The sequence below is a fragment of the Parafrankia sp. FMc2 genome, assembly GCF_041008525.1.
GTDB lineage: Bacteria > Actinomycetota > Actinomycetes > Frankiales > Frankiaceae > Parafrankia.
Genome location: NZ_JBFLUG010000003.1, coordinates 115,344 through 163,630, shown reverse-complemented (window position 1 = coordinate 163,630; position 48,287 = coordinate 115,344). Strand labels below are relative to the sequence as shown.

The 48,287-nt window shown below is 73.9% G+C and carries 42 protein-coding genes; 24 read left to right on the top strand and 18 right to left on the bottom strand.

Annotated features, from left to right (window positions below; all coding sequences use genetic code 11):
* Window positions 1-422: 422 nt before the first annotated feature.
* A complete protein-coding gene (locus tag AB1460_RS02620; RefSeq protein ID WP_368958914.1) occupies window positions 423-1,793 on the top strand; it encodes a magnesium transporter MgtE N-terminal domain-containing protein in 1,371 nt (456 codons plus the stop codon).
* On the top strand, window positions 1,790-2,416 hold the full coding sequence (locus AB1460_RS02615) for a DUF1003 domain-containing protein (RefSeq protein WP_368958913.1): 627 nt from the start codon (window positions 1,790-1,792) through the stop codon (window positions 2,414-2,416). Before AB1460_RS02620 ends, AB1460_RS02615 begins: the two co-directional genes overlap by 4 nt.
* 37 nt (window positions 2,417-2,453) lie before the next feature.
* Here AB1460_RS02615 and AB1460_RS02610 read toward each other — a convergent pair whose 3' ends face one another.
* A complete protein-coding gene (locus tag AB1460_RS02610; RefSeq protein WP_368958912.1) occupies window positions 2,454-2,795 on the bottom strand; it encodes a chorismate mutase in 342 nt (113 codons plus the stop codon).
* Between the two features lie 332 nt (window positions 2,796-3,127).
* Here AB1460_RS02610 and AB1460_RS02605 point away from each other — a divergent pair, with 332 nt between their 5' ends.
* The gene (locus AB1460_RS02605) at window positions 3,128-3,958 is read left to right on the top strand and encodes a RecB family exonuclease (protein ID WP_368958911.1); all 831 of its coding nucleotides are present in this window, start codon (window positions 3,128-3,130) and stop codon (window positions 3,956-3,958) included.
* Window positions 3,959-4,128: 170 nt separating this feature from the next.
* Entirely contained in the window at window positions 4,129-4,356 is a 228-nt protein-coding gene (locus AB1460_RS02600) for a DUF397 domain-containing protein (protein ID WP_071089227.1), read from the top strand.
* A 192-nt stretch (window positions 4,357-4,548) separates the two neighbouring features.
* Here AB1460_RS02600 and AB1460_RS02595 read toward each other — a convergent pair whose 3' ends face one another.
* Both AB1460_RS02595 and AB1460_RS02590 read right to left on the bottom strand, forming a co-directional pair.
* Window positions 4,549-4,770, bottom strand: coding sequence for a DUF397 domain-containing protein (locus tag AB1460_RS02595; RefSeq protein ID WP_368958909.1), 222 nt, complete (start codon window positions 4,768-4,770; stop codon window positions 4,549-4,551).
* Complete coding sequence (locus tag AB1460_RS02590; protein WP_368958908.1) at window positions 4,742-5,641, bottom strand: helix-turn-helix domain-containing protein; 900 nt, start codon at window positions 5,639-5,641, stop codon at window positions 4,742-4,744. The genes AB1460_RS02595 and AB1460_RS02590 overlap by 29 nt, the downstream gene beginning before the upstream one ends.
* Window positions 5,642-6,000: 359 nt before the next feature.
* On the opposite strand from AB1460_RS02590, the gene AB1460_RS02585 reads away from it, so the two are divergent.
* The gene (locus AB1460_RS02585; protein WP_368958907.1) at window positions 6,001-6,804 is read left to right on the top strand and encodes a hypothetical protein; all 804 of its coding nucleotides are present in this window, start codon (window positions 6,001-6,003) and stop codon (window positions 6,802-6,804) included.
* Here the strand turns inward: AB1460_RS02585 and AB1460_RS02580 are convergent.
* Window positions 6,771-7,544, bottom strand: coding sequence for a hypothetical protein (locus AB1460_RS02580; RefSeq protein ID WP_368958906.1), 774 nt, complete (start codon window positions 7,542-7,544; stop codon window positions 6,771-6,773). The genes AB1460_RS02585 and AB1460_RS02580 overlap by 34 nt on opposite strands.
* 181 nt (window positions 7,545-7,725) lie before the next feature.
* Here AB1460_RS02580 and AB1460_RS02575 point away from each other — a divergent pair, with 181 nt between their 5' ends.
* Entirely contained in the window at window positions 7,726-8,160 is a 435-nt protein-coding gene (locus AB1460_RS02575; RefSeq protein ID WP_368958905.1) for an antibiotic biosynthesis monooxygenase family protein, read from the top strand.
* A gap of 132 nt (window positions 8,161-8,292) precedes the next feature.
* Here the strand turns inward: AB1460_RS02575 and AB1460_RS02570 are convergent, their stop codons facing one another.
* Together AB1460_RS02570 and AB1460_RS02565 are read right to left on the bottom strand one after the other, a co-directional pair.
* The gene (locus AB1460_RS02570; protein ID WP_368958904.1) at window positions 8,293-9,363 is read right to left on the bottom strand and encodes a hemolysin family protein; all 1,071 of its coding nucleotides are present in this window, start codon (window positions 9,361-9,363) and stop codon (window positions 8,293-8,295) included.
* Window positions 9,360-10,862 carry a hemolysin family protein gene (locus AB1460_RS02565; RefSeq protein WP_368958903.1) on the bottom strand — a complete coding sequence of 501 codons (1,503 nt, stop codon included), beginning with the start codon at window positions 10,860-10,862 and terminating at the stop codon, window positions 9,360-9,362. Before AB1460_RS02565 ends, AB1460_RS02570 begins: the two co-directional genes overlap by 4 nt.
* A 246-nt stretch (window positions 10,863-11,108) precedes the next feature.
* Here AB1460_RS02565 and AB1460_RS02560 point away from each other — a divergent pair, with 246 nt between their 5' ends.
* Window positions 11,109-12,029, top strand: a complete 921-nt coding sequence (locus tag AB1460_RS02560) for a ParA family protein (protein WP_368958902.1) — start codon at window positions 11,109-11,111, stop codon at window positions 12,027-12,029.
* 107 nt (window positions 12,030-12,136) lie between these two features.
* Window positions 12,137-12,514, top strand: coding sequence for a hypothetical protein (locus tag AB1460_RS02555; RefSeq protein WP_368958901.1), 378 nt, complete (start codon window positions 12,137-12,139; stop codon window positions 12,512-12,514).
* 91 nt (window positions 12,515-12,605) lie between these two features.
* Here AB1460_RS02555 and AB1460_RS02550 read toward each other — a convergent pair whose 3' ends face one another.
* On the bottom strand, window positions 12,606-14,345 hold the full coding sequence (locus tag AB1460_RS02550; protein WP_368958924.1) for a DEAD/DEAH box helicase: 1,740 nt from the start codon (window positions 14,343-14,345) through the stop codon (window positions 12,606-12,608).
* 580 nt (window positions 14,346-14,925) lie between these two features.
* On the opposite strand from AB1460_RS02550, the gene AB1460_RS02545 reads away from it, so the two are divergent.
* On the top strand, window positions 14,926-15,675 hold the full coding sequence (locus AB1460_RS02545) for a ferritin-like fold-containing protein (RefSeq protein ID WP_368958900.1): 750 nt from the start codon (window positions 14,926-14,928) through the stop codon (window positions 15,673-15,675).
* Between the two features lie 99 nt (window positions 15,676-15,774).
* Here AB1460_RS02545 and AB1460_RS02540 read toward each other — a convergent pair whose 3' ends face one another.
* The 3 genes from AB1460_RS02540 to AB1460_RS02530 form a co-directional block, all read right to left on the bottom strand.
* Window positions 15,775-16,002, bottom strand: coding sequence for a DUF3107 domain-containing protein (locus AB1460_RS02540; RefSeq protein ID WP_071089244.1), 228 nt, complete (start codon window positions 16,000-16,002; stop codon window positions 15,775-15,777).
* A 194-nt stretch (window positions 16,003-16,196) separates the two neighbouring features.
* Window positions 16,197-16,862 carry a TetR/AcrR family transcriptional regulator gene (locus AB1460_RS02535; RefSeq protein ID WP_368958899.1) on the bottom strand — a complete coding sequence of 222 codons (666 nt, stop codon included), beginning with the start codon at window positions 16,860-16,862 and terminating at the stop codon, window positions 16,197-16,199.
* Window positions 16,863-17,047: 185 nt separating this feature from the next.
* The gene (locus AB1460_RS02530; RefSeq protein ID WP_368958898.1) at window positions 17,048-17,260 is read right to left on the bottom strand and encodes a hypothetical protein; all 213 of its coding nucleotides are present in this window, start codon (window positions 17,258-17,260) and stop codon (window positions 17,048-17,050) included.
* Window positions 17,261-17,475: 215 nt separating this feature from the next.
* On the opposite strand from AB1460_RS02530, the gene AB1460_RS02525 reads away from it, so the two are divergent.
* The 3 genes from AB1460_RS02525 (at window position 17,476) to AB1460_RS02515 (ending at window position 20,518) form a co-directional block, all read left to right on the top strand.
* Window positions 17,476-18,588: a Ku protein gene (locus AB1460_RS02525; protein ID WP_368958897.1), complete on the top strand. Its 1,113-nt coding sequence runs from the start codon at window positions 17,476-17,478 to the stop codon at window positions 18,586-18,588.
* A 242-nt stretch (window positions 18,589-18,830) separates the two neighbouring features.
* Window positions 18,831-20,003 carry an adenylyltransferase/sulfurtransferase MoeZ gene (moeZ, locus tag AB1460_RS02520; RefSeq protein ID WP_018634527.1) on the top strand — a complete coding sequence of 391 codons (1,173 nt, stop codon included), beginning with the start codon at window positions 18,831-18,833 and terminating at the stop codon, window positions 20,001-20,003.
* Window positions 20,004-20,119: 116 nt separating this feature from the next.
* Window positions 20,120-20,518, top strand: coding sequence for an MGMT family protein (locus AB1460_RS02515; protein ID WP_420497169.1), 399 nt, complete (start codon window positions 20,120-20,122; stop codon window positions 20,516-20,518).
* Here AB1460_RS02515 and AB1460_RS02510 read toward each other — a convergent pair.
* Complete coding sequence (locus AB1460_RS02510; RefSeq protein ID WP_368958895.1) at window positions 20,465-21,271, bottom strand: SDR family NAD(P)-dependent oxidoreductase; 807 nt, start codon at window positions 21,269-21,271, stop codon at window positions 20,465-20,467. The genes AB1460_RS02515 and AB1460_RS02510 overlap by 54 nt on opposite strands.
* A 185-nt stretch (window positions 21,272-21,456) precedes the next feature.
* On the opposite strand from AB1460_RS02510, the gene AB1460_RS02505 reads away from it, so the two are divergent.
* Together AB1460_RS02505 and AB1460_RS02500 are read left to right on the top strand one after the other, a co-directional pair.
* Window positions 21,457-24,963, top strand: coding sequence for an ATP-dependent helicase (locus AB1460_RS02505; RefSeq protein WP_420497172.1), 3,507 nt, complete (start codon window positions 21,457-21,459; stop codon window positions 24,961-24,963).
* Window positions 24,960-28,316, top strand: a complete 3,357-nt coding sequence (locus AB1460_RS02500; protein WP_368958894.1) for an ATP-dependent DNA helicase — start codon at window positions 24,960-24,962, stop codon at window positions 28,314-28,316. The genes AB1460_RS02505 and AB1460_RS02500 overlap by 4 nt, the downstream gene beginning before the upstream one ends.
* On the opposite strand, the gene AB1460_RS02495 is transcribed toward AB1460_RS02500, so the two are convergent.
* Window positions 28,313-29,092, bottom strand: coding sequence for an endonuclease/exonuclease/phosphatase family protein (locus AB1460_RS02495; protein WP_368958893.1), 780 nt, complete (start codon window positions 29,090-29,092; stop codon window positions 28,313-28,315). The two genes, AB1460_RS02500 and AB1460_RS02495, sit on opposite strands and share 4 nt — an antisense overlap.
* A gap of 28 nt (window positions 29,093-29,120) precedes the next feature.
* A complete protein-coding gene (locus tag AB1460_RS02490) occupies window positions 29,121-30,413 on the bottom strand; it encodes a helix-turn-helix domain-containing protein (protein ID WP_368958892.1) in 1,293 nt (430 codons plus the stop codon).
* Between the two features lie 92 nt (window positions 30,414-30,505).
* On the opposite strand from AB1460_RS02490, the gene AB1460_RS02485 reads away from it, so the two are divergent.
* From AB1460_RS02485 to AB1460_RS02475, 3 genes are all read left to right on the top strand, one after another.
* Window positions 30,506-30,769, top strand: coding sequence for a GlsB/YeaQ/YmgE family stress response membrane protein (locus AB1460_RS02485; RefSeq protein WP_368958891.1), 264 nt, complete (start codon window positions 30,506-30,508; stop codon window positions 30,767-30,769).
* Window positions 30,770-30,972: 203 nt separating this feature from the next.
* A complete protein-coding gene (locus tag AB1460_RS02480; protein ID WP_420497168.1) occupies window positions 30,973-32,313 on the top strand; it encodes a M16 family metallopeptidase in 1,341 nt (446 codons plus the stop codon).
* Window positions 32,314-32,386: 73 nt separating this feature from the next.
* Window positions 32,387-33,790 (top strand): M16 family metallopeptidase, encoded by a 1,404-nt coding sequence (locus AB1460_RS02475; protein WP_420497167.1) that lies wholly within the window; start codon window positions 32,387-32,389, stop codon window positions 33,788-33,790.
* Window positions 33,791-33,841: 51 nt separating this feature from the next.
* Here the strand turns inward: AB1460_RS02475 and AB1460_RS02470 are convergent, their stop codons facing one another.
* Entirely contained in the window at window positions 33,842-35,332 is a 1,491-nt protein-coding gene (locus tag AB1460_RS02470) for an ANTAR domain-containing protein (protein ID WP_420497166.1), read from the bottom strand.
* Between the two features lie 113 nt (window positions 35,333-35,445).
* The gene (locus tag AB1460_RS02465) at window positions 35,446-35,685 is read right to left on the bottom strand and encodes a mycoredoxin (protein ID WP_368958890.1); all 240 of its coding nucleotides are present in this window, start codon (window positions 35,683-35,685) and stop codon (window positions 35,446-35,448) included.
* A 276-nt stretch (window positions 35,686-35,961) separates the two neighbouring features.
* On the opposite strand from AB1460_RS02465, the gene AB1460_RS02460 reads away from it, so the two are divergent.
* From AB1460_RS02460 to AB1460_RS02445, 4 genes are all read left to right on the top strand, one after another.
* Window positions 35,962-38,313 (top strand): ATP-dependent DNA helicase UvrD2, encoded by a 2,352-nt coding sequence (locus AB1460_RS02460; protein ID WP_420497171.1) that lies wholly within the window; start codon window positions 35,962-35,964, stop codon window positions 38,311-38,313.
* Window positions 38,314-38,556: 243 nt separating this feature from the next.
* Window positions 38,557-38,859: a hypothetical protein gene (locus AB1460_RS02455; protein WP_368958889.1), complete on the top strand. Its 303-nt coding sequence runs from the start codon at window positions 38,557-38,559 to the stop codon at window positions 38,857-38,859.
* A 153-nt stretch (window positions 38,860-39,012) separates the two neighbouring features.
* Window positions 39,013-39,306 (top strand): WhiB family transcriptional regulator, encoded by a 294-nt coding sequence (locus AB1460_RS02450; RefSeq protein ID WP_018634512.1) that lies wholly within the window; start codon window positions 39,013-39,015, stop codon window positions 39,304-39,306.
* 123 nt (window positions 39,307-39,429) lie between these two features.
* Complete coding sequence (locus tag AB1460_RS02445) at window positions 39,430-41,190, top strand: alkaline phosphatase family protein (protein WP_368958888.1); 1,761 nt, start codon at window positions 39,430-39,432, stop codon at window positions 41,188-41,190.
* 75 nt (window positions 41,191-41,265) lie between these two features.
* Here AB1460_RS02445 and AB1460_RS02440 read toward each other — a convergent pair whose 3' ends face one another.
* The 3 genes from AB1460_RS02440 to AB1460_RS02430 form a co-directional block, all read right to left on the bottom strand.
* Window positions 41,266-42,822, bottom strand: a complete 1,557-nt coding sequence (locus AB1460_RS02440) for an ABC1 kinase family protein (RefSeq protein ID WP_368958887.1) — start codon at window positions 42,820-42,822, stop codon at window positions 41,266-41,268.
* A 56-nt stretch (window positions 42,823-42,878) separates the two neighbouring features.
* Window positions 42,879-44,069, bottom strand: coding sequence for a ThiF family adenylyltransferase (locus AB1460_RS02435; RefSeq protein ID WP_368958886.1), 1,191 nt, complete (start codon window positions 44,067-44,069; stop codon window positions 42,879-42,881).
* Between the two features lie 685 nt (window positions 44,070-44,754).
* On the bottom strand, window positions 44,755-46,113 hold the full coding sequence (locus AB1460_RS02430; RefSeq protein ID WP_368958885.1) for a zinc-dependent metalloprotease: 1,359 nt from the start codon (window positions 46,111-46,113) through the stop codon (window positions 44,755-44,757).
* 99 nt (window positions 46,114-46,212) lie between these two features.
* Here AB1460_RS02430 and AB1460_RS02425 point away from each other — a divergent pair, with 99 nt between their 5' ends.
* The 3 genes from AB1460_RS02425 (at window position 46,213) to AB1460_RS02415 (ending at window position 48,287) form a co-directional block, all read left to right on the top strand.
* Window positions 46,213-46,683, top strand: a complete 471-nt coding sequence (locus AB1460_RS02425) for a molybdenum cofactor biosynthesis protein MoaE (RefSeq protein ID WP_368958884.1) — start codon at window positions 46,213-46,215, stop codon at window positions 46,681-46,683.
* Window positions 46,684-46,744: 61 nt separating this feature from the next.
* Complete coding sequence (locus AB1460_RS02420; protein ID WP_368958883.1) at window positions 46,745-47,044, top strand: hypothetical protein; 300 nt, start codon at window positions 46,745-46,747, stop codon at window positions 47,042-47,044.
* Between the two features lie 190 nt (window positions 47,045-47,234).
* Window positions 47,235-48,287, top strand: coding sequence for a PDZ domain-containing protein (locus tag AB1460_RS02415; RefSeq protein ID WP_368958882.1), 1,053 nt, complete (start codon window positions 47,235-47,237; stop codon window positions 48,285-48,287).

Here is a 48,287-nt window from a genome sequence, read left to right as displayed (position 1 = left end):
GATCTTCGAGAGTCGTCACAAACCTCGATGATCACCGGTGGCCTCTTGCGTGCCTGGACCGGCTCCACCTCAACGTCGCATCTCAACCATGACCCATCAGATCAAAATGATCACTAAAGTCCGGCTGGAGTACTAGGCCACCTCCGGCGCGGCCGTGGCATGGCGGCTGTGTCATGGCGGCTGTGTCATGGCGGCCGACGGGCATGGCAGCCGCGGCACGGCAGCCGCGGCACGGCGGCTGACGGGTGCGGCCTGATGTGATGCGCGCGGTCTCGCGTCCCGGCGTGTTGCGGACGGGCGGCGCGCGGGTAGCCTCCGGCCGTGACCCCTGCGCCTCCGGCACCGTCGCACGCGGCGCCGGCCCCGGTTTCCCCCGCCCCTGACGGCCGCCTGGCCGGTGCACGCCTCGCGGGAGGGCGGCGGTGACAGCGCGACAGGGCCCCTCCAGGGTCTACTGCCGGCGCCTCGCCGGGCTGCTGGTCCTGGACCCGAACGGCGACCAGGTCGGCCGGGTCCACGATGTGATCGTCACGCTGCGGCTGGGCCACGAGCCCCCGCGGGTCCTCGGCTTGGCCGTGGAGGTCCAGCGGCGCCCCATCTTCGTGCCGATCTCCCGGGTCACCGGCGTCGAGTCCGGCGCCGTGGTGCTCTCCTCGGCGCGGCTGAGCTGGCGCCGTTTCGCGCAGCGCCCGAACGAGACCCGGGTACTCGCCGAGCTGCTCGACCGCCGGGTCACGCTGCTGCCGCCGCGGGTGGAGCCGTCCGTGGACGGCACCGCCCCGCAGGGGCGCGAGGTGACCGTCGTCGATGCCGCCATCGAGCCGACCCGCGGCGGGGACTGGCTCCTCGACCAGGTCGCGGTGCGGGTCGGCAAGGGGCGCCGTGGCGAGGTCCGGACCGTCGGCTGGGACGAGGTCACCGGCTTCACGCTGCCGGAGGAGGGCCAGGGCGCGGCCAACCTGCTGGCCGCCTTCGAGCGGCTGCGCCCCGCCGACCTGGCGTCACTGCTGCACCATCTGTCGAGCAAACGGCGCGCGGAGGTCGCGGCGGCGCTCGACGACGAGCGGCTGGCGGACGTCCTCGAGGAGCTCCCCGAGGAGGAGCAGGTGGAGCTGCTCGGTGGCCTCGCCGCGGAGCGGGCCGCCGACGTGTTGGAGGCCATGGGCCCGGACGACGCCGCTGACCTGCTGGGTGAGCTGCCCACCGACGAGGCCGAGCGGCTGCTGCGCCTGATGGAGCCCGAGGAGGCGGCGCCGGTGCGCCGGCTGCTGGTCTACGCCGACGACACCGCCGGCGGCATGATGACCAGCGAGCCGGTGGTGCTGGCCCCGAACGCCACGGTCGCCGAGGCACTGGCGCGGGTGCGTGAACCCGAGCTCTCCCCGGCACTCGCCGCCCAGGTGTACGTGGTGCGCCCGCCGTACGAGACGCCGACCGGGCGTTACCTGGGGCTCGCGCACTTCCAGCGGCTGCTGCGGGAGCCGCCCAGCACGCTGGTGGGCGGCGTCATCGACGTCGACATCACCCCGCTGCGCCCGGACACCCCGCTACCTGAGGTGACACGTCACCTGGCCTCGTACAACCTGGTCGCGGCGCCCGTCCTCGACGACGCGGGACGCCTGGTGGGGGTGGTGACCGTGGACGACGTGCTGGACCACCTGCTCCCCTCCGACTGGAGGGAACGCCAGCTCGCCTCGGATGCCGTGAACCGGACCGGGCCGGGCGCGCCGCGGGCGGCTGTCGGCGCCCCACCGACCGGCGTGTCACCGGTCGGCGATCCGGCGGGCTCGTGACCAGACTGCTGCGCAGGCGCGGCGAGCGTCTCGACCAGCCGCGCCCGACGCGCCGGGCCCATCTGCGGCCCAGCTACGAGCCGGAGACGTTCGGGCGTGCCGCCGAGCGGATCGCGCGGTTCCTCGGCACCGCCCGCTTCATCGCCGCGCAGACCGTCGTGGTCGTGGTGTGGGTCGTCTACAACATCGTCGCGCCGCCGCCGGCGCGCTTCGACAACTACCCGTTCATCTTCCTGACCCTCGCCCTGTCACTGCAGGCGGCCTACGCGGCGCCGCTCATCCTGCTGGCGCAGAACCGGCAGGATGACCGGGACCGCGCGAACCTCGCGCAGGACAGGGAGACCTCGGTGCGCCTCCAGGACGACACCGGGTACCTGGCGCGGGAACTGGCCGCGATGCGGGTCTCCATCGGCGAGCTGGCCAGCCGGGACTTCCTGCGCTCCGAGCTGAAGGCCCTGCTCGCCGACCTTGACAGCGCGAACTCCGACGGGGGTGCCGGGGCTCGCGGGGAGCGGACGCGCAGGGACCGGCGGGAACGCCGCCAGCGCCCGGAGGAGACGGCGGCCCCGCGCGGCGGTGTCAGTGGCCCAGCCAGGTCCGGCAGGTCCCGCAGACCGGACTGACCAGGTCGGGCGGCGAGCCGGCGGGAGGCCGAGGGGCCTACGGGAGGTTGCCGCGGCAGAGGGTCAGCACGGCGAGCGCGATCTCGGCTCCCCGGGGGCCGAGCTCGTCCGCCCAGGAGGAGATGATCGCGTTCTCCCGCCCGTGCTGTACCCGCGGCCCACCGGCCTCGGCCCGCAGGGCCTGCACCTGGCGGGACAGCTCCTGGCGGGTGCTCACCAGCGCGCGCAGCCTGGCGTCGATGTCATCGATGAGGTGGCGACCCTCGTCGATGGAGGAGATGGTCGGCACGGCGGCGGGCGCGGCGGCCGTCTCGGGCTCGGCGGACGCGGCATTGCCGGCCGCGGCGGCGGAGCTGGAGGCGTCGACGACGTTCGTCACGGTGGGGGCCCTTCGGTAGGGCTCGGCGTTACCCGCGCCACGAAGGGCCCGGGGGTTGCCGGGCTGCGGTCTGGCGCGGAGCCGCGTGGGATCAGCGGCAGTGCGGGGACCGTACCCGGCCCCCATAAAACGCTTGCGGTGGACGAGGGTCGACCCGGCCGGCCACCGGCCGCCCGCGCCCGGCCCGTGGTGCGGTCCCGGTCGGCAGCGCCATCGCGCGCGCCTGAGACCCAACGAACCGCATGGACCGAGCATGCCAGGCGGGGTTCGCGCCGTCCAGAAGGTACGTATGTGAGACCTGGCGCGAGTCACGGCGGTGAGATGATCGGCTGATGGACCAGATGGAGCTGGCCGGGATGCCCCGTCGGCTGTTCTCCTGCACCCCGTCCCGCCTGGCGGCGTTCGAGGACTGCCCGCGGAAGTACCGGATGATCTACCTGGATCGGCCGGCCCCGCCCAAGGGCCCGCCGTGGGCGCACACATCCCTGGGTATCAGCGTGCACAACACGCTGCACCGCTGGTGGGAGGTGCCACTGCCGGCCCGCACCCCGGAGCGCGCCGGCTCCCTGCTGCGGACGGCCTGGGTCGAGGACGGCTTCCGCGACAGTGCACAGTCCGCGGCCTGGCGGGAGCGCGCCGCCGCGATGGTGGAGGGGTACACCGCCGGTCTTGACCCGGCGGCCGAGCCGCGCGCGGTCGAGCGCCAGGTGGCGACCCGGACAGAGCAGCTGGCCTTCCACGGCCGCGTCGACCGCCTCGACGAGCGCGGCGGTGAGCTCGTTGTGGTCGACTACAAGACGGGCCGGCGCCCCCTCGACGACGCCGACGCCCGCGGCTCGTCCGCGCTGGCCCTGTACGCGCTCGCCGCCGGGCGGATGCTGCGGACCCCGTGCCGCCGGGTGGAGCTGCACCATCTGCCGACCGGGTCGGTCGCCGCCGCCGAGCACACCGAGGAGTCGCTGGCCCGTCATGTGCGGCGCGCCGAGTCCGTGGCGCGGGACGTCACCGAGGCGACCGAGCGGCTGCGGGCCGGGGCCGACCGCGACGCGGCCTTCCCGCCCCGGCCCGGCACGCTCTGTTCCTGGTGCGACTTCCGGCGGCACTGCCCGCAGGGGCGGGAGGTCACGCCTGACCGCGAGCCCTGGGCCGGGCTGGGCGAGTGACCGCGGGTGGCAGGTTGATGCCGGGCGAGTGACGCGCCGATGCTCCTACCCGGTTTCAGGCGCCGCGCCTTCTACCCTTACCCGCAGGGGTGACGCGGTCCGGGGCGTGTCGCTCGCCGCCCGGCGGCCGGGTCCAGATGTCCGTTTCAGACAGGTCAGGGGCTGTTCCGGTGCCGCGCAAGTTCGATCTCTCCCATCGCGACCTCGCCACCGCCTCATGGCGTTCGGCCCGTCCGGAGGGCGATGAGCCCAACCGCGTGGAGGTGGCGCGGATCCCTGGCGGCATGGCGATGCGGGACTCCGACCGGCCGGTCGGCCCTGTCCTGCTGTTCACCGACGCGGAGTGGGACGACTTCATCGCCGGACTCGCCGACGGCGAGTTCGACCTGACGATCTGACGGCAGCAGGTTCCGGCGCGTTGGGCGCCTCGGAGGCGTCAGAGATGTCGTCGGCATCGTGACCTGTGCCGACGCCGGCGCAGGTGGCTGCCGCCTGCGCCGCCCAGCAGCGCCCCGCCGCCGGCCGATCGCGGCCCTCGGGAGGCACCGCGACGAGCCGGACGGCGGGCTGATCAGCCCCGGCTGGTTCCGTCAGGCCAGGTCGCCGGCGCGGACGGCGCTGACGAACGACGACCACGACCGCCCGGAGAACTCAAGAGTGCCTCCGGCGCGGTCCTTGGAGTCGCGAACGTAGGCGGAACCCGTTCCGGGTGCCCATTCGACACAGTTCCCGCGCGGCTGGCTGTGGCTGCTCGTCCTCCAGTGGAGAGACTCGAAGCCACCCTTACCGCCGCTGGCCGTGTATGCCTTCACCCTGTTTCACCTTCTCGACTATGCGCATGATCATGGCACCTGCCTCGTCAGGACCGAGAGAGCAGGCCCGCAGTTTCTCGAACGCGACCTTATAGCGGCGCACCTCGTGTGCCTTTTCCAGGTAGACCGCGCCGGAGAGAGCTTCCAGATAGACCACAGGCTGGTCCCGCGTGTCGGGGAACTCGAAAAGAGTGAACGGAAAGCCCTGAGCCGGGTAGCCGCCGGCCTGGAACGGGATCACCTGGATGATGACGCGCCCGCGGGCCGCCTCCGCGAGCAGGTGCTCCAGCTGCCCGCGCAGGACGTCCGGCCCGCCCACCGGCCGGCGCAGGACCGCCTCGTCGAGGAGCGCGTGGACCAGCGGCCGGCCGCTCCGGCCGCTCCGCTTCTGCCGCTCCCGCTTGAGCGCCACCGTGCGCTCGGCGTCGGTCGGTGAGCCGTCCCGGTCGAAGTCCAGTGCGAGGGCGCGGGCGTACTCCTCGGTCTGCAGCAGCCCGGGGACCAGCACGGACTCGTAGGTGAGGATGGTGTCGGCGTCGCCCTCCAGACCGATCAGAGTCTCCAGCCACTCCGGAACGGCATCCCCGAACGACTGCCACCAGCCCTGCTCCTTCGACTGGCGCACCAGGTCCAGCAGGGTCTCCCGTTCGGGAGTGTCGTGGAGCCCGTAGAGCTCGAGCAGGTCGCGAACGTCGCGGATGCGTGCCGGGGTCCGCCCGGTCTCGACCCGGCTGATCTTCGACGGCGAGCATTCCAGGTGGCGTGCGGCGTCGTCCGCGGACAGGCCGGCCTGCTCGCGTAGCCGGCGGAGCTCGGCGCCGAGCCGCCGGCGGCGCACTGTGGGACTTCCCCCGATGGTGAGCTCGGACATGGTGCCTCTCTGTGGCTGTTTTCGTGGGCGCTCTGCGCGTCATCCCTGCCCGGCTGTTGCCCGGCCGGGGCATACACCTGGCCTGTACACCCCGTGTCGCGGTGTTTTCGGCAGCGCCGGGGCATACCCGCGGGACGCGCGGCGTACGGAGCTGAGTACACCAAACAGGGAGCGATCTCCGCCGCCGCGGGGTTACCACGAGTTTGTGTCCATTTAAATAGTTTGCTGAATATAACGGTTTGCGTGCCAATGTAGCCTGAGGGTCATGATCTCAGCATAAGTTGCCGGCGCCTTGAAACAATGGATGCACAATCATGGTGAATGCATGTGCGCCGATCGCATGGCCAGACTGACACTGAGTGTCCGGTATCTTGCTTTTGGTGGCCAGGTCGGCCCGCCCTCACGGGGCGTCGTCGCTGGTGGACGGGGTGATCGTGATGGAGGGCTGGGTAGGCGCCCACGCGGTGGGTGCGACCGGATCGAGGTCCAGCGGGTTCGTCGGATCGGTGTTCGCGGGTCCTGACGGGGCCCTCGGGGCGCGTTCGGTCGGTGTCCCGCGAGCCGCGGGTCCAGTGCACACCGCGGGCGCCGCCGGGCCGGTGGGTTGGGCCGCCGGGTCGGTGGGCCGGGTCGGGCCGGCTGGCGCAGCCGGTGCGGCCCGACTGGCTGAGACGGGGGGAACCACCGGGGCGGTGGGCGGCGGCCGGGGCGGTGCCGAGATCGACCGCTCGGTCGCCGAGGCCTGCCGCTACCAGGTGTTCGACGGGGACGACCAGTTCGTGGGTGTCTTCGAAAGCTGGGACGCGGCCCACGCCTGGGGGCACCGCCGGGCTGCGGAACCCGGGGCGCGGCTTCCCCTCCGCATCGAGGACCACCTCGACGGCCGCACCTGGACCGTCGAGCCTGGCCTGTGTCAGCTTTCGGTCTGGCGCCGCCAGCCCGAGCCCGAGCCGCCGCCGGTGTATGTCACCGCCGCCGCCGAGGCTGCCGCGGCCGCCGGGCCGGCCTCGGCCGCCCGTGCAGCCCCCGGCGCGGGTGACTCCGAATCCGGTGACTCCGAATCCGGTGACTCCGAATCCGGTGACACCGAGTTCGGAGGCTCCGGGTCCCCGGCGGTTGCCGGGCCGAGTCAGGCCTGGCAGGCGGGTACGGGCAGCGGGTAACCGGCGCGGGACGCGCGGGCGTGGCCTCGGCGTATCTCCTTCGCGAGCGCCTTCAGGTAGCGCCGGCTGGCAGCGGCAGCCTGCCCGTCCGGCCTCGAGACCAGCCCACCTCGCCCAGGAAGGCCCGCGACCCGTCCGGCGCCGCACACCATCACCGAACGGGACGGGAGCAGGTACCGCCCCCGCACGTACTCGCCGATCCACCGCCCCTGCGGCCCGGCCAGCTCCGGATCGGATGAGACCCGGAACACGCCTTCCAGCTCAGGGTGGAAGACACCGCCGAAGAAGCCATCGGCTCCGCGGACGAGCTCGGGCGGCGGTGGCGGCCCAGGGGTGTCCCAGCGCACCGGTCCGATGCCGGCCGGCGGGCCGACCAGCACGACCGCGTCCTGATCGGGCAGCTGCTCCGGCCCGTGCTGCGGCGCACCGCCCAGCACGGTGAAGGGGCGGCGTCCGCCAGGCCCGGCGCGCAGCACGAGCGGCTCGGGCAGCACAGTGAGCCGGTCGACGAGGCCGAACTCACCAAGCTCCCGGGCTGCCGCGCGGGCTGCCAGGCCGGCGCCACCCGCGACCACGGCGATCGCGTCCAGCCCGCTGTCGACGAGGGAGACGAGCGCGGTCGCCCCGGCGTAACCGCGTGCCTGCGGGTCCGCACTCGCGCGGGACGGGCTCCGGGGAGAGGGGTCCTGGGAAACAGCGCCGGCCTCGATGAGCACGGCGAGACGGGGGAGACGGGACACGTCCGCCGACTGTAGTGACCACTGCCGGCGGTGGTGGCGGGGCCTCCCGGGCACCGGCCCGGACGCCGGTCTCCCGCACGTGCCGCTGCTGGCGCCGGCTCGGTCGCCAGCCCCGACAGGCATGGGACGGTCGTGGGGCCGGCCCCGCCGCAGCGTCCCGCCGCGCACTACCGTGGCGGACATGAGTGTCGTGAAGATCAATGTCCTGACGGTTCCCCCGGCGATGCGGGAGACGTTGGAGTCGCGGTTCGCCGGCCGCGCCGGGATGGTCGAGAAGGCCGACGGATTCGAGTGGTTCGAGCTCCTGCGGCCCCTGGAAGGAACCGACACCTACCTCGTCTACACCCGTTGGCGCAGCGAGGAGGACTTCCAGAAGTGGCAGTCCTCGATGGCCTTCAGCGAGGGGCACCGGGCCGCGGGCGCCGAGGCCGCGCCTGGGGCCCACGGCCATCCCGGCGGAGCGCCCACAGCTGCCCCGGCCGGCAACGGTGCCCCGGCCGGCAACGGTGCCCCGGGCGGTCACGGCGGCCAGCCGGGCCACGGCGGACCGGCCGCAAGCGGGGCCACCCTGTGGTCGTTCGAGGTCGTCCAGAGCGCCGCGCCGGCCGCGGGCTGACCAGGCACGGCGGTTGTACCCGACCCGCACCGTCCGGCCGGGTCGCGCTCGTCTGATCGGCCGGGCTCGCCTGCACCGCGGGCCCGGCCGGAACGGCGGTCACGGGCCGGAGCCGGCGGTGGGTTCCCACTGTCAGGGGCTGGCGGCATCGGCGGTGTCCGCCGCGTCGGTATCGCGATGGCTCGCGTCCTCGACCTCGCCGACGAACTCCTCCACGACGTCCTCCATCGCCACGACGCCGAGAGTGGCGCCGGTCGCGTCCACGGCGCGGCCGAGATGGCTCCTCGTCCGCTGCATGAGCCGCAGGACCTCGTCGAGGTTCAGGTCCACGGGTATCCGCGCCATCGGCCGCAGGCGCCGAGGCGGCAGCGGTTCGTCCCGGGCCTCCGCCGGAATCCCCAGGACGTCCTTCGCGTGCAGGAAGCCGGCCAGCTCGGCGTCGGCACGGACCGGGAAGCGGGAGAACCCGGTTTCGGCCACCCTCCGCTCCAGCTCGGTGGCCGTGACCGTCCACGGGACGGTCACGGTGTCCGCGAGCGGCACCATCACCGAGCGGGCGGTGCGGCCGGACAGTTGCAGGGCGTGTGTGAGGAGCTCGTGCTCGCCCGGGTGCAGCAGGCCCTCCTGCCGGGACTGCCCGATCAGCGCCCCGAGCTCCTGCGGGGTGTAGGCGGAGGCCAGCTCGTCCTGCGGATCGACGCGCAGCAGCCGCAGGATCGCGTTCGCGAAGGCGTTCAGAAACATGATGAACGGGCGCGTGACGCGGGCGAACGCGAACAGGGGAGGGCCCAGCCAGAGCGCGGCGCGCTCCGGCCCGGCGATGGAGAGGTTCTTCGGGACCATCTCGCCGAGGACCATGTGCAGCGAGACGACGATGAGCAGGGCGATCGCGAACGCGATCACATGCTGGGCGTCGGACGGAACGTGGGCGGCGTCCAGGCCCGATTCCAGCAGGTGGGCCATCGCCGGCTCGGCGACGGAGCCCAGCGCCAGCGAGCACACGGTGATGCCGAGCTGGGTGGCGGCGAGCATGGGGGAGAGGTGCTCCATGTGCGCCAGGACGGCGGCCGCGCGCTTGTCGCCGCTTGCGACGAGCGGTTCGACGCGGTCACGGCGTGCAGAGATCAGCGCGAACTCGGCCCCGACGAAGAAGGCGTTCCCGGCGAGCAGGAGCAGCCCGGCGGCGAGAGCCAGCAGGTTCATCGGTGGTCCGCCCGGCCCGCGGTGGTCGCAGCGGTCGTGGCTGCCCCCGCGGTCGGCGCGGCGACGAGGCGGACGCGGTCGATGCGCCGGCCGTCGACCGCGACGACGACGAGCTCGTTGTGGTCCACGACCGCGACATCCTGCGGCTTCCCGAGGCGGCCGAGCCGGGCCAGAACTAGGCCGCCGACGGTCTCGTACGGGCCGTCGGGCAGGCTGATGCCGGTCTCCTCCCGCACCTCGTCCAGGCGCAGCAGGCCGGACAGCAGCCACTGGCCGGCGGAGAGGGCCACCACGTCCGGCGACGCCGGCCGATCGTGCTCGTCGTCGACCTCGCCGACCAGTTCCTCGACGAGATCCTCCATGGTCACGATGCCGTCCATCCCGCCGTACTCGTCGATCACGACGGCGAGCTGGAGGCCGCCGCGGCGCAGTCGGTGCAGCAGGACCTCGCAGTGCAGCGACGCGGGGACCAGCAACGGCTCGACCATGAACTCCGTGACGCCGCGGCGGGCGCGTTCCGCCGGGGGCGCCCGGAACGCGTCCTTGACGTGGACGACACCGATCACGTCGTAGGCGTCTCCGTCGTTCCTGCTGTCGCCGGCGTTGGCGTCGTCGCCGGCGTTGGCGCGGTCGCCGGCGTTGGTGTGGCCGCCGGCGTTGGTGTGGCCGCCGGCGTTGGCCTGTTCGACGCCCGCGGCGTCGCCGCTGCGGGGAGTGGTGCCCCGCCCGGCGCGCAGGACGGGGAAGCGGGACAGGCCGGTCCGCTCGGCGAGCCCGAGCAGCTCCGCGAGAGACGTGTCGGCGTGGACGAACACGGTCCGCATCCGGGGTGTCATGACGTCCGACGCGTGGCGGTCACCGAACCGCAGTGATCTGCTCAGCAGGGAGGCCGTGGTGACCGGGAGCGTCCCGTGCTCGGCGGACGACGCCACGATCGATCCCAGCTCCTCGGAGGAACGGCCAGTGCGCAGCTCGTCCTGCGGCTCGACGCCCACCGCCCTCACCAGCACGTTCGCGGCCCCGTTGAGCAGGCTGATCAGCGGCCGGAAGACCCGGGAGAACAGCACCTGCGCCGGCGCGACCGCCCGGGCGACCCGTACCGGCTCGGAGATCGCCCAGTTCTTCGGGACCAGCTCGCCGAAGACCATCTGCGTCACGGTCGCCAGCACCAGAGCCAGGGTGATGGCGACGAACCCGCTCGGTGCCGGCGGCAGCCCGATCGCCTCCAGCGGCGGCCGCAGCAGGGTGGCGATGGCGGGCTCGGCGAGATACCCGACGGCAAGGGACGTCGCCGTGATGCCCAGCTGGGCGCCGGAGAGCTGGAACGACAGCGACCGCACCGCTCCCAGTACGACGCCGGCGCGGCGCTCGCCCGCCTCGGCGTCCTCGGCGACCTGGTGCGGCTCGACGGCCACCAGCGCGAACTCGGCCGCGACGAACAGTGCGTTGCCGGCGATCAGGAGCACGGCCACGAGCAGATAGCCGGCGGCCTCAAGCATGCTGATGGCTCCCTCTGGTCGGCCTGGTGGGTGTGAGCTGTGCGCTGTGCGCGCTGCCCCGGAGGGGGCCCTGCCCCCGGTAGCGCCCGGAACACGGCTCGCGGCACCAATGCTCCGGAGATCTCACGAAAGGCGCCCTTGGTGCGTCCCCGCTTGGGCGGTTTCGTCCCCACGGTTGCCGCCAGCGCAAGATTCAGTCACACATAGTGTTGTCGTCAGGCTGTTTCAGTTGCCACACTGATCGGTGTGGCCCGGGTTCTCGCTGTAGCCAACCAGAAGGGTGGCGTGGCCAAGACCACCTCGGTGGCGAGCCTCGGCGCCGCGTTGAGCGAGCTCGGTCAGCGTGTCCTGCTGGTGGACCTCGACCCGCAGGCGTGCCTGACCTTCTCCCTCGGCCTCGACCCCGACGTGCTGGAACTCTCCGTCCATGACGTGCTCCTCGGCCGGCTGCCCGCCGGGATCGTCACCCGCCCGACCCCCGACGGCGCCGATCTGCTGCCCGCCACCATCGAGCTGGCCGGCTGCGAGGCGATTCTGCTGTCCCGCACCGGGCGGGAGCACGTGCTTCGCCTCGCCCTCGACGAGGTCGCCGACCAGTACGACTTCGTCCTCGTCGACTGCCCTCCGTCGCTCGGCGTCCTGACCATCAACGGGCTGACGGCCGCGGACGAGGTCGTCATCCCGCTGCAGTGCGAGACGCTCTCCCACCGCGGGGTCGGGCAGCTGCTCGACACGGTCGCGGACGTCCAGCGGCTGACGAACCCGCGGCTGCGGGTCCGTGGGGTCCTGCCCACCCTCTTCGACGCGCGTACCGCGCACAGCCGCGCCGTCATGCTGGACGTCGCCACCCGCTACGAGGTCACGATCCTCGAGCCGCCGATCGCCCGGTCGGTGCGTTTCGCCGAGGCACCCGGTCTGGGCCGCTCGATCCTCACCACCGCGTCCCGCTCGAAAGGGGCGGAGGCGTACCGGGCGCATGCCCGCGCCATCGCCGGACAGGACTCCGGCTCCGGCTCCGGCATCACTGCTGGCACCGGACCTGGCACCGGTCCTGGCCGGGGCGGGCCGCGGCGGCTGCCCGACGGGCGGCCACCGGTGCCCCCCGTGGCCCGCCCGCCCGCGCGGACTGTCGGGCCGGGCGCCGCCGTATCCGGCGCGCCGGTGTGAACCCGCGCGCGTCAGCAGGCTTCGAGCGCCTGCGCCCGCGGGGGACGGCGGGGGGTATCCGTAGCGCGTCCGGGCAGGACACCGGCGGTGCCCGCACGGACGGGGCGGTGAGCGGCGCCGGGTTGGGCGGCACCGGGCGGGGCGGCGCCGGCATCCCTGCCTCCAGGCCCGTGCCGCTGCGGGAGCGGGTCGTCGACATGCCGGCGACCGACAGTGCCCGCGGGCGCGGGGCCTCGATCGGCCGCGACGCGCACGGTAAGCGAGCCCTCTACAGCGGGGTGCGGCCGCCCGGGAGCCGGCGGCCGACACTCGCCATCGCCTGCTCCCGCTGCGGTCGCAGCAGCGCGGTCGGCCTGTGGAGAGCGCTTCTGGTGCTCACCCCGAGCATGCACCTGCCGTTGCCGCTGCGACACCCGTCGCTCCTGCGCTGCCCGGCCTGCGGACGGCCCAGCTGGGTGCGGATAGCGCTGCGCGCCAGGCCCTGACGTGCCGCAGGGCTCCAGACGTGCCGCAGAGCCCCGGACATGCCGCAGAGCCCCGGATGTCACCGGAGCCCTGCGGTTTCGTGCGGGTGTGTCAGGCGGATTCGGCCCGGGGGGCGTGGTCGTCGGCGTCGGAACCGACGTCGCCGTCACTGCCCGGCTCCGAGCTCGTGTCGCGAACGGTGCCGGAGCCGGTGCCGCGCCCGCGACCACCGCGCCGACGGCGCCGCCGGCGGGCCGGCTCGGCGGACGGATCGGTGGAGGCGAGGTCGAGACCGTCCTCGTCCGCCTCCGCGGACACGCTGTCGTGCCGCATGGTCGTCTCGCCGCCCAGCACATGGACCTCGGCGACGGAACCGTCGGTGACGCCACCGGCCGGAGTACCGGCCAGATCCGTCACGTCGGCGTCGGGGCCGGCGTCCACGCTCGGGTCGCCGGGCGCCCCGTCGGCTCCGGCCACGCTGAGCCCGCTCGCCGCGGCGGCAGCGCCGGCACCGCGGGTGCGCTGGCGTACGCGGGTGCGCGCGGGACGGGCCGGCTGCTCCTCGGTGCCCCGCTCGCGGGTGCGCGGCCGGCTGCCGCGCCGGCCACCGCCGCCGAGGTCCTCGACCTCTTCGGCGGCGAGCCCGGCCCGGGTGCGGGCGGCGTGCGGCAGCGTGCCCTTCACCTCGGCCGGGATCCCCAGCAGCTCGAACAGGTGCGCCGAGGTGGAGTAGGTCTCCAGCGGCTCCTCGAACGGCAGTGCCAGCGCGCGGTTCACCAGCGTCCACCGGGGGAGGTCGTCCCAGTCCACGAAGGTGATCGCGACACCGCTGCCGCCGGCCCGGCCGGTGCGGCCGATGCGGTGCAGGTAGACGTTCTCGTCCTCGGGGCACTGGTAGTTCACGACGTGGGTGACGCCGCCGACGTCGATGCCGCGGGCGGCCACGTCGGTGGCGACGAGCACGTCGACCTTGCCGGCGCGGAAGGCGCGCAGGGCCTGCTCACGCTGGCCCTGGCCGAGATCGCCGTGGACGGCTGCGGCGGCGAAGCCGCGTCGGGCCAGGTCCTCCGCCACCTTGTCCGCCGTGCGGCGGGTGCGGACGAAGACCATGGCGAGGCCGCGGTCCGCCGCCTGGAGGAGGCGGGCCAGCACCTCCATCTTGTCCAGCGCGTGGGCGCGGAAGACGTGCTGCTGGGTGTTCGGTACGGTCCTGCCCTCGTCCGGCTGCTCGGCGCGGACGTGTACCGGCCGCGTCATGAACCGGCGGGCCAGCGAGATGACCGGGCCGGGCATCGTCGCGGAGAACAGCATCGTGTGCCGGTCGGCCGGCAGGAACGCGATGATGCGCTCGACGTCCGGCAGGAAGCCGAGGTCGAGCATCTCGTCGGCCTCGTCGAGGATCAGGGTGCGGACCTCGCTGAGATCGAGCACCTTCTGCCGGGCCAGGTCGAGCAGCCGGCCCGGCGTGCCGACGACGATGTCGACGCCGACGCGCAGCGCGCTGAGCTGCGGCTCGTAGGCACGGCCGCCGTACACCGCCAGCACCCGCAGCGCGCGGCCGAGGCCGGCGCGGGCGATGTCCGCGGTGACCTGTACGCACAGCTCACGGGTGGGAACGACGACGAGGGCCTGCGGGCGCCCGGTCGCGCCCTCGTCCTTGGCCGTGGCGACCTGGACGACGGGGATGCCGAAGGCGAGGGTCTTGCCGGTGCCGGTGCGCGCCTGCCCGATGATGTCGGTACGGGCGAGCGCCAGCGGGAGAGTCAGCGCCTGGATGGCGAACGGCCGGAGGATGCCGACCTCGGCGAGTGCCGCAACGGTCTCCGCGCGGACGCCGATCTCGGCGAACAGCGGGGCCTCCTGCGGAGCCTGCTCCGGGGCCTGGTCTGTCAGGCCGGCCGGGGACTCGCTGACGGCTTCGGTGGGGCTGGTGGTTTCAGAGTCGGTCGATGGTGTGTCTGTGACGGACAGCGGGACACTCCTGGTCTGCTCTGAGCGGTGTCCGTTCGCTGAACCCGCTCGCGATTCGCCGCGCGGCGCCAGCGGCCCGATTCCCCGGGGCGGCGTCAGTCGATCAGCGGCCTGTTGGCTGGGTGGTGTGATGACCACCGGCTGAGCCCAGGATAACCCGTGTGCCGCCCCGAGTGGGTGTGATATTGCAAGGTTCCCGGCCAGGCTGGCCCACGAAGTCGTTGCCGGGCACGCCCGATGGCCGCTGGATTTCGTGGTTGCGAGTGCCCCGCGGCACGGCTTCCGCCGTCGCCGACCCGTCCGGCAACGGTCGCTGACATCTCTCGGACACCACTGCGACCGGCCCCCCGATCAGGCCCGATCGACTCCTGGCGGCCACCGGCATCCGCAGGCCGCGACCCGGGGCGCCGCCGCGGACAGAGGCGACGGGCGGAGCATCGGGAGGTGCCAGAATCACGCTGTGGCGCAGACTTCGCAGACCCGCACCGGATCCGTTCCCACCGACGTGAACGCCGGCACCCGTGCCGCCGCGCCCACGGCCGACGCCACCGGAGAGCCCGTCAGACCGGGAACGGCGGACCCCGCCCTCGTCGACCTGCTGGGTCTGCTGGCGTTCGGTGAGCTGACCGCCTTCGAGCGGATGGCGACGGATGCCCGGATGGCTCCGGCCCTGGCCGACAAGATCGCACTGGGCCGGATGGCGGCGGCCGAGTTCGCGCATTTCGAGGCCATCGAGCGGGAGCTGACCCGGCTCGGCGTGGACATGGAGCAGGCGATGGCGCCGTTCGTGCCCGCGCTGACGGCCTTCCACAACCTGACGGCCCCGTCGGACTGGCTGGAAAGCCTCGTCAAGGCCTACGTGGGTGACAGCATCGCGGCGGACTTCTACCGGGAGATCGCCGGCCGGCTCGAGCCGGGCCCGCAGGCACTGGTCCTGAGCGTGCTCGCCGACGCCGGCCACGCGGCCTTCGCTGTCGACCGGGTGCGCGCCGCCATCGACAGCAACCCGGCGGTCGCCGGCCGCCTCGCGCTGTGGGCGCGTCGTCTGGTCGGTGAGGCGCTGACGCAGGCCCAGCGGGTCGCGGTCGACCGGGACGCGCTGACGAGCCTGCTCGCCGGGGTCGGTGACCTGGAGCAGATCGCCGCCATCTTCAACCGCATCATGGCCGCGCACGGCCGGCGGATGTCCGCCCTCGGCCTCTCCGCCTGAGCTCCGGGCTCGGATGTGCTCCGGCTCCGGGCCTGACCAGGTGTGCTCCGGCTGACCGCGGCCAGCGTCACGGCGGCGGCCAGCCGGCTCATGCCGCTGTCAGGCGGTGCCGAAACCGACCCGGCGAGACTCGGACTCGGCGATCTCGACGTAGGCGAGCGCGTCGACCGGGACGACGACCCGGCGCCCCTTCTCGTCCACGAGGGTGAGAAGCCCGGTCTTGCCGCCGACCGCCTCGTCGATCAACGCGGCGACCGCCTCCGGTGACTGGCTGCTCTCCAGTACCAGCTCGCGACCGACCTGCTTGATCCCGATCTTGACCTCCACTCGATGACCTCCGCGTGGTCGAGTTTGCTGGGGCGCGTGCCGACGGTGACGGCTGCCTCCGTCGGACGATCAGCGCCCACACTATGGCCTTCCGGCCCCGGGACGGGCCCGCGGGACCGCTGTTCGCTCCCGGCACACGCCGATGCCACCGCCACCGGGCGGATCGGTACCGGGGACCAGGGCCGTGACCGGAGCTACGCGTTCTCGGCGGGGGGCACCTGACGGGGGTACCCGGCGATCCCACGCCAGGCCAGCTCCACCAGCTGCTCCACGGCGCGCTCCTTCGATATCGCGGCACCGCGCAGCAGCCACCAGCGTGCCCCCGACTCGGCCTGGCCGACCAGCCCGACCGCGAGCAGATCGGCCTCGTCCTGGCCGAGGCCGGTGTCCGCGACGATGGTGGCCGCGATGGCACGCACACACTGGGCGAAGTTGTCCTCGACCCGCTGCCGCACGGCGGGCTCACTGCGCAGGTCGGACTCCAGGACGAGCTGGTGCGCGCCGCTCGGGTCGCTGACGAAGTCGAAGTAGGCCCGGACCGACCGCTCGACGCGCACGTGGTTGTCGGACGTCGAGGCGAGCGCCGCCCGCACGGCCGAGATCAGCCGCTCCGAGTGCTCGTCCAGCAGCGCCAGATAGAGGTCGAGCTTGCCGGGGAAGTGCTGGTAGAGGACGGGCTTGCTGACGCCGGCCCGCTCGGCGATCTCGTCCATCGCCGCCGCGTGGTAGCCCTGGGCGACGAAGACCTCCCTGGCCGCGCCCAGAAGCTGGAAACGCCGGGCGGTACGGGGCAGCCGGGGCGTCCTTCCCGGGCGCGACGGTGATGCCGCAGGTCCGGGCACCACAGGTTCGGCTGTCACCCGCGCACCTCCTGGCAGGTCACCGGCGTCCGTCGAACACACGCGGGCCGTCGGTGCGCAGCCACGTCGACATCGTGCCAACACTACCCGCGCCCGGGCCTTGATCCTCCCGTTGCCCACCACTGCGCCCGGACCACCCGGTTCCCCCTGCTCCGTCGGCCCCGTCTACCGGTATTCCTCCTCGTCTACCGGTACTCCTCCTCGTCGTCCTGCTCGACGACGAGGCGCTGTTCGACCGCGTCGAACTCGTCGGCCTCGGCAGCGCCGCCGGCGGTGCCGGGCGAGGCGTCGGCGGCCTGGCCCTCGCCCTCCCCGGCGGACGGCGGGCGCAGGTCCCGGGACTGCTCGGCGGCGTCCGCGTCCGGGACGTCCAGCAGCCGCTCGGTCGATGACCTCATCGCGTCGCTCCCTCATCGCTCGTCGCTCGTCGGCGGACTCGTCAGTGGCCTTGTTCGTGGCCGCCTGGTCGTGTTGCGCGGCCCAGCTGGTCACCGTTTGGCCGCCAGGCTCCGATACCCGCCGTCGGCGACGCTGATACACGGGCCGACCCGTGGGTTTTCCCGTGGTCTTCCAGTGGGACACCATTGGGTTGATGCGACGTGAGGGGCGGGACATGCGTTCGATCTGGAAGGGTGCGATCTCGTTCGGCCTGGTGTCGATCCCGGTCCGCCTGTACTCCGCCACCCAGGAACGGGACGTCTCGTTCCACCAGGTCAGGCGTGCGGACGGCGTGCGGATCCGGTACCGGCGGGTGGCCGAGAGCGACGGCGCGGAGGTCCAGTACGCGGACATCGCCAAGGGCTACGAGCTGCCCGACGGCGAGACGGTCGTCCTCACCGACGAGGACTTCGCCAACCTGCCCCTGACGACGTCCCGTGCCATCGACGTCCTGGAGTTCGTGCCCCTCGACCAGGTCGACCCCATCTACTTCGCGAAGAGCTACTACCTCGAGCCGGACCGTCTGGGCGTCAAGCCGTACGTCCTGCTGCGGGACGCGCTCGCCGGCTCGGGGCGGGTCGCGCTGGTGAAGGTCGCGCTGCGCCAGCGTGAGCAGCTCGCCATCCTGCGGGTCCGGGACGACGTGTTCGTCCTGGAGACGATGCTGTGGCCGGACGAGGTACGTGAGCCCGAGTTCGACTTCCTGTCCGACGACGTGGACGTCCGGCCGCAGGAGCTGGCGATGGTGACGTCGCTGATCGAGACCCGCGCCGCCGACTTCGACCCGACCAGGTTCCGCGACGGCTACCGCGAGGCGCTGCAGGCCGTCATCGACGCCAGGATCGCCGGCCGGGAGGTCGTCAGCCCCGCGGCGGGGGAGGAGGCCGCCGGGCCGACGGGTGACCTGATGGCGGCGCTGCGGGCGAGCATCGAGGCTGCCCGCCAGGGGCGGGACGACGGTTCCGCTGGCGCCTCCGCCGACGGCTCCGCCGACGGCTCCGCCGACGCCACGCCGGCGGCACGAAGGGGCCGGGCGAGTCACGGCGGCGCGGGTGCCAGGAGCGGCGGAGCCAGGAGCGGCGGTGCGAGGAGTTCCGGCGCCAGAAGCACCGGTGCGAAGAGTGGGACGAAGAGTGGGACCAGCGGGGCGAAGGCGGGCGGCGCGAAGGCCGGCGGGACGAAGGCGAGCGCGCGCGGGGGCACGGGAGCTGGCACGAGAGCGAAGAGGAAGCCGGAGGTGGCCGCGGAGAAGGAGGCGGGCCCGCGCTCCACCCGCCGCTCGGCCTGACGCCCCCCCGGAGCGTGGGTGCCCGGCTCGGTGGGCGGGAACACCGGCCGGCGGGGAACACCGCGGGTGGGAACCCGGCTGGCGGGAACATCGCGCCGCCGGCATGCGCTGCACCGGGGGAGGACCTCGGGTGCCGTCCGCGGTGTGGCCGGCCCGGGGCCACGCGAGCCGTCGATCACGGCTGCCGGAGCGGGCGGCTGTGGCATCGTCGGGTGGTAAGACTTCAGAAGGCGAGGAGCAACGTGTCACTACCGCCCCTGGTCTCCCCCGCCGAGGGGCTGACCGTCGACGAGGTCCGCCGGTACTCGCGGCATCTGATCATCCCCGACGTCGCGATGGACGGGCAGAAGCGACTCAAGAACGCCAAGGTGCTCGCGGTGGGCGCCGGCGGCCTCGGCTCACCGACGCTGATGTACCTGGCGGCGGCGGGTGTCGGCACGCTGGGCATCGTCGAGTTCGACGTCGTGGACGAGTCGAACCTGCAGCGCCAGATCATCCACGGGCAGTCGGACGTCGGCCGCAGCAAGGCCGAGTCGGCGCGCGACTCCGTCCGCGAGATCAACCCGTACGTGAACGTCGTGATCCACGAGACCCGGCTGGACACCTCCAACGTGAAGGAGATCTTCAGCCAGTACGACCTGATCGTCGACGGCACGGACAACTTCGCGACCCGCTACCTGGTCAACGACGCGGCCGTGCTGCTGGGCAAGCCGTACGTCTGGGGCTCGATCTACCGGTTCGACGGGCAGGCGAGCGTCTTCTGGGCGGAGCACGGCCCCTGCTACCGCTGCCTCTACCCGGAGCCCCCGCCGCCCGGGATGGTCCCGTCCTGCGCCGAGGGCGGTGTGCTCGGGGTGCTGTGCGCCTCGATCGGGGCGATCCAGACCACGGAGGCGATCAAGCTGCTGACCGGCGTCGGCGACCCGCTCGTCGGCCGGCTGATGGTCTACGACGCCCTCGAGATGTCCTACCGCTCCATCAAGGTCCGCAAGGATCCGGAGTGCCCGCTGTGCGGCAAGAACCCGTCGATCACCGAGCTCATCGACTACGAGGCGTTCTGCGGTGTGGTCTCCGAGGAGGCCCAGCAGGCCGCCTCCGGTTCGACGATCACCGCCGCCGAGCTGAAGGGCATCCTGGACGGCGGGGAGCCGATCGAGCTGGTGGATGTCCGCGAGCCCGCGGAGTGGGAGATCGTGCGGATCCCCGGCGCGCGCCTGATCCCCAAGGGTGACCTGCCGGCGCACCTGTCCGAGCTGCCGCAGGACCGGCGGGTGGTCGTCTACTGCAAGAGCGGCGTGCGCTCCGCCGAGGCGCTGGCCACCCTGAAGGCGGCCGGCTTCTCCTCGGCCGTGCACGTCCAGGGCGGGGTGACCGCCTGGGCCACCCAGGTGGACAAGACCCTGCCGGTCTACTGACCGCCCCCACCGGCGGGCGGACCGGGTCCGGGCCCGAAGCTTCTGGCTTCGGGCCCGGACCCGTCGCCGCGGCGCGGATCCACGCCGGCGGCGCGCCGACCCCCTACGCGCTGGCTGTGCTGGACACCGTCGCGCGTATCCCCCCAGGCAGGGTCATGACCTACGGGGACGTCGCCGAGTACGTCGGTGCTGGCACCGCGCGCACGGTGGGGACCGTCCTGGCCCGGTTCGGCGACGAGGACGACGTCCCGTGGCACCGCGTGATCCGGGCGTCCGGGGAGCCCAACCCGAGCGCACCGGCCGAGGCCCTGCGGCGGCTGCGGGCCGACGGCACGCCGCTGGGCCGCGGCGGCGACCGGGTCGACCTCGGCCGCGCCCGCTGGGACGGGGAGGTCGGCGAGACCGAGGATGCCGAGGAGACCCAGGAGACCCAGGAGGCCGGCGAGGTCGGGGCGATGGCGTCAGCGGGCGGTGAATCCGCCGTCGGCCGAGTAGACGCTGCCGGTGACCAGTGAGGCCCGGGGCGACAGCAGGAAGCTGACGACCTCGGCGACCTCGTCGGCGGTCCCCAGCCGGTTCGTCGGCTGGAAGAACCGCGCGCCGCGCTGCCCGTGGACCATCCCGGTGTCGATGAACCCGGGTGCCACCGCGTTGACCCGGATGTTGCGGGTCGCGTTGTCCAGCGCCGCCACCCTGGTCAGGCCGATGACGCCGTGCTTGGCGGCGACGTAGGCGGGGGTTCCCTGGAGGCCGACGGTGCCCAGCACGGAGGCCATGTTGACGATCGAGCCGCCGCCGTTCGCGAGCATCGCCGGGATCTCCGCCCGCAGGCTGTAGAAGACCCCGGAGAGATTCACCGCGAGCACCCTGTCCCAGTCGGACAGCGGGGTGTCCTCCAGCGGTGCCCGCTCGGTGGCCACGCCGGCGTTGTTGACCGCCAGGTCGAGGCGGCCCTGGAGCTCCACAGTGGTCCGGACGGCGCCCAGCACCGACTCCGGGTCGGCGACGTTCACCTCCAGGACCAGGGCACCGCCCCCGGCGCCCTCGATCTGGGCGGCGACATCCTTCGCCGTGGCGATGTCCTGGTCGGCGAGGACGACGAAGGCGCCGGCGGCAGCGAGCCGACGTGCGCAGGCGGCCCCGATCCCGGCCGCGGCGCCGGTCACCAGCGCGACCTGGCCCGCGTGCTCCTCGAGTGCCGACTGTCCCGCGGACGCGGCCCGATCGGTGCCTGCCGGGCGCGCCGTGCCTTCCGTGCCTTCGCTCATACCGGGGGAAGGTGCCACGTTGACGGCACGCGAGGCATCCGATTCGCCGCCTTTAGTGCTATTCGTGCTCATCTTTGCTGCTCCAAGTGTCCCTGCGCCGCGGCGCGGGCTCCGCGGCAGTGCGGCCCGCGTTCCCGCGCCATGCGTTGGCGATCTTGTCAGAGCGTCGTGATGTGCTGTGCGGCGTGGTCACCGTGCCGCCCGTCACCCGCCACCCGTCCAGGCGATCGTTCCGTCTGGTGGCACCGCCGGCGCCGGTGGCGTCACCCATCGTGTTGGACGGTGCGCAGGGCGAGGTGGTGGGACACGCCGGTGGCCCCCTCCTGGTCCTCGCCGGGCCCGGCACGGGGAAGACGACGACGCTGGTGGAGGCGGTCGCCCGGCGCGTCGAGGCGGGCGCCGACCCGGCCTCGTTACTGGTGCTCACGTTCAGCCGCCGGGCCGCCCGCCACCTGCGGGAACGGTTCGCCGTCCGGCTCGGGGCCGGTGCCGTCGGCCCGCCGGCGTGGACGTTCCACGCCTGGTGCCTCGCGCTGCTGCGTGCTCACGGTGCCGACACCCCGCTCGGCGGCTTCCGGCTGCTGTCCGGCCCCGAGCAGGACGCCCGGCTGCGCGACCTGCTCGAAGGCTCGCGGGAACTGGGGCGTCCCGTCTGGCCCGACACCCTTGCCGCCGCGCTGACCACCCGCGGCTTCGCCGAAGAGGTCCGGATGCTCATGGCCCGGGCCCGGGAGGTCGGCGTCGACCCGCCGGCGCTTGCCCGGATCGGCCGGCGGACGGGCCGGGCCGACTGGGTGGCCGTGGCCGAGTTCTACGGCGACTATCTCGACGCCCTCGGCGCCGAAGGTGCGATCGACTACGCCGACCTGGTGCACAGTGCGGCCGTCCTCGCCGCCGACGCGGACGTCCGCACCGCCCTACGCCGTCGCTACCGGGCGGTCTTCGTCGACGAGTACCAGGACACCGACCCGGCCCAGGAGCGGCTGCTCACCGCCGTCGCCGGCGGTGGCGGCGACCTGGTCGTCTTCGGTGACCCCGACCAGGCGATCTACTCCTTCCGCGGGGCGGAGGTGCGCGGCCTGCTCGACTTCGCGGCCCGCTTCCCGCACGGGGACGGTTCGCCCGCCCAGGTCACCGCGCTGCGCCGCTGCCGGCGGATGGCCCCGGCGCCGCTCGCGGCCAGCCGCCGGGTGGCGGCCCGGCTCCCGTCGGCGGGTCTGCCCGTCCGGTACATCCGCGCGCACCGCGATCTCATGCCGGCGGGCAGCACCACCGACCCCGGCCAGGTCGCGGCCATCACCTACCCCACGGCGGGCGCCGAGGCGGAGGCCATCGCCGAGCTGCTGCGGCGGGAGCATCTGGAGAACGGCGTCGGCTGGGACGACATGGCCGTCCTGGTGCGCTCCACCGCGGGCCTCGGACTGCTGCGGCGAGTGCTGACGGCCTCCGGGGTCCCGGTGAGCGTCGCGGGCGGCGACCTGCCGGCCGCGCGGGAGCCGGCCGCGCAGCTGCTCCTGACGGCGCTGCGCTGCGCGGACGAGCCGTCCGTCCACCTGACGCCGGAGACGGCGCGCGCGCTGCTCACCTCGCCGCTGGGGGGTGCCGATCCGGCCGGCCTGCGTGCCCTCGGCCGCGAGCTGCGGGCCTTCGACGCGGCAGCCCGCGCCGCCGGCATGGACAGCACCGCCGGCATGGACAGCGCCGCCGACGACACGGAGTTTGCTGCCGACCACGAGCACGCTGCTGGCGGGGAGCCCGCTGCTGACAGGGAGTCCGCTGCCGACACGGCCAGCCCTGCGGGCCTGCTGGCGGGGACAGCAGCGTCGTCCGCCGAGCTGCTGCGTGCGGCGGTGGCGGACCCGGAGCGGATGCTGCTCACGATCCCGGACGACATCGCGGCCCCGGCCCGCCGGCTCGGGCGCCTGCTGCGGACCGTGCGCGCCGAGCTGCGCCGCGGTGCCGCCCCCGAGGACGCGCTGTGGACGCTGTGGACAGCCAGCGAATGGGGCCCCAGGCTGGAGCGCGTCTCGACGGCCGGCGGGGCCGCTGGCCGGTCGGCCGACCGTGATCTCGACGCTGTGGTCGCGCTGTTCGAGGCGGTGGGCCGCCTCGGTGCGCGGCGGGGGCCCGGTTTCGGCGTGGCCTCCGTCGTCGGCGAGCTCACCCGGCAGCAGATCGCGCCGGACACGGAGACAGCCCGGGCCGGCCGCCCCGCAACCGTGCGGCTGCTGACCGCGCACCGCTCCAAGGGCCTGGAGTGGGAGGTCGTGGTCATCTGCGGGGTGCAGGACGGCGTCTGGCCCGACCTGCGGGCGCGGCACACGTTGCTCGCCGCCGAGACCCTCGACACCCCGCGGCGCGGCGGTGGGGGCGTCCGGCCGCCGCGGACCAGGGAGGAGCTGCTCGCCGACGAGCGCCGCCTGTTCTACGTGGCGATCACCCGGGCCCGTCGTCGGCTCGTGGTGACGGCGGTGGACGGCGCCGACGACGACGGGGAGCAGCCCAGCCGGTTTCTCGGCGAGCTCGGCGTGCAGGTGGAGAACGTCCGGGTCCGCCCGGCCCGGCCGCTCACGCTGGTCGGCCTGGTAGCCGCGCTGCGCCGGCTGACCGTCGACCCGGAGGCCTCGGCAGCCGTGCGGGCCGCGGCCGCGGTGCGCCTCGCCGCACTCGCGGCCACCGGGGACGGTGCCGGGCGCCCGCTGGTCCCCGCCGCCGACCCCAGGCGATGGTGGGGGCTGGTGGACGTCACCACCTCGCCGGTGCCGGTCGTTCCGCCGGACGGTCCGATCCGGCTCTCCGGGTCCTCACTGTCGAGCCTGGCCGCATGTGGCCTGCGCTGGTTCCTCGAGCACGAGGCGAACGCGGCCGAGGCGGCCTCGGCGGCGCAGGGCTTCGGCAAGGTGGTGCACGCCCTCGCCGACGAGGTGTCGAGCGGCCGCACCGCCCCGTCGATGGATGCCCTCGACGCCCGGCTCGACCTGGTGTGGCGGCACCTGGAGTTCGACGCGCGGTGGCGGTCCGAGCAGGAGCGGTCCGCCGCCCGGGAGGCGCTGCGTCGCTTCCTGGACTGGCACGCCGCCCGCCGGCGCGAGGTCGTGGCCTCCGAGGTGCGCTTCTCCTGCGACCTGGCGGTGGCCGGCCGGGTGGTCCGGCTGCGCGGTTTCATCGATCGGGTCGAAGTCGACGACGCCGGCCGGGTGCACGTCGTCGACTTCAAGACAGGCCGCGCGGCGCCCAGCCGGCGCGACCTGCAGACCCACGCCCAGCTCGGGAGCTACCAGCTCGCCGTCCGGGAGGGTGCGCTCGACCAGGTGCTCGACAAGACCCGCCGCCGCGACGGCCCGTCCGGCGGTGACGGACAGCCGGGCGTTGGTGAGCCGCCGCCCGGTGGCGACGACTTGTCCGGTCCGGCGGCAGCGGTGCCGGGCGGGGCGGAGCTGGTCCAGCTCCGGCGGGACACGGGCGGGGAGAGCCTGGGGCCCCGCCTGCCCGGCGAGGAACCCGCGCCGCCCGAAGTGCAGCGCCAGGAGGCGCTTCCCGCCGGGCGGGCGTGGATCGACGACCTGCTGGAGACCGCCGTGGAGACCGTCACCACCGAGTCGTTCCGGCCTGTTCCAGACGATGCGTGCACCATGTGTTCGTTCCGTCGGTGCTGCCCGGCGCGGCCGGAGGGAGAGCAGGTGATCGATTGACCGGCGTCGTCGACACAGGCGCGCAGCAGGCGCTTCCCGGCTTCGGCCCACCGTCCGGCGGTGGCGACGGTGAGGTCACCGCACCCCGGCTCGACCCCGAGGATCTCCGCGAGCTGCTCGGCGTGCCCTACACCGACGAACAGCTCGCGGCGGCGACCGCGCCGCTGGAGCCGGCTGTCGTCATCGCCGGCGCGGGTTCGGGGAAGACGTCCGTGATGGCCGCCCGGGTGGTCTGGCTGGTGGCCACCCGGCAGGTCGAGCCGGGCCGGGTGCTGGGCCTCACCTTCACGAACAAGGCGGCTGCCGAGCTGGCCGGACGGGTGCGCACGGCGCTGCGCCGCGCCGGCGGCACCGACCCCGGCCGCACGACCGGGCTCGCGGGCCCCGCCGACTCCGCCGGGCCTGCCGGGTCTGCCGGTGCCCAGGACGACGCGGCGGGCGCGGACGAGCCGACGATCAGCACCTACCACGCCTACGCCGGCCGGCTCGTCGGCGAGCACGCACTGCGGCTCGGTCTCGAGCCGGACACCCGGATGCTCGTCGCGGCGGCCCGCTACCAGCTCGCCGCCCGGGTCGCCCGTGCCCACCGCGGGCGGGTGGAGGTGCTGAGCCGGTCGCTGCCGGCCCTCGTCGCCGACCTCGTCGCCCTGGACGGCGAGATGAGCGAGCACCTGGTCTCCGCGGACGACCTGATGGCCTTCGACGCCGGCATGTTCGAGCGCGCACTGGCCGCGCTGGAATCGGCCGCGCTGCGTCCGGGGACGAAGACGCTGCGCAAGGAGCTGCGCCGGATGGCGTCCACCGCGCGGGCGCGGCGCGAGCTCGCCGGGCTGGTCGCCGACTACCGGGCCGCCCGGCGGGCGCGTGACGTCCTCGACTTCGGCGACCAGGTCACCTTCGCCGCCCGGCTGGCGCGCGACATCCCGCAGGTGGGCGCCGCCGAGCGCCAGCGGGCCGGCGTCGTGCTGCTGGACGAGTACCAGGACACCTCCGTGGCCCAGCGGACGATGCTGGCGGGCCTGTTCGGCGACGGCCATCCGGTGACCGCGGTCGGTGACCCCTGCCAGGCGATCTACGGCTGGCGCGGGGCCTCGGTCGCGAACCTCGACAACTTCCCGGAGCACTTCCCGCGCGCCGACGGCTCGCTGGCCGCCCGCTACCGGCTGTCAGTGAACCAGCGCAGCGGCGGCCGGCTGCTCGTCCTCGCGAACGACGTCGCCGCCCCGCTGCGGGCCCGTCACCACGTCGTGGAGCTGCGGCCCCGGGCCGACGTCGTCGAGGCCGGGCGGACCCTGGTGGCGCTGCACGGGAGCTGGGCGCAGGAGGTCGCCTGGGTCGCCGCCCGACTGGCGGAGCTGGTCGCGGCGGGGGAGAAGCCCGGGAACATGGCCGTGCTGGTGCGGGCCCGGTCGGATGTCCGGGCACTGCACACGGCGCTGACGGCGGCCGGGCTGCCCGTCGAGGTCGTCGGCCTCGCCGGCCTGCTGGACCTGCCGGAGGTCGCCGACGTCGTCACCGTCCTGGAGGTGCTCGACTCGCCGATCGCGAACGCGGCGCTCGTCCGGCTGCTCACCGGCCCGCGGGTGCGGCTCGGGCCGCGGGACCTGGCGGCGCTCGGCCGCCGGGCCCGCGGCCTGTTGACCGTCGGCGGGGCGGCGGCGGACCGTGCCGAGGCCGCGCGGGGGGACGGCACCGATCCGCTGGCCGAGGCCGTCGCGGGTGTTGATCCCTGCGACGTCGTCTCGCTCGCGGACGCCCTGCTCGACGCCGGAGACGAGATCTCCGCGCCGGGACGGGAGCGGGTGGCCCGCCTCGGTGCCGAGCTGGCGGCGCTGCGCGCGCATGTCGGTGACGGCCTGCTCGACCTGCTGCACCGGGTGATCTCCACGATCGGCCTGGATGTCGAGCTGGCCGCCAGCCCGAAGGCGGTCGCGGCCCGCCGGCGGGAGAACCTGGCGTCCTTCCTGGACGCCGCCGCCGACTTCGACGACCCCGACGGCCCGAACTCGCTGACGTCGTTCCTCGCCTTCCTGCGGGCCGCCCGCGAGCACGAGCGGGGCCTGGACATCACCGGCCCGACCGGCGCGGACGCTGTCGCGCTCATGACGGTGCACCGGGCGAAGGGCCTCGAATGGGAGGTCGTCGCGGTGCCGGACCTGAGCCGGCGGGTCTTCCCCGACCTCACGGTGCGGGACAGGTGGACGACGTCGCCCGGCGCGCTGCCGACCCCGCTGCGCGGCGACGCGGACGAGCTGCCGTCCTACACGGTCGGCGACTCGAAGGCCGCGCTGGTGGCCTTCGACGAGGACTGCCGGGGCTACCAGGAACGCGAGGAGCGCCGGCTGGCCTACGTCGCCTTCACCCGGGCGAAGTCGGTACTGCTCGGCAGCGGCCACTGGTGGGGGCCCACCCAGCGCACCCGGCGTGGTCCCTCCGTGTTCCTCACCGAGCTGCACGACCATGCCGTGGCCGGTCACGGGCAGGTGGACGTCTGGGCCGCCGAACCGCCGCCGGGCGGGAACCCCGAACTGGCCGTCCCGCCGGAGTTCACCTGGCCGGTGCCCTACGAGCCGGTCGCGTTCGCGCGCCGGCAGGCGGCCGCGGACGCCGTCCGGCAGACCCTGGAGCTGCTCCGCGCCGGCCAGGCACCGCCGCCGGACGACCTGGCCGGGATGACCGCCCGGGAACGGGCGCAGCTCGCCGAGTTCGACCGCGAGGCCGCGCTGCTGCTCGCCGAGGAACGCGCCGCCCGCAGCCCCGTCCGGGACGTCGCCCTGCCGGCCAGCCTGACGGCGTCCGAGATCGTGCGGATGCGCGCCGACCCGGCCGAGTTCGCCCGCGACCTGGCCCGGCCCGTGCCGCGCCGGCCGGTGCCGCAGGCCCGCCGCGGCACCCGTTTCCACGCGTGGGTGGAGGAGATCTTCGACCAGCGGCCGCTGATCGACGTGGAGGATCTCCCCGGCGCCGCCGACGCCGCCACCCTGGACGACCACGACCTGTCCGGCCTGCAGGAGGCCTTCCTGACCGGGCCGTACGGGGCGCGCCGGCCGTTCGCCGTCGAGGCCCCGTTCGAGGTGATGATCGGCGGGCGGGCCGTCCGCGGGCGGATCGACGCCGTCTACGACCTGGGCGGCGGTCGTTGGGAGGTCGTCGACTGGAAGACCGGCTCGGAGCCCGCCGACCCGACCCAGCTCTCCGTCTACCGGGTCGCCTGGGCCCGGGTGCGCGGGGTGCCCGTGGCGGACGTCGAGGCGTCCTACTTCTACGTGACCTCCGGCGAGATCGTCCGCCCGGAACTGCTGGGCGAGCCCGAGATCGTCGCGCTGCTGTCCGGTCGCCGGGACGACCCCTAGCGGCGGATGTCGGCGAGCAGCGCGAGGTGGTCGGAGACCGCGGTGCGGCGCGCCTCGGTGGCCGCGACCGTCCCGACAGGGCCCCGGGCGAGCATGTGGTCGAGCTGTACCCGGGGCGCGTGGGCCGGGTAGGTGCGGTGGGCGGCGAGGCGCCGCCAGCCGGTGAGCGCGGTCGGCAGCCGACCGGGCAGATTCAGGTCCCCGAGCAGCAGCACCGGGCCGTCGAGCCCGCGCAGCCGCCCGACCAGCCGGCGCAGCTGGACGGCGTTCCAGCCCGGCGCGAACGACAGGTGTGTCGTCACCACGGTCAGCGGCCCGGCCGGGGTCTCGACGACGGCCGCCAGCGCCACCCGCGGCTCGTCGTCGAGCAGGATCAAGCGCGCCCGCCGTGATCCGCCGGGGATCAGGATCGGCGCGCGCACCGGTGCCCGGCCGAGCGGCAGCACCCACCAGCGGCGTACCGGCAGCCGGCTGACCAGGGCGATGCCGTAGGCGGGCTCGCCGTCGGCCCGGACGCCCTGGGCTGGCCGCCAGCTGTGCCCCGGAGTCCCGTAGACGGTGGGGGCGAAGAGCCAGCCGCCGTCGGCGGCACCCAGCGCGGTCGCGGCGGTGGCGGCCAGGTCGCCACCGCCGGAACGCGGCTGCGCCAGGTCCATCTCCTGCAGACCGAGGACGTCGCAGTCCAGGTCGGCGATCGCGGCGGTGAAGCGGTCCACCTCGACCCGGCCGTCGGCGAGGGACAGGCCGTGCATCGCGTTGAACGAACCCACCCGCACGGTACGGACGGTAGCGCGGTTGGCGGTGTCAGCCGGCCGGGTCCCGCTGTGACGTGAGCCGCTGTGACGTGGGCTGCGGTGGCGTGGACTGCTGTGGCGTGGACTGCGGTGCGGCGGGCGGGTTCGCCGTGGACAGGTGCGCCGCGGGCCGCGGGCCGTGGCAGGTGGTCGCCCGCAGGACGAGTTCCAGCTCGAAGCGGGCGTCGGGGTCGTCCAGGGTGTCTCCGAACAGCTCCCGGAGCTGCCCCACCCGGTAACGCACGGTCTGCGGGTGGATGTGCAGGCGCTCGGCGACCAGCTGCCGCTGGCCGTGCAGCGTCAGCCAGTACAGCAGGGTCTCGGCCAGCCGGGCCCGGGTGCGCTCGGGCAGCCCCGCGAGCGGGGCGATCCGGCGCTGGGCGAGATCGTCGAGCAGCCGTGGGTCGCGGGCCAGCAGCAGCTCGGTCAGATGATCGTCGGTGATCAGGGGATCCGGTCCCGTCGCGGCGGGCAGGCGTCCGGCCACGAGGGCGGCCCGGGCGAAACCGGCCCGCTCCACGCTGGTCGTGATCTGCTGCCACGCCACGCACGGCCCGACCACCGCGCCGGTGCCGGCGAGCCGCTCGGCCAGCCAGAGCCGCCGGGAGGGGGCGTCCGCCTCGCCCACGAACAACCAGAAGTCCGACCCGTGGCTGGCGCGGGGGCAGCCGGTGGACAGGCGCGCCGAGAGGTGGTCGCCGGGCCCGTCGGGGATCAGAACGGCTGCCATCCGCTCCGGCAGCCGGACCGCCCCGGTGCTGGCGGCGTGCTCGATGGTGGCCGGGTCCGCGCCGGAGAGCAGCAGCTCGCCCAGCCGGTCCCAGAGCCGCTCCCGCTCGCTGGCAACCTCGAACTGCGCGAGCGCGTAGCCGTCGGCGGAGGCGGCGGAGATCCCGTCGATGTAGGCGAACATCATCTCGGCGAGCGAGACGAGCCCGGCGGCGTCGAGGCCCGCGCGGCGCGCGGCCTCGCCCATCCGGCGCCACGAGATGCGGGCGCCCACCCGGTAGGCGCTCAGCAGGTTGTCGAGGGAGCGCCCGGCCCGCACCTCGCCACGCCCCAGCCGGACGTAGACGTCCCGACTCGCGGCCAGGTCACCGGCGGCCTGCGGGCCGGCGTCGACGAGGGCGAGGAACCGGGCGAGCGCCTCCTCGACGCCGCGGCGGACTCCCTGGCCGAAGGAGCCCTCCAGCGGCCGGGCATAGGCCGGGACTTCCGCGGCGATCGCCGCGATGATCTCGTCGGCCAGCTGTTCCAGGCCATGGGCCAGGGAGTCGCTCAGCCCGGGCGGAAACGTTCCCACCGGCACAGTCTGTCCCCTCGCGCCGCGCACGGTGGGATGGGTGGCGTTCGCGGGCCGGTCGGCGGCGGTGGGAGAGGAGCACAATCGGGTCCGTGGAGACCCCCACCGGCATTGTCAGTGCGTTGATCACCGGTTGCCTGGTCGGCCTGCTGGGCCGGCTGGCCGTCCCGGCCCGGCGCCGGGTACCGATCGGCTGTGTGATGACGGTGCTGATCGGTCTGCTGGGCGCCGCGCTCGGGCTGGTGGTCGCCAGCGGCATCGACGCCGGCTGGTTCCTCACCCTGCTGTTCCAGGTGGCCGTCGCCGCGGTGCTCGTCCTCCTCGTCTCCTCCGTGGGCGGCCGCGGTCGCCGCTGACCGCGGTGCCTGCTGATCCGCTGTGCTGCCGGCCGGCGGTGCCTGCTGGTCGCGGCGGGCTCAGCTCAGGATCACGGTGTGGGCTGGCGGTCGGGCGTCCCCTTGGCCCTTTCGTAGTCCGCGCATCTCCGCGCGGGGACGGGGCCGTCGGGGGAAGCTGCCGAACGTGGCCGGGCGGGCGGCGCGGGCAGTAGCGTGGCGCTGTGTCCTCACCTACAGCCGCCGGCCCGGCCGCCTCCAGTGCGGTGGGTGCAGCGCTGCCCGCGCCCGCCTACCCGCTGCGGAAGGTGGTGCTGGACAACGGCCTGCGCGTCCTGCTCGCGCCGGACCAGACGGCGCCGGTGGTGGCCGTCGCGGTCCATTACGACGTCGGCTTCCGTTCGGAGCCCGAAGGGCGCACCGGGTTCGCCCACCTGTTCGAGCACCTGATGTTCCAGGGCAGCGAGAACGTGGGCAAGGCCGAGCACCCGAAGTACGTGCAGGCGGCGGGCGGCATCTTCAACGGGTCGACCCACCCGGACCACACGGACTACTTCGAGCTGCTGCCCTCCGGTGCGCTGGAGCGGGCGCTGTTCCTCGAGGCCGACCGGATGCGCGCCCCGAAGATCACCCGCGAGAACCTGGACAACCAGATCGCCGTGGTCCAGGAGGAGATCCGGGTCAACGTGCTGAACCGGCCCTACGGCGGGTTCCCGTGGATCGCGCTGCCGCCGGTCGCCTTCGACACCTTCCCCAACGCCCACAACGGGTACGGCGACTTCTCCGAGCTGGAGGCCGCCAGCCTGGACGACGCCGCGGACTTCTTCGACACGTTCTACGCGCCGGGCAACGCCATCCTGACGATCGTCGGTGAGTTCGACCCCGAGCGGGCGCTCGACCTCGTCCAGCGGTACTTCGGCACGATCCCGGCCAGGCCCGTGCCGCCGCGGCGCAGCTTCGCCGAGCCGGTGCGGGCCGAGGAGCGCCGTGAAGTGCTGACCGACCGGCTCGCTCCCCGGCCGGCGCTCGCGGTGGGCTACCGGGTGCCCGACCCCGCCAGCGACCTGCCGGGGCTGCTGGCGGCCGAGCTCCTGGCGGACGTGCTCACCAACGGCGACGCGAGTCGGCTGGAGCGACGGCTCGTCCAGAAGGACCGCCTGGTGACCGCGGTCAGTACCTACGTCGGTACCTTCGGTGATCCTTTCGACCAGCGTGACCCGCTGCTGCTCACGCTGGATGCCCGGCACGCCGGCGACTCCACCGCTGACGCGGTGCTGGCCGCTGTCGACGAGGAGCTCGACCGGATCGCGGGCGACGGGCTGGAGCCCGGCGAGCTCGACCGGGTGCGGGCGCAGGCCGGGGCCGGCATCCTGCGCGAGGCGGACGACGCGCTCGGCCGGGCCCTGAAGATCGCGACCTTCGAACTGCACCACGGTCGCCCCGAGCTGCTCAACGAGCTGCCCGGCCTGCTCGCGGAGATCACCGGTGACGCGGTGGCCGCCGCCGCGGGTGCGCTGCGCGGGCAGGGCCGCGCGGTGCTGGAGCTGCGGGCCGGGGCCGCCTGATGACGGCCCGGTGCTCCGCCAGCAGCCGGATGATCGGCCGAGCGATCCCCCGCCCGGGGGACGAGGAGACAGCGTGACGACGACCACCGAGACCACGGCCACCTCCTCCACACCGGAGGCCGGTGCCGGTACGGAAACCGGCGCCGGGACGCCGGCGGGGGCGGGCTCGGTGATCCCCGCGGTGGCCGCCACCGTCCCCCGCGAGCTGCCGACGGTCGTACGGCGCACGCTGGCCAACGGCCTGCGCGTCGACGTGGTCGCCCGGGCGAGCGTTCCGCTGGTGGAGCTGCGGCTGCGGATCCCGTTCGCCGGCGCGGGTGACGTCTACCAGGCCGAGGCCGAGCTGCTGGCGGAGACGATCCTCACCGGCAGCGGCCGGTACGACCGCGTCGGCCTGGCCACCGCGGTGCAGGCCCTGGGCGGGTCGCTGCGGGCCGGCGTCGACGCGGACCGGCTGGCCATCGTCAGCTCCGCCCTCGCCACCAGCCTCGAGCCGCTGCTCGCGCTGATCGCCGACGTCCTGATCTCGGCGAGCTACCCCGAGGACGAGTTCACCGGCGAGCGCGCCCGCGTCATCGAGGACACCGAGACGGCGCTGAGCCAGCCGGCGGTGATCGCCCGCGAGGCCCTGCTGAAGCGCATGTTCGGTGACCACCCCTACGGCACCGCCGTCACGCCGCCGTCGGTGCTCGCGGAGGTGGGCGTCGGGCCGGTGCGCACGCTGCACGCGGCGCGGGTCCGCCCCGGCGGCGCGATCCTCACCCTCGTGGGGGACATCGATCCCGAACGTGCGCTGGACGCCGTCGAAGCCACCCTCGGCGCCTGGAGCGGCACCGCCGGTGCGGGCCACCCGGCCCCCCCGGTGCCGGCGGCCGGCCGGATCGTGATCGTCGACCGGCCGGGGGCGGTGCAGACCAACATCCGGCTCGGCGGCCGTGCGCTGGACCGGACCGCCCCGGCCTACCCGGCGCTGCGGCTCGCCAGCACGATCTTCGGTGGCTACTTCAGCTCGCGGCTGGTCTCCAACATCCGGGAGGACAAGGGGTACACGTACTCCCCGCGCAGTTCGGTCGAGCACTACCAGGCCGGTTCCCGGTTCACCGCCGCCGCGGACGTCTCCACCGACGTGACCGGCCCGGCGCTGCTGGAGATCCTCTACGAGCTCGGCCGGATCGCGCTGCTGCCGCCCGACGCCGACGAGCTCGAGGCCGCCCGCCAGTACCTGATCGGCACGTTGGCGCTGGCCAGTGCCACCGCGGCCGGGCTGGCCGGCACGCTGTCCGGCCTGTCGGGCGCCGGTATCGGGGTGGAGTACCTGCGGGACCACCCGCGAGCGTTGACCGAGGTCACCGCGGCGGACGTCCAGGCGGTCTCGGCGGAGCTGCTCGCCCCGGCCGGCCTGGTGATCGTCCTGGTGGGCGATGCGTCGAAGATCACCGGTGCGGTGCGGGTGCTCGGCGACGTCGAGTCCGCCTGAACCGCGCGGGGTCAGGGCCGGTGGGTGTCGAAGTGGGTCGTGTCGCGGCCGTCAGTGGCGGCTGGGCGTGGCGCGGGGCGGGCTGGGCCGGGGTGACCCGCCGCCAGCGCCTCCCCCTGCCGGGCTCGCGCCCGGCGGCGGTCCGGCGTTGCCGCGGCCCAGTTCGCCAGGCAGGTTGATCCGTGGGTCGCCCACCGACTCGACCACCTGGCGGGCCAGGTCATGGACCCGCCTGCCCATGCCGCGTGCGGTGCGGCGCAGCCGCTCGAACGCGTCCCTGGGCTTGATGTGGTTCCGTTCGGCCAGCACGCCGATCGCCTGTTCGACGATGACCCGCGACGCCAACGCGTGTTCCAGCTGGATCACTGACAGGCGGAGCTGTTCGGTCTCGTTGAGATCACGGTCCGCCCGCCGGGGCCGGCCCGGTGGGCTGAGATCGTCGGCGAGCAGGTCGGCGAGGACCATCGCGGAGATGAGGTCGCCGACCGGGCGGACCTCGGAACCGGGCCCTTCGACGACCCACCCTGCGGATGCCCGCCGCAGGCGCATGTCGGACGCTCCCGGAACACTTCCCCCGGATGGTCCGGACGGCCCGCCCTGTCCGCGGGCGGCGCCGGCCCGCGGCGGCCCCGACCGCGGCGGTGCCGGCCGCGGGGTGCCTGCCCGCGCGGTCGGCCCGGGCCGAGCTGTCCGGGCGAGGACCTCCGGGGTGACCCGCGACACGCCACCGGTCGGTGCCGGCCCGGGCTGGCCCTGCCCTGGGCCCTGGACCTGGCCCGTAGCCGGGGGACGTTCCGGTTCGATCGGCGCGCTGACGCCGCCGGTCGCCTCCGAGGAGCCCGTGGCCGGGGCTGACGGCTGGACCGCGGCGGGCCGTGGCTCGGCCGGCGCTGCGGTGCCGGGCGCGGCAGGTGGGACCACTTCGGGAGACGACGCGACGGGCGGCGGTGGGGTGGCGGGCGGGTGCCCGGTGGGCGAGACGGCGCCGCCCGGGCTGCCCACCCGGCCGACTGCTGCCGCTGCCTCCGCGGCGGCTTCCTGCCGGTCGGCCCCGCTTCCGTTACTGGCAGCAACCTCGGCATGGGCCTGGCGGGCAAGCTGCTCCCGTAGTGTGTCGGACGCGCCCAGACTGTCCGCTATCGCCCGTAGTACGCCGAGTGATTCCGCGGGCACCTCCACTGGGGACCGGTCGAGCCCGGCGAGGATGCCGAGCACCGTCCCGTCCGGGCCGAGGATGGGCATGGAGACATGGCTGCGGATACCGAACCGTTCGACCTCGACGGTGTCGGCCAGAGCGGGTTCCTGGTCGGCCCGGGAGCCGGCTGCGGGCGCCCCGTCGAGCATTCGGGCAGGTAGACACCGGGCGCGAGGGATGCCAAGCCCGGCAACAAGCTCGGGGATCGGCCCGGTCACCCGCAGGTATACGGCATCGGTCGCCGACACCGCGACGAGGCACGTCTGCTCCAGCTGGTGGAGGGCGTGCGTGGCTCTCAGCGCGGCGTCGACCGTGCTCCACGGGAGTCCTGAAGGTGCTGACGACACAGGCCGAACTCTCCCACAAAGTTCACGGGCAGTGACGGACACCGTCCCACGAGCCGGCCGCGTGTGCGTCGGGAAGAGGCGAACTCCCCCGTCGTCGTCGCTCTACGTATCCGTTATGCGGCGGAAGTGGCCTTCTCGGTGACCTGGCGAATGGACGGATTCGTCATCACCGTCCCATCGGGGAACAGCACGGTCGGTACGGTCGCGTTGCCGTTGTTGGCATCGCGGACAAATTGCTCTGCCGTCGGGTCGTGCTCGATGTTGACCGTCACGTACTCCAGGCCGGCCCGGTCGAGCTGACCCTTCAGCCGGACGCAGTAACCACACCAGGAAGTGGTGTACATCGTGATCACGGCGGAACCTCCGTTGGTGAGCGACCCGTCCGGGGACGGCGACCGGTAGCGCGGTGTGGTCTTCATCGGCGATGCCGGCACCGCCGGCGCGTTTGGTGATGGTAGGCCGGATCGCCCGGTCTGGCGGGGCCTCGCCCGGGAGGTCCGGTCCGGTTGGTGGTGTCAGTGGTTGTGCCGGTGGTTGTGCCGGTGGGTGGCGAGGTGCATAACCCCGATGTGGCGTCTTCGCTTCCCGGTCCCGCGTGTCGGGAGGTGCCCCGACTACCGTGTCGCATGATGTCCGGACCAGGTACTCGCGGGAACCGCCAGGCGACGTCCGCCGCGCGCCGCCGGCCGCCCGCAGCGGAGCAGGAGGCGGCGGTGGAGCCGATGCCCGCCGGGGCCGCGGAGTCGATGCAAGCCGCAGCCGCAGCCGCGGAGCGCGGAGCTGTCCTGGCACCGAGTGAGGGTCTTGACCCCGAGCAGCTCGCCGCAGTCCTGGCCCCGGTGGGCCCGGTCTGCATCCTCGCAGGCGCCGGCACGGGCAAGACCAGGGCCATCACGCACCGGATCGCGCACATGGTGACGGAACGGGGCGTCGGCGCCGGCCAGGTCCTGGCCGTCACCTTCACCAACCGGGCCGCCAGTGAGCTGCGCGGGCGGCTGCGGTCGATGGAGGTGGAAGGCGTCCAGGCCCGGACGTTCCACGCCGCCGCGCTGCGTCAGCTCGGCTACTTCTGGCCGCAGGTGGCCGGCGTGGCGCTGCCGAGGCTGGAGAAGAGCCGGATACCCCTGCTCGTGCGGGCGGCGGCCCGCCTGCAGATCCGTCCGGACCGGGCCGAGTTGCGTGACCTCGCCTCCGAGGTGGAGTGGGCGAAGTCGACGATGGTCACCCCTGCGGACTACCCCGGCGCCGCCGCCGAGCACGGGCGGGAGACCTCGCTGGCCCCCGACCTCGTCGCCCGGCTCTACGAGGCCTACGAGGACGCCAAGAGTGAGGCGGGCGTCCTCGACTTCGACGACCTGCTGCTGCTCACCGCGGCCGTCATCGAGGAGCACAGCTGGGTCGCGACCGAGCTGCGGGCCCGCTACCGGCACTTCGTCGTCGACGAGTACCAGGATGTGAACCCGCTCCAGCAGCGCGTTCTCGATGCCTGGCTCGGCGACCGGGACAGCCTGTGCGTCGTCGGGGACGAGCACCAGACCATCTACTCCTTCACCGGGGCGAGCGCCCGGTACCTGGTCGGATTCCCACAGCGGTTCCCGACCGCCACGGTCGTCCGGCTCGTCCGCGACTACCGGTCCACTCCGCAGGTGGTCGCCCTGGCCAACGGTCTGCTCGACGGTGCGACCGCGCCGGGCGGTGCCCGGGCGGGCCAGACGGGCCAGACGGGTCAGGTCGGGCGGGCTGGTCGGGCCGGGCGGCTGGTCGCCATGCGCCCCCCGGGCCCAGCGCCTGCCTGGCTGGAGGCCGACAGCGAGCCCGAGGAGGCAGCGGGGGTCGCCCGGCGTATCCGCGCTCTGCTGGCCGCCGGCGTCCCCGCCAGTCAGATCGCGGTGCTGTACCGGATCAACGCGCAGTCCGAGGCGTACGAGACCGCGCTCGGCCGGGCGGACATCCCCTACCTTCTGCGTGGCGGGGAGAAGTTCTTCGAGCGGCCCGAGGTCACCGCGGCGGTGCGGATGCTGCGCGCGGCGGTCCGTTCGGCGGAACCGGACCGTCCCGGCGGGCTCGCCGACGCCGTCGCGGACGCCCTCGGCGCCGTCGGCTGGCGAGCGGGTCAGGCCCCGGCGGGCCCGGGCGCGGACCGTGAGCGGTGGGAGAACCTGGCCGCGCTGCACCGCCTCGCCGTCGACCTCGAGACCGACCAGCCCGAAGCAAGCCTGGCCACCTTCGTCACCGAACTGGCCGAGCGCGCCGTGCACCAGCACACCCCGACCGTGCAGGGCGTCACGCTTGCCTCGCTGCACGCGGCCAAGGGCCTGGAATGGGACGCGGTCTTCCTGGTCGGGCTCGTCGACGGGACCCTGCCGATCGTCCACGCGCAGACCGACGAGCAACTGGCCGAGGAACGGCGGTTGCTCTACGTCGGGGTCACCCGCGCACGCGTCCACCTCACGCTGTCGTGGGCACTGGCCCGGGCCGAGGGCACACGCCGCTCCCGGCGGCCGTCGCGGTTCCTCGACGACCTGCGCAGGTCCGCGGTCCGGACGTCCGGACCCGCCGGTGGACCCGACGCGGGTGGCTCGCCCGGTGGCCGGGACGCCGCCGCCCGGTCCACCGGCGGCGCGGACCGCGGGCAGGCCCGTGGGCGGGGGCGGCAGAGCGTCACCTGCCGGGCCTGTGGGCGCGCGCTCGCGGGCGCCCGGGCCCGGATCGGCCGGTGCGATGACTGCCCGGGGCAGGTCGACACGGCACTGTTCGAGCGGCTGTGCGCCTGGCGGGCACAGCGGGCGAAGGCACAGGGCCAGCCCGCCTTCGTCGTCCTCACCGACGCGACGCTGCGCCTCGTCGCCGAACGGCGTCCCGCCACCGTCGCCGAGCTCGTGGCACTGCCCGGCATCGGCCAGGTCAAGCTCGACCGGTATGGAGAGGACGTCCTCGCGCTGGTCGCCGGCAGCCCGCGGCCACCGGGGCCCACCGGCTGAGCGTGCCGCACCTGCCCTGACGGCACCGCGCCCGAGCACCGGAAGCAGATCCGTCGCGGACGGTGACACGCCGGGGATGGCTCGATCGTGCCTGTGGCTGCACGTGTCTGGATGATCACGCGAAAAATAGGTTGTCAGCGTGGGCGCCGGCTCCTACCGTTGTCCGTGAACACCGGAGCGCGATCATCGCGCTCGCGGGCCGGATGCGGTCCGCACCTACGGCTCGCGAGGGAGGTCACCACGATGAGGTACCTCATGGTGGCCTTCGTGCGCATGCGCTCGCTCCCCGCCGACGTCTCGTTGCCGCGTGGTGCCAACGCGCCGAGGGCCGCCCTGCAGGCAGATGCCCTGGGCGATGCCCGCAGGGCGCTCGCTGTCGCCGGGTCCGCCCAAGCACGCGTTGCCGGCTGCGGCTCCGCCGTCCCGGCGGCGCCCACGGCGCACGAGCACCTGACGCATGAGCAGACGACCGGCATCCGCACAGGCGCACGCACCACGCGTCTGTTCCACCTGTCGGGCCCCGTCCCGGATCCGCTCCTGGCATAACGCCGACTCGGAGTGACATCCAAGGCCGCGGTCCCGACAGGGATCCGCGGCCTTTTTGTTTCTCCTGGCGCATCAGTGCCGGCCATCACCCGAGGTGTGATCTTGACCGTCGTCGATGGACGCAGGACCGCAACCGAACCGAAGAAACCGCCAGTGTCGGAGGTGACCCCGGTGTTCGACCCCTCGATCGATTCCAGGATCGAGCGGGAGCGTCTCGTCCTGCCCTGCTGGGACGTGGACCCCGAGCTGTTCTTTGCCGAATCCCCGGCGGACGTCGAGTCCGCCAAGTCCGTCTGCGTCGCCTGCCCGGTGCGGCTGGCCTGCCTGGCCGCCGCGATCGATCGGGCCGAGCCCTGGGGAGTCTGGGGTGGCGAGCTTGTCGTGACGGGCCGCGTCGTCCCGCGCAAGCGGCCCCGCGGCCGGCCCCGCAAGGAGGTCGCGGCCTGACGGCCGCGGCCCTGCGCGCTGGCTGCCGGTACCACGGCGGGACGTCGAGTCTTCGACGTCCCGCCGCACCACGTTGGTATGTGCTTCTCCTGGCGGTGCGGTCGGCGCCGGTAGGGTGCGAGCGTGCCCAGCAGTGATCGTGTGTATCCGGTCCGGACGGGTGACGGCAGGGTTGTCGCCGGTACCGGTCATGTCCTTGAGGCCTCCGGCGCTGAGACTCCTGCCGCGCAGGCCCCGGCCGACACGCAGGCCCGTGCCGTCGGGGTGCCTGCCGGCGCGGTGTCTGCCGCCGGGGTGTCTGCCGCGCTGACACGGGCGGTGGCGGTCCTCACCGGTTCCGACCTCGCTCAGGTGGTCGACCTCGTCGCCTGGATCGAGGACGGCTGGCTGCACGTGGCGAACGCCGACGGCGCGTCCCGCCTGCCGACCGGTGACCCGGACGGGGCATGGGAGGTCGTGCGCGGGCGCGACCCGGTGGCGGTCCAGGACCCGATGCACGGCGTCCCGCTGGCGGCGGCGCTCGCAGACCCGTCGCCGCCCTCGGCCCGCAACTCCTATCCGTTCGCCGGGCGGCGGCTGCTGTCCGTCTTCGCCGATCCGACCCGTTCCCCCGACGTCGTCGTCGTCCACACGCCGCGTCACTACTGGCCCGAACGCGGGGGTCATCTGGGCGAGCACGGCTCGCTGGACGCCGGTCAGTCCCGCGCGCCGCTGATCCTCTCCGGGGCGGGAGTCACCGCCCGTGGCCTGCTGGCGAGGGCCGCCCGGGTGGTCGACATCGGCCCGACGCTGGCGATGCTCGCCGGTGCGGAGATGCCCCGCGCGGAGGGAGCCCCGCTCGCCGACCTCGCCGAGCCCGGGGCTCGCCACGTGGTCGGGCTGCTCTGGGACGGGACGAACTGCAACGACCTGCTCGACCTGGCGTCCCGTGGGGAGCTGCCGAACGTCGCCCGCCTGCTTGCCCGCGGGGTGGCGCTCACCGGCGGTGCCGTCGCGGAGTTCCCGAGCGTCACCCTGACGAACCACACCTCGGCCCTCACCGGTCTCGGCCCGGGCCGGCACGGAATCCTGCACAACGTCTACTTCGACCGCGCCACCGGCCGCCAGGTGGTCACCAACGATGCCGCCTCCTGGCACGCCGCCTGCGACCAGCTTCGGGACGGGGTGCTCACCGTGTTCGAGGCGGTCGCGTCCTCGCGCCCCGGAGCCACGACAGCCTGCGTGAACGAACCGATCGACCGCGGTGCGGACTACTCGACGTTCGGCCTCGTCCGGGCCCTCGGCGTCACCAGTGGCGCCGCCGAGGGCAGCGACTCCGGGGAGGCGGGCGGTGCGGGCGGCGGCCGGATGGACGACTACCTGCCCTCCGCGCAGGACGACCCGCACGCCAGTCCCGACTGGGTGGCTGCCGACCGGGACTACTCCTGGTCGACGCGGGTGGACGCGCTGGGGCTCAACCAGGTCGTCGACCTGTGGTCCGAAGGGCAGGAACCACCGGCGCTGACCTGGTGGAACACCACCATCACCGACACCGGCCACCACGGCGGCGGGGCCTTCTCACCCGAGGCACGGGCGGCACTGGCGGACGCCGACCGCCGGCTGGGTGTCTTCCTGGACCTGGTGGACCGTCGCGGGCTCACGGACTCCACCGCCATACTGCTGACCGCCGACCACGGCTTCGAGACAGCCGATCCGGACTGCCGGGGCGACTGGGACGCCGTCCTGCGCGAGCAGGGCCTGCGGTTTCGCGACGAGGGCTACGGGTTCATCTACCTGGACGTTCCCGCCGCGGCGGAGCCGCCCACCAGGGCAGCCCCGGACGGCGAGCTGGAGCGGGACGAGTCGGCGGCGGACCTGCTGCCGCCGCAGCCGGCCGGCTCCTGACCCGGCCGGGGCGGGCGTAGGCCTGGTTCCGGGACGTCTGGCCAGCCCGGCCTGCTCAGCCTGGCTCAGCCCGGGTCAGTCCTGGTCGGCTTTCGGTTTGCTGGTGGGCGCGGGTCGCCGGGACGGGCGGCTCGGCTCGGCGGGCCCGGCCTGCTCCGGTGGGCGGATCCGGCTCCGTGACCGGCTGGAGCGCTGCGCCGGTGCGAGGACCACCGGGCCCTGCCGGGCGCGGACGACCCCCGCGTCGTCCTCGACGTCGAGCTTCGGCAGGCGGCGACCGGGCCGGTTCGCCGATGCGGCATGCCGGGCCGCGGCAGTGCGGGGCGCGGCGAAGCCGGGCTGCCAGCGCTCCATCTCGGCCCGGAACGGTCCTGAGCTGCCCAGCTGGCACAGGATGCCGATGGCGCCGAGCGTCACCCGGTGAATCAGCAGGTAGGACGGCGGCAGGTTCAGCTGGCGGCCGAGCTGCGCCGCCGCGGACCGCCAGTCGCCGAGCCGGAGCGCCTCGCCGCGCAGCCATTCGCGGGAGAAGGTGAACTCGTCCGCGGCGATCGGCGCGAGCATCGGGGCCAGGTAGTCCAGCAGATCGTCCGCCGGAATGTCGGCGCCGGCCGGGATGAAGCCCTCGGCCCGCAGCCCGTCCGCCACCGCCTCGGCGTCGCCGGCGAGGGTGAGGCGGGCGAGCCGGCCGATCGGCTCGGGCAGCCCGCCGGGGAGCCGGTTGACGGCCCCGAAGTCGAGGACCCCGAGCCGGCCGTCGGGCAGCAGGCGGAAGTTCCCCGGATGCGGGTCGGCGTGGAGCAGCCCGGCCCGCCCCGGGCAGGAGTAGAGGAACCGGACCAGGAGCAGCCCGGCCCGGTCCCGCTCCTCCTGGGTGCCACGCGCGATCACGGTGGACAGGGGTACACCGTCGATCCACTCGCTGACGATCACCCGATCGGCCCCGGCGATCGGCATGGGCACACAGATGTCCGGGTCGTTGGCGTACGCCCGGGCGAACGCCTGCTGCCAGGCGGCCTCCAGCCGGTAGTCGAGCTCCTCGGTGATGCGGGCCTTGAGCTCGGCGACCAGGGGCTTGATGTCGAGCCCCGGAGTCAGCGCCCCGAACAGCCGGGCGGCCCGGCCAAGCTGGTTGAGGTCGGCCAGCAGCGCGGGGCCGGCGCCCGGATACTGGATCTTGACGGCGACCTGCCTGCCGTCGGCCCAGACCGCGCGGTGCACCTGCCCGATGCTGGCCGCGGCGGCGGGCGTGTCATCGAAGCTGGCGAACAGGGCCCGCCAGCCCGGGCCGAGTTCGTCGGCGAGCACCTTGTGCACTGTGGCCGCGGGGAGCGGAGGCGCCGCCTCCTGGAGTTTCGTCAGGGCGGCCCGGTAGGGGCCGGCGACCTCGTCGGGCAGCGCTGCCTCGAAGACGGACATCGCCTGCCCCAGCTTCATGGCGCCGCCCTTGAGCTCGCCGAGAACCCGGAAGACCTGAGCGGCGGTGCGCTGCTGCAGCTCGGTGGCCACGGCTTCGGCGGGCCGGCCGCCGAGGCGCTTGCCGACGCCGAGAGTCGCCCGGCCTGCCATGCCGATGGGGAGGGTCGCGAGCTTGGCGGTGCGGACGACTGCCCGCCGCGGGATGTCGGACACCGCTCCATCGTGCCCCCTCCATCGCCGGGAGTGGGGCGCCCTTGCGATACACGTCCTCAACTGACGCTCCCCGTAGTGATCGACTGGCCCTGGGTGGGCACCCGGAAACCGGTCGGTGAGGGCATGCCCGTCGCTGGTGAGGTGGTGGCGGCGGACCGTGCCGTGCGGCAGGGGCATTCGGGGTGCAGCAGCCAGCTGCGGCGGCGGATGCGCAGGTCGGACCGGGAGATCTCCAGGGCGCCGTCGGCGGTCGGCGGCAGGCGGGGTTCCGGGTCGTCCGGTGTGGGCGGGGTGGCGTCAAGGAAGTCCAGGGCCTGCATGCAGGCGATCGCCGCGACGAGGGTGGCCAGGGAGATCTCGCACGGGTCGGCGCCGCGGCCGGAGGGGCGGATCATCTGCATCGCGAGGATCGGCCAGTCGGGGTCGCGGGCGTCGCGGTGCAGGTGCTGGCAGTGCAGGCAGGCGCTGACCGCCGGCACGACCAGCGGGCCGATGATGCCGGTGGTCTCGCGGACACCCGCGAGCAGGTGCGGGACACCGGATCGCTCCAGCGTGAGGCACTCGTCCGGGTGGATCAGCGGGATGCCGACCGGGGCGAGGAGGAGCAGGTCGGGGCGCAGCGGCTCCGGGTGCTGTGCGCGTGGTGCCCGGCCGGGGGGAAGGCGGCCTGGTGGGTCACGCCGGCCGCCGACCCGGCCCAGCGCCGCGTGCACGGCGACCGAACGCGGCTGGCCCACGTCGTCGAGCCCGAGGCCGCCGGGCGCGAGGTCCGCGGCCGAGGTGGCCCCGGGATCGTCGACGATCACCTGACCCACGCCGGCAGCCACCAGGAGAGTCGCGATCTGTGCCCCGATCCGCCCGGCGCCGCGCAGGGCCACCCGGGCCCGGCGCCGGCGCAGCATCACCGACCGGGGCAGCCGCACACCGAAGCTCGCGAGCGAGAGCGCGGCCACATCGGGGGCGAAGCGGTTCTGGTCGAGCTCGCCGCTGGCGGACTGGCCGGAGTCGGTGTCGTCGTCGAGCAGCCCGGCCTGCGCCAGGAGCTCGATCATCGTGCGGGTGGCCGGGCTGCGAGCCTGCCCGCAGGCGTCGAGGTCGGGGCCGGGAGGCTCCAGCGCGTCGAGCGCGGAGAGATGGGCCGGACCGAGACCGGCGAGGATCACCGCGCGCAGTGGGTCGACGCCGATCTGCAGGGTGGTGCTGCTCCGCCAGAGCCGGCGGAGACCGGGCTTGAGGACCGGGCGCACGGGATCCTCCCTCGCGTCTGCCGGCCAGACCGGCCGGCGGGTGATGAAGACCGGTCCACCATGACATGAGATCGGAATGCGCCAGCGCCTGTCGGCGGGCCCTGTGGACAAGACGGATTCGCGTGAACGCCCCGGTGGAGAGCGCCCGAATCATCACCGTTTATCGGGACTATCCGGGTGGAGAAAAGCGATCTATCTCGCATGATCGGAAGGTTTGAGTTTCACCCACGGATTTCGCTGGCTGTGCGTCGGCGTCGGGGGGCCGGGCGCACCGGCCCCCCGCATGGTCCACTGACGCGCCGACGCGCCGGGGCAGCGAGACGCCGGGCGCCGCTGACCAGCGAGCCGTGCTGTCAGGACCGACGCGGCCACCAGGCGACCACGTGATCGGAGCGGCTCACCCGCTGGGAGAAGGCCAGGCGGCACACGGGAGCAACCCTCACCAGCAGGGCATATCCCCGTCGGGAGTGCGGAGCGGCGCCGTGAGCTGGGAGGCAGCCCCGGAGGCCACGTAAGGACGAGCCCCCGGGCGAACGTGGAGCCTCCGGCTTCCCCTTCCGGAGGCTCCTCGCATGCCGGGGGCCCGCGTGGTCAAGCTACGACCGAATCGCCGTGCCGGTCAATTCGTGTGGCCTCTTGTGCCCCGCGTAGCCGCGTAGCCGCGTCGACCGTGGCAGGCGACTGGTCAGGAACTCGGACCGTCCGAACTGGGGGGTGTTTCATCTCCCGGCGACGCGCCGTCGAGTTTCTCGATTTCGGCGATGATGTCCACATCCGCGCCCGCCCCGGCGCCGGTGACGAAGGCACCCGGGTCCGCGAGGTCGTCCGCACCCGGCAGCAGGTCGGGGTGGGCCCACAGAGCGTCCCGCCCCTCATGGCCGCGGGCGTCGTACAGCGCCTCCCACAGTGCCGCGGCCTCACGCAGGCGGCGCGGGCGCAGGGAGAGGCCGACGAGCGTCGCGAAGATCTGCTCGCCCGGGCCACCTTCCGCGCGCCGCCGGCGCACCATCTCCCGCAGCTTCGCCGAGGACGGCAGATGCTCGCGCGCCGCGGTGTCCGCAACGTGGTCCACCCAGCCCTCGATCAGCGCCAGGATGAGCTCCAGCCGGGCCAGCGCCGCCTTCTGCTCGGGAGTGTCGGCGTCGGCGAAGACGTCCTCACCGAGGGCCTCGGTGAGCCGTTCCGGGTTCATCAGCGCGCTGGGGTCGATCATCCGCATCACCCGGCCGACCGCCTCGGGATCGACGGCGATCCCGCGGGCGTACTCCTCGACCGCGCCGAGCACGTGCGCCCGTAGCCAGGGGACGTGCGCGTAGAGCCGGTTCGACGCCGCCTCGCGCAGCGCGAGGTAGATGCGGACCTCCTCGTCGGTGACGCCCAGGCCCTGCCCGAAGGCGGCCACGTTCGCCGGGAGCAGAGCGGCGGTGCCCAGCGGGCCGAGCGGCAGGCCGACCTCGGTGGAGCTGACAACCTCGGAGGCCAGGCCGCCGATGGCCTGTCCCACCTGCGCGCCGAAGAGCATTCCGCCGACCTGGTTCATCATCTGCATGACCGGCCCGCCGGCACCCATCAGCCGGCCGAGGTCGACGCCGGGCGGCAGTGCCCCCGCGAGCTCGGGCGGCAGGTCGCCGCCGCCGAGCTGGCTGAGGCCGGAGGAGATCCCGGTGCGCATGGCCTCGACGACCTTGCTCGCGACGGGGTCGCACAGCGTCCGCCAGACCGGCAGGGTGGCTTCGATCCACTGTTCACGCGACCAGGCGGCGGCCGTGGTGGCCCCGGCGGGCAGCACCGTGAGCGGGTCGAGCCAGACGTCCGCGATCCGCAGCGCGTTCTCCACCTCGCCCGCCTCGGCCGGGCTCACCGCGCGGTCGTCGCTGCCGAGCGTCCGTACCGCGACCTGGCGGGCGAGCTCCCAGTTGACCGGCCCACCCTGCCACGACAGCAGGCGCTCGAGCTCGGCGAAGAACGGTGCCCCGCCGCCGGGGGGACGGTTCGGGTCACCACCCGGCGTGGGGCCGAAGCCGAAGGGGAAGCCGCCGCTCATCGCTGGGGCCTGTGGTCGTTCCGTAGGGACATGAACCCACGGTAGTGCGTTTTCCGGCCGACTGGTGAAACGGAGTCGGCCGGGCGTTACCGTCGGGGGGTGGATGTGACCTTCTCGGATCGAGCGCCTGTTGTCGACGGCGTGTCACCCGGTGTCGTGGTTCTCGCGCAGATGCGGGAAAGCGCGCTGTCCGTGGATGAATGTCTGGCTGCCGTCCGGTTGCCGGAGGTGGGTGGAATCGGGCTGTTCATCGGCACGGTTCGGGACCATGACCACGGGCGGTCGGTCGACGACCTGGAGTACAGCGCGCATCCCCACGCGGCGCGCGAGCTTGCCCGGGTCGCCGAGGAGGTGGCCGCTGAGCTGGGCGTTCGCGCGATCGCGGTGGTGCACCGCACCGGGCGACTGGCGATTGGTGACATCGCCGTCATCGTGGCGGCAGGTGCCGCGCACCGGGCGGAGGCCCTGAACGCCTGCCGGCGTCTCATAGACGATGTGAAGGAACAGGTCCCGATCTGGAAGCGTCAGGCATTCGTAGATGGCTCGTCGGAATGGGTAGGCGCCTGCTGAGTGGGGCACCTAGGATAGATGTAGGTCATCTTCCTTCCCCCGTCTCGACGTCGAGGCCGCCATGTGGTTCCTGCTGATCCCACCTGCCGCGATGCTCCTGGCTCTGGCCTGGTTCACGCTGCGCAGTCGCCCTGACCGCACCTCCGAAGCCATGATCACTGTCGAGGGTTACCGCCGCAGTATGGCTGCCCTCGCCCGCCCCATCTCAGCCGGCCACGAGATCTCCACCCCCCCGATTTCACCATCAGTGACGACCCTGCCCGCCCTCGTCCCGGTTCCGGCCGCACGTCCCGGGGATGCCCAGGCGGCCGAGGCCGTCGCCGCGGCCTCGACCGAAGGCGACGCGGCCGGAGACCACTGAACACCCCGTCACACCAGTCACGCCCGGTGGGGCGTTGGCACCGCGCGATCGACGCGGGCCACCGCCCCACCCGCATGAGGGGGGCCTGCCGGCGGAGCCCCGCTGCGCGGAGGGGCTCCGCCGGCGGGGCCCCCGGGCGTCGGAACGCGCTCGGACGAGCGCCCGGCGGCGATCTACGTAGACTGCGGGCATGGGCCGCCGCGCGCAGACACTCCTCGTTGCGTCGGTGCTGACGCTGATCCTCGCCGTCGTCGGTCTGTGGCTGCCGGTGCCCTATGTGACGTTCGCCCCGGGCCCGGTCACCGACACGCTCGGCAAGGTCGACGGGGCGCCGCTGATCGAGATCGACGGCCGGCAGACCTACCCGACCTCGGGCAGCCTCGATCTGACGACCGTCGAGGAGACGCCGCGCCTCAACCTGCTCGGCGCGCTCGGGGACTGGGTGTCCTCCGACCGGGCCGTCGTCCCGAGCGAGCTGGTGCGCCCGCCGGGATCCAGTCAGGAGGAGATCCGGCAGGAGAACACCCAGGCAATGATCGATTCCCAGGACCAGGCGACTGCCGCCGCACTCGGTGAGCTCGGCATCGAACCGACGGGCACGGAGGTCGTCGTGCACGAGGTGCCGGCCGGCTCGCCGGCCGCCGGGCAGCTGCGGTCCGGTGACGTCATCACCGCGGTCGGCGGGGCAAAGATCACCGACCAGGCCGGGCTGCGGGAGCGGGTCGGCGCGGCGAAGCCCGGCGATGTCGTCGAGGTCGCCTACCGCCGTGACAACCGGCCTGCCACCGCGAGGATCACGACGAGACCCGCCCCGGACGACGACAGTCGCCCCATGATCGGTGTCACCACCACCGAGAAGCGGTCCTACCCGTTCACCGTCCGGATTCGGATCTCCGACATCGGCGGCCCGAGCGCGGGCCTGATGTTCACGCTGGGCATCGTCGACCTGCTCACCCCGGGTGAGCTCACCGGCGGGAGGACGATCGCCGGTACCGGGACCATCGACATCGCCGGTAAGGTCGGGCCCATTGGTGGGATCCAGCAGAAGATCCTCGGGGCCGAGCAGGCGGGCGCCTCGGTGTTCCTGGTGCCCGAGGGGAACTGCGTCGATGCCGTCCGGATGGAGACCGACCTGCGGCTCGTCGAGGTGACGGGCCTGTCAGGTGCTCTCGAGGCGCTGGAGACCCTGCGCAGGGATCCCGCCTCGACCGCGGTGCCCACCTGCTCCGCCGACGCGCGCTAG

Coding starts and splice junctions, on each gene's coding strand:
- AB1460_RS02420 (WP_368958883.1), top strand. CDS start 46,745: ATGTGGTTCCTGCTGATCCCACCTGCCGCGATGCTCCTGGCTCTGGCC.
- AB1460_RS02525 (WP_368958897.1), top strand. CDS start 17,476: ATGCGTTCGATCTGGAAGGGTGCGATCTCGTTCGGCCTGGTGTCGATC.
- AB1460_RS02605 (WP_368958911.1), top strand. CDS start 3,128: ATGGACCAGATGGAGCTGGCCGGGATGCCCCGTCGGCTGTTCTCCTGC.
- AB1460_RS02570 (WP_368958904.1), bottom strand. CDS start 9,363: ATGAACCTGCTGGCTCTCGCCGCCGGGCTGCTCCTGCTCGCCGGGAAC.
- AB1460_RS02460 (WP_420497171.1), top strand. CDS start 35,962: ATGTCCGGACCAGGTACTCGCGGGAACCGCCAGGCGACGTCCGCCGCG.
- AB1460_RS02430 (WP_368958885.1), bottom strand. CDS start 46,113: ATGAGCGGCGGCTTCCCCTTCGGCTTCGGCCCCACGCCGGGTGGTGAC.
- AB1460_RS02575 (WP_368958905.1), top strand. CDS start 7,726: ATGAGTGTCGTGAAGATCAATGTCCTGACGGTTCCCCCGGCGATGCGG.
- AB1460_RS02565 (WP_368958903.1), bottom strand. CDS start 10,862: ATGCTTGAGGCCGCCGGCTATCTGCTCGTGGCCGTGCTCCTGATCGCC.
- AB1460_RS02530 (WP_368958898.1), bottom strand. CDS start 17,260: ATGAGGTCATCGACCGAGCGGCTGCTGGACGTCCCGGACGCGGACGCC.
- AB1460_RS02590 (WP_368958908.1), bottom strand. CDS start 5,641: ATGTCCGAGCTCACCATCGGGGGAAGTCCCACAGTGCGCCGCCGGCGG.
- AB1460_RS02415 (WP_368958882.1), top strand. CDS start 47,235: ATGGGCCGCCGCGCGCAGACACTCCTCGTTGCGTCGGTGCTGACGCTG.
- AB1460_RS02455 (WP_368958889.1), top strand. CDS start 38,557: ATGAGGTACCTCATGGTGGCCTTCGTGCGCATGCGCTCGCTCCCCGCC.
- AB1460_RS02510 (WP_368958895.1), bottom strand. CDS start 21,271: ATGAGCGAAGGCACGGAAGGCACGGCGCGCCCGGCAGGCACCGATCGG.